The sequence below is a fragment of the Aurantiacibacter marinus genome (genome assembly GCF_001021555.1).
In the GTDB taxonomy this organism is placed as follows: domain Bacteria; phylum Pseudomonadota; class Alphaproteobacteria; order Sphingomonadales; family Sphingomonadaceae; genus Alteraurantiacibacter; species Alteraurantiacibacter marinus.
This window is the reverse complement of the sequence record NZ_LDCP01000003.1, coordinates 1-57,671: the sequence shown is the minus strand read 5'-3', so window position 1 is coordinate 57,671 and position 57,671 is coordinate 1. Positions and strand designations below refer to the sequence as shown.

Annotated in this window: 44 protein-coding genes and 1 other RNA gene (1 of these 45 running past the window's edge); 25 read left to right on the top strand and 20 right to left on the bottom strand. The window is 58.3% G+C overall.

Annotation, left to right across the window (positions count from 1 at the left end; genetic code table 11):
- From AB731_RS10310 to AB731_RS10300, 3 genes are all read left to right on the top strand, one after another.
- A protein-coding gene (locus AB731_RS10310; protein WP_047094206.1) for an arginine N-succinyltransferase crosses the window boundary here: on the top strand, positions 1-170 show its final stretch. The gene continues 844 nt to the left of window position 1, outside the view; the window shows 170 of its 1,014 coding nt (coding positions 845-1,014); its start codon lies beyond the left edge, outside the window; it ends in the stop codon at positions 168-170.
- Positions 167-1,420 carry an N-succinylarginine dihydrolase gene (locus tag AB731_RS10305; protein WP_047094298.1) on the top strand — a complete coding sequence of 418 codons (1,254 nt, stop codon included), beginning with the start codon at positions 167-169 and terminating at the stop codon, positions 1,418-1,420. Before AB731_RS10310 ends, AB731_RS10305 begins: the two co-directional genes overlap by 4 nt.
- Positions 1,421-1,539: 119 nt before the next feature.
- Positions 1,540-1,776, top strand: coding sequence for a hypothetical protein (locus AB731_RS10300; RefSeq protein ID WP_047094207.1), 237 nt, complete (start codon positions 1,540-1,542; stop codon positions 1,774-1,776).
- Positions 1,777-2,055: 279 nt separating this feature from the next.
- Here the strand turns inward: AB731_RS10300 and ssrA are convergent.
- Both ssrA and mscL read right to left on the bottom strand, forming a co-directional pair.
- Positions 2,056-2,400: a transfer-messenger RNA gene (gene ssrA / locus AB731_RS13825) on the bottom strand.
- 27 nt (positions 2,401-2,427) lie between these two features.
- Positions 2,428-2,859 (bottom strand): large conductance mechanosensitive channel protein MscL, encoded by a 432-nt coding sequence (gene mscL, locus AB731_RS10290; RefSeq protein WP_047094209.1) that lies wholly within the window; start codon positions 2,857-2,859, stop codon positions 2,428-2,430.
- 141 nt (positions 2,860-3,000) lie between these two features.
- Here mscL and AB731_RS10285 point away from each other — a divergent pair, with 141 nt between their 5' ends.
- The 4 genes from AB731_RS10285 (at position 3,001) to AB731_RS10270 (ending at position 5,754) form a co-directional block, all read left to right on the top strand.
- Complete coding sequence (locus AB731_RS10285; RefSeq protein WP_052769039.1) at positions 3,001-3,612, top strand: LemA family protein; 612 nt, start codon at positions 3,001-3,003, stop codon at positions 3,610-3,612.
- A gap of 62 nt (positions 3,613-3,674) precedes the next feature.
- Entirely contained in the window at positions 3,675-4,484 is an 810-nt protein-coding gene (locus tag AB731_RS10280; protein WP_047094211.1) for a TPM domain-containing protein, read from the top strand.
- 12 nt (positions 4,485-4,496) lie between these two features.
- Positions 4,497-5,171, top strand: a complete 675-nt coding sequence (locus AB731_RS10275) for a TPM domain-containing protein (RefSeq protein WP_047094212.1) — start codon at positions 4,497-4,499, stop codon at positions 5,169-5,171.
- A 34-nt stretch (positions 5,172-5,205) separates the two neighbouring features.
- Positions 5,206-5,754 (top strand): NUDIX hydrolase, encoded by a 549-nt coding sequence (locus tag AB731_RS10270; RefSeq protein WP_047094213.1) that lies wholly within the window; start codon positions 5,206-5,208, stop codon positions 5,752-5,754.
- A 193-nt stretch (positions 5,755-5,947) separates the two neighbouring features.
- Here the strand turns inward: AB731_RS10270 and AB731_RS10265 are convergent, their stop codons facing one another.
- The 4 genes from AB731_RS10265 to AB731_RS10250 form a co-directional block, all read right to left on the bottom strand.
- Positions 5,948-6,496 (bottom strand): LuxR C-terminal-related transcriptional regulator, encoded by a 549-nt coding sequence (locus tag AB731_RS10265; protein WP_331386699.1) that lies wholly within the window; start codon positions 6,494-6,496, stop codon positions 5,948-5,950.
- Positions 6,497-6,684: 188 nt separating this feature from the next.
- Complete coding sequence (locus tag AB731_RS10260) at positions 6,685-8,460, bottom strand: ATP-binding cassette domain-containing protein (RefSeq protein ID WP_082126456.1); 1,776 nt, start codon at positions 8,458-8,460, stop codon at positions 6,685-6,687.
- The gene (locus AB731_RS13820) at positions 8,450-8,917 is read right to left on the bottom strand and encodes a lasso peptide biosynthesis B2 protein (RefSeq protein ID WP_162199484.1); all 468 of its coding nucleotides are present in this window, start codon (positions 8,915-8,917) and stop codon (positions 8,450-8,452) included. The genes AB731_RS10260 and AB731_RS13820 overlap by 11 nt, the downstream gene beginning before the upstream one ends.
- Positions 8,918-8,933: 16 nt before the next feature.
- Positions 8,934-9,995, bottom strand: a complete 1,062-nt coding sequence (locus tag AB731_RS10250) for a nucleotidyltransferase family protein (protein ID WP_082126454.1) — start codon at positions 9,993-9,995, stop codon at positions 8,934-8,936.
- Positions 9,996-10,086: 91 nt separating this feature from the next.
- Between AB731_RS10250 and AB731_RS10245 the strand changes: the two genes are divergently transcribed.
- From AB731_RS10245 to AB731_RS10225, 5 genes are all read left to right on the top strand, one after another.
- Positions 10,087-12,057 carry an asparagine synthetase B family protein gene (locus AB731_RS10245; RefSeq protein ID WP_047094216.1) on the top strand — a complete coding sequence of 657 codons (1,971 nt, stop codon included), beginning with the start codon at positions 10,087-10,089 and terminating at the stop codon, positions 12,055-12,057.
- Positions 12,054-12,980 (top strand): hypothetical protein, encoded by a 927-nt coding sequence (locus tag AB731_RS10240; RefSeq protein WP_047094217.1) that lies wholly within the window; start codon positions 12,054-12,056, stop codon positions 12,978-12,980. Before AB731_RS10245 ends, AB731_RS10240 begins: the two co-directional genes overlap by 4 nt.
- Positions 12,973-13,848, top strand: coding sequence for a sulfotransferase domain-containing protein (locus tag AB731_RS10235; RefSeq protein ID WP_047094218.1), 876 nt, complete (start codon positions 12,973-12,975; stop codon positions 13,846-13,848). The genes AB731_RS10240 and AB731_RS10235 overlap by 8 nt, the downstream gene beginning before the upstream one ends.
- A gap of 21 nt (positions 13,849-13,869) precedes the next feature.
- Positions 13,870-14,148 carry a PqqD family protein gene (locus AB731_RS10230; RefSeq protein WP_162199485.1) on the top strand — a complete coding sequence of 93 codons (279 nt, stop codon included), beginning with the start codon at positions 13,870-13,872 and terminating at the stop codon, positions 14,146-14,148.
- A gap of 300 nt (positions 14,149-14,448) precedes the next feature.
- Positions 14,449-15,438 carry an NAD-dependent epimerase/dehydratase family protein gene (locus tag AB731_RS10225; protein WP_162199486.1) on the top strand — a complete coding sequence of 330 codons (990 nt, stop codon included), beginning with the start codon at positions 14,449-14,451 and terminating at the stop codon, positions 15,436-15,438.
- Positions 15,439-15,895: 457 nt separating this feature from the next.
- Here AB731_RS10225 and AB731_RS10220 read toward each other — a convergent pair whose 3' ends face one another.
- Positions 15,896-17,692 carry a DEAD/DEAH box helicase gene (locus AB731_RS10220; RefSeq protein WP_047094220.1) on the bottom strand — a complete coding sequence of 599 codons (1,797 nt, stop codon included), beginning with the start codon at positions 17,690-17,692 and terminating at the stop codon, positions 15,896-15,898.
- A gap of 394 nt (positions 17,693-18,086) precedes the next feature.
- Here AB731_RS10220 and AB731_RS10215 point away from each other — a divergent pair, with 394 nt between their 5' ends.
- From AB731_RS10215 to AB731_RS10190, 6 genes are all read left to right on the top strand, one after another.
- Entirely contained in the window at positions 18,087-20,630 is a 2,544-nt protein-coding gene (locus tag AB731_RS10215; protein WP_052769042.1) for a glycoside hydrolase family 3 protein, read from the top strand.
- A gap of 31 nt (positions 20,631-20,661) precedes the next feature.
- The gene (locus tag AB731_RS10210; protein WP_052769043.1) at positions 20,662-21,672 is read left to right on the top strand and encodes a cupin-like domain-containing protein; all 1,011 of its coding nucleotides are present in this window, start codon (positions 20,662-20,664) and stop codon (positions 21,670-21,672) included.
- A gap of 26 nt (positions 21,673-21,698) precedes the next feature.
- Positions 21,699-22,751 carry a glycoside hydrolase family 5 protein gene (locus tag AB731_RS10205; protein WP_231638918.1) on the top strand — a complete coding sequence of 351 codons (1,053 nt, stop codon included), beginning with the start codon at positions 21,699-21,701 and terminating at the stop codon, positions 22,749-22,751.
- A gap of 94 nt (positions 22,752-22,845) precedes the next feature.
- The gene (locus AB731_RS10200) at positions 22,846-23,970 is read left to right on the top strand and encodes a fumarylacetoacetate hydrolase family protein (protein ID WP_047094221.1); all 1,125 of its coding nucleotides are present in this window, start codon (positions 22,846-22,848) and stop codon (positions 23,968-23,970) included.
- Positions 23,971-24,102: 132 nt separating this feature from the next.
- Positions 24,103-24,888, top strand: coding sequence for an SDR family NAD(P)-dependent oxidoreductase (locus AB731_RS10195; protein ID WP_047094222.1), 786 nt, complete (start codon positions 24,103-24,105; stop codon positions 24,886-24,888).
- Between the two features lie 38 nt (positions 24,889-24,926).
- Positions 24,927-25,763, top strand: coding sequence for an SMP-30/gluconolactonase/LRE family protein (locus AB731_RS10190; protein WP_231638917.1), 837 nt, complete (start codon positions 24,927-24,929; stop codon positions 25,761-25,763).
- Between the two features lie 34 nt (positions 25,764-25,797).
- On the opposite strand, the gene AB731_RS10185 is transcribed toward AB731_RS10190, so the two are convergent.
- The gene (locus tag AB731_RS10185) at positions 25,798-27,579 is read right to left on the bottom strand and encodes an IlvD/Edd family dehydratase (protein WP_047094224.1); all 1,782 of its coding nucleotides are present in this window, start codon (positions 27,577-27,579) and stop codon (positions 25,798-25,800) included.
- Positions 27,576-28,712, bottom strand: coding sequence for a LacI family DNA-binding transcriptional regulator (locus tag AB731_RS10180; RefSeq protein WP_082126453.1), 1,137 nt, complete (start codon positions 28,710-28,712; stop codon positions 27,576-27,578). Before AB731_RS10180 ends, AB731_RS10185 begins: the two co-directional genes overlap by 4 nt.
- Positions 28,713-28,916: 204 nt before the next feature.
- Between AB731_RS10180 and AB731_RS10175 the strand changes: the two genes are divergently transcribed.
- The gene (locus AB731_RS10175; RefSeq protein ID WP_047094225.1) at positions 28,917-31,322 is read left to right on the top strand and encodes a glycoside hydrolase family 3 N-terminal domain-containing protein; all 2,406 of its coding nucleotides are present in this window, start codon (positions 28,917-28,919) and stop codon (positions 31,320-31,322) included.
- 29 nt (positions 31,323-31,351) lie between these two features.
- Positions 31,352-32,524, top strand: a complete 1,173-nt coding sequence (locus AB731_RS10170; protein ID WP_047094226.1) for an endo-1,4-beta-xylanase — start codon at positions 31,352-31,354, stop codon at positions 32,522-32,524.
- Between the two features lie 116 nt (positions 32,525-32,640).
- Here AB731_RS10170 and AB731_RS10165 read toward each other — a convergent pair whose 3' ends face one another.
- Positions 32,641-36,033 carry a TonB-dependent receptor gene (locus AB731_RS10165; RefSeq protein WP_231638915.1) on the bottom strand — a complete coding sequence of 1,131 codons (3,393 nt, stop codon included), beginning with the start codon at positions 36,031-36,033 and terminating at the stop codon, positions 32,641-32,643.
- A gap of 163 nt (positions 36,034-36,196) precedes the next feature.
- Between AB731_RS10165 and AB731_RS10160 the strand changes: the two genes are divergently transcribed.
- Genes AB731_RS10160 through AB731_RS10150 form a run of 3 tightly spaced genes read left to right on the top strand, consistent with a single transcriptional unit; the run spans position 36,197 to position 40,304 of the window.
- A complete protein-coding gene (locus tag AB731_RS10160; protein ID WP_064971831.1) occupies positions 36,197-37,759 on the top strand; it encodes a tryptophan halogenase family protein in 1,563 nt (520 codons plus the stop codon).
- The gene (locus tag AB731_RS10155; RefSeq protein WP_047094228.1) at positions 37,756-39,291 is read left to right on the top strand and encodes a tryptophan halogenase family protein; all 1,536 of its coding nucleotides are present in this window, start codon (positions 37,756-37,758) and stop codon (positions 39,289-39,291) included. The genes AB731_RS10160 and AB731_RS10155 overlap by 4 nt, the downstream gene beginning before the upstream one ends.
- Positions 39,288-40,304, top strand: a complete 1,017-nt coding sequence (locus AB731_RS10150) for a cupin-like domain-containing protein (protein WP_047094229.1) — start codon at positions 39,288-39,290, stop codon at positions 40,302-40,304. Before AB731_RS10155 ends, AB731_RS10150 begins: the two co-directional genes overlap by 4 nt.
- On the opposite strand, the gene AB731_RS10145 is transcribed toward AB731_RS10150, so the two are convergent.
- Genes AB731_RS10145 through AB731_RS10135 form a run of 3 tightly spaced genes read right to left on the bottom strand, consistent with a single transcriptional unit; the run spans position 40,301 to position 44,768 of the window.
- Positions 40,301-41,755 carry a tryptophan 7-halogenase gene (locus tag AB731_RS10145; protein ID WP_269429536.1) on the bottom strand — a complete coding sequence of 485 codons (1,455 nt, stop codon included), beginning with the start codon at positions 41,753-41,755 and terminating at the stop codon, positions 40,301-40,303. The two genes, AB731_RS10150 and AB731_RS10145, sit on opposite strands and share 4 nt — an antisense overlap.
- A 32-nt stretch (positions 41,756-41,787) precedes the next feature.
- A complete protein-coding gene (locus tag AB731_RS10140) occupies positions 41,788-43,311 on the bottom strand; it encodes a tryptophan halogenase family protein (RefSeq protein WP_047094231.1) in 1,524 nt (507 codons plus the stop codon).
- Positions 43,312-43,361: 50 nt separating this feature from the next.
- The gene (locus AB731_RS10135; protein ID WP_047094307.1) at positions 43,362-44,768 is read right to left on the bottom strand and encodes a sugar porter family MFS transporter; all 1,407 of its coding nucleotides are present in this window, start codon (positions 44,766-44,768) and stop codon (positions 43,362-43,364) included.
- A 132-nt stretch (positions 44,769-44,900) separates the two neighbouring features.
- Here AB731_RS10135 and AB731_RS10130 point away from each other — a divergent pair, with 132 nt between their 5' ends.
- The gene (locus tag AB731_RS10130; protein WP_047094308.1) at positions 44,901-46,457 is read left to right on the top strand and encodes an aldehyde dehydrogenase (NADP(+)); all 1,557 of its coding nucleotides are present in this window, start codon (positions 44,901-44,903) and stop codon (positions 46,455-46,457) included.
- A gap of 31 nt (positions 46,458-46,488) precedes the next feature.
- Here AB731_RS10130 and AB731_RS10125 read toward each other — a convergent pair whose 3' ends face one another.
- Positions 46,489-47,025, bottom strand: coding sequence for a hypothetical protein (locus AB731_RS10125; RefSeq protein ID WP_197076224.1), 537 nt, complete (start codon positions 47,023-47,025; stop codon positions 46,489-46,491).
- A 282-nt stretch (positions 47,026-47,307) separates the two neighbouring features.
- Between AB731_RS10125 and AB731_RS10120 the strand changes: the two genes are divergently transcribed.
- Positions 47,308-48,372: a transglutaminase-like cysteine peptidase gene (locus AB731_RS10120; RefSeq protein ID WP_052769044.1), complete on the top strand. Its 1,065-nt coding sequence runs from the start codon at positions 47,308-47,310 to the stop codon at positions 48,370-48,372.
- Here the strand turns inward: AB731_RS10120 and AB731_RS10115 are convergent.
- The 6 genes from AB731_RS10115 to AB731_RS10090 form a co-directional block, all read right to left on the bottom strand.
- The gene (locus AB731_RS10115) at positions 48,318-49,583 is read right to left on the bottom strand and encodes an HlyD family type I secretion periplasmic adaptor subunit (protein ID WP_047094233.1); all 1,266 of its coding nucleotides are present in this window, start codon (positions 49,581-49,583) and stop codon (positions 48,318-48,320) included. The genes AB731_RS10120 and AB731_RS10115 overlap by 55 nt on opposite strands.
- On the bottom strand, positions 49,580-50,608 hold the full coding sequence (locus AB731_RS10110) for a cell wall hydrolase (protein ID WP_047094234.1): 1,029 nt from the start codon (positions 50,606-50,608) through the stop codon (positions 49,580-49,582). The genes AB731_RS10115 and AB731_RS10110 overlap by 4 nt, the downstream gene beginning before the upstream one ends.
- A 4-nt stretch (positions 50,609-50,612) precedes the next feature.
- Complete coding sequence (locus AB731_RS10105; protein ID WP_047094235.1) at positions 50,613-52,751, bottom strand: type I secretion system permease/ATPase; 2,139 nt, start codon at positions 52,749-52,751, stop codon at positions 50,613-50,615.
- Between the two features lie 24 nt (positions 52,752-52,775).
- Entirely contained in the window at positions 52,776-54,176 is a 1,401-nt protein-coding gene (locus tag AB731_RS10100) for a TolC family protein (RefSeq protein WP_052769045.1), read from the bottom strand.
- A 12-nt stretch (positions 54,177-54,188) separates the two neighbouring features.
- Positions 54,189-54,818 carry an OmpA family protein gene (locus tag AB731_RS13680; RefSeq protein WP_052769046.1) on the bottom strand — a complete coding sequence of 210 codons (630 nt, stop codon included), beginning with the start codon at positions 54,816-54,818 and terminating at the stop codon, positions 54,189-54,191.
- Positions 54,819-54,938: 120 nt separating this feature from the next.
- A partial coding sequence (locus tag AB731_RS10090; RefSeq protein WP_047310216.1) for a beta strand repeat-containing protein occupies positions 54,939-57,671 on the bottom strand: 2,733 nt, incomplete at its 5' end.

The window sequence follows — 57,671 nt, the reverse complement described above, 5'->3', positions numbered from 1 at the left end:
TAACCCTTGATAAGGGTGAAAAGGCCCTGATCGGAGCGGGTCGAATGCAGAATTTCCGTTGCTGTTACGGCGCGCGCAAATTGCTGCGCGATGGGGTCGCAATTGACGCGCAAGCTGCAGACTTGTTGCAGGTCAGCGAAGGTGATCAGGTTTGGAGCGTGCTGCGATGAGCCTTCAGGAAATCAATTTCGATGGCATTGTCGGCCCCAGCCACAATTATGCCGGCCTCAGCCTAGGCAACCTTGCCGCCACCAGGAATGCCGGTGCCACCGCCTACCCTCGTGCTGCGGCCCTGCAGGGCGTGGCCAAGATGCGCGGCAATATGGCGATGGGGCTGGCGCAAGGGTTTTTTGTGCCTTTGCCCCGTCCAAACCATGGCTGGCTGAATGCATTGGCGGCTGACGAAACCACCGACCCGGCGTTGACCGCCGGGGCGTGGTCTGCAAGTTCCATGTGGACTGCAAATGCAGCCACGGTCTCACCCGCGACCGATACAGCGGACGGCAAATGCCACCTGACAGTCGCGAACCTTGTAACCATGGCGCATCGCAGTCAGGAATGGCCCGATACGCTGGCGCAATTGCGCCTCGCCTTCTCGGACACGGCGCATTTCACAGTGCATGAGCCGGTACCGCCCTGCTTCGGTGATGAAGGCGCAGCCAATCACATGCGCTTTACGGGATCCCATGCAGAAGCCGGGCTGGAGGTGTTTGTTTACGGGCGCAGCGGCGGGCCTTTCCCCGCACGTCAGCACGAACAGGCCAGTCGCATCGTCGCGCGCAAACATGGCCTGGACCCGCACCGTGTCTTGTTCGTGGAGCAGGCACCAGAAGCGATTGCGACCGGCGCGTTTCACAATGATGTGGTGGCAGTCGCCAATGAAGGCATATTGTTCACGCACGAACAGGCATTTGCCGATCCGGCAGGCACATATGCTGCGATTGCCGCAAAATGCGCAGACGCTCAGGTGGTGGAAGTGCCTTCCGCAGCCGTAAGCCTGAAGGAAGCTGTTGCCTCCTACCTGTTCAACGCCCAGCTCATTACTCCGCCTGACGGATCTGGAATGACGTTGGTCGTGCCAGAGGAATGCCGTGACAGCGCGCCAGTGTGGGCGTGGCTGCAGGACATGCTCGCGGGCAATGGTCCGATCCGCAATGTCATGGTCGTCGATGTGCGCCAAAGCATGGCCAATGGTGGCGGCCCGGCCTGCCTGCGCTTGCGCGTGGTGGCTGATCCCGCCACTGTCGATCCACGTTTCATGCTGGACGATGGCAAGGCCGCCCTTCTGGAACAGGTAATCGCGGCGCACTGGCCCGAGAGCATCGATCCTGCGCAGATTGGCAGCGCGGCGCTGGCAGAAGAAGTGACAACTGCACGCGCGAAACTGCTGGAAGCATTGGAACTTTCCGAACTGATCTGAGTGCAGTGCGATCCGTGTCGGATTGCTTTACATTCTGCTCTCCTTTAACCATCGTAATGCGCAGAAACCCGTGTCTGGCACGGTGCTTGCTGTGTAAAACGTTAACAAAGAGGGCCCGGATGTTTCGCAAGTTAGGCAGATTGTTCGTCATCAAGACAAGCTGGGAAGCGTATCTGATCATCTACGCGCTCGCCCTTGGTGCGACTGCGCGCGGCGCTGCCTATATCCAGGAATATCCCGGCTGGGGCGGCTACGCCCTGTTCCTCGCCTGCACTGGCGCGGTGTTTCTGGCTGGCGCAAAGATCCTCGACTGTCTGAAGTATGAGAAGGCGGAGCGAGAGGCAAAGGCAAAATAGCACGAACGTGAGTATGCCTCGGAGCAAACTTTTCGAAAAAGTATTTGGTGGCTACATGCCGGCAAGCTTGGCGGGTTTAGGCTGCATGTTTGCCGCGATCATAGCCATAATCGCCCAGATAATATCGGGACAATGGATTGCCGACAGTCATGGCTCCAAAGTGCCACTCATCCTATCGCTGGGCGTGGCAGCAACCGTTGCTATCGCATTCATGCGTTTCGCAAAAAACCATAGCTGAATCGAAGTGGGGGTTTCTGTTGCTAGCTACCCCCGGAGCCCCGGAATCCGTTCTGTTGCCCGGTCGGTCCAACCGCGCTTAAGCTTTGTAAATTCAGTCCGTTAGGACGTCAAATTACGCAGCAATCGCGAGTGCTTCATTATCATTGGCACTTGTGTGTTGTGAGCGTTTAACGGGGGATCTCAGCCCGGGCGAAAACAGTGCCTTTCAACACACGTCGATCCTAGTTCGGCCCCGTCAGAAACCACTGGTTTCCCAGTGTTTGTGGTGGAGCCGCCGGGTACTGCCCCCGGGTCCGCTGTGCCTAGTGCACACCGCATTTTATCGCCATAGCCCGAAAAAACGGGCAGGACCTATATAGGGCCTGCCCGCTTAATGTGAAGTGTATGTTGGTGCGCAGAAGCGCAGCGCGATTACTTTTTCAGCGCGTCACGGATTTCCGTCAGCAGCTCGATTTCGGTCGGGCCGGCAGGCGCATCTTCTTCCTTTGGATCTTCCATGCGGGCTTTCACCTTGTTGGCGTAACGAACCAGCATGAAAATGATGAAAGCCAGGATCAGGAAGTTGATGATCGCCGTGATGAAGGCCCCGTAACCGATCATCGCAGCGCCAGCTTCCTTCAGCGCAGCATAATCAGTCATCGACCCTGTATAGCCTTCCGGAGCGCTCAAGAGAATGAAATAGCTGGAGAAATCTGCGCCGCCAAAGATAGCGCCGACAATCGGCATGATCAAATCATCCGTCATCGAACCCACTATGGTGGCAAACGCGCCAGCGATGATGACCGCGACGGCCAGTTCCATCACATTGCCTTTGGCAATAAACTCTTTGAATTCTGCAAGCATTGCTACGTAGCTCCCGTTAATAATTTGGAGACGGTGTTACAGAGGCAAATTGGACCCGCAAGTAAAACTGTGTTGCTTGTATCCTGTCCTAGCCGTGCTATATGAACAACACACCTTTCTGGAATTTGGAGGATTTTGCGCATGTTCAGTCGTATGGCCAAGCTGGCCACCCTTGTTGTGGGCAGCCTTGCGCTTGCCGCTTGCGGTATCAACTCGGTGCCAACGGCAGAAGAAGCTGCGAAAGCGCAATGGGGCAATGTCGAATCTGCCATGCAACGCCGCCATGACCTTATCCCGAACCTTGTGGCCGTTGCAGAAGCTGCCGCAGTTTCGGAACGTGACATCCTGACCGGCGTGATCGAGGCGCGTTCGCAGGCAATGGGCGTCAACATCACCACCGATGACCTTTCGAACCCTGAGGAATTTGAACGAATTCGCGCTGCCGAGAACCAGCTGACGCAGGCAATTGGCCAGTTTCGCACCGTGGTTGAGCAATATCCGGCTTTGCAGAGCAATCAGAATTTTCGTGACCTGATGGTGTCGCTCGACGAGTCTGAAAACCTCATCAACACAGAGCGTGTTCGCTACAATGAGGCCGCGCAGAATTACAACACGATCATCCGCACCTTCCCGGACACGATTGGCGCGAACATCATCCACGGCGCGGAGCCGCTGGAATATTTCGACGCCGAGGAAGGCGCGGCAGACGCACCGGATGTTGAATTCAACCAGATCACCGGAGAAGATAGCTGAACGATAGCTCCGCTGTGAGACTCGGTATAATCAGTCCTCTGCGGGCCTTTCTGCTATTCCTGATGGCAATAGGCGCTGCGCTGGCACTTCCCGCTACCGCCCAAACTTACGATTTCCCGCAGCGCCCGGATGGGCCGGTTCTTGACAATGCAGACATGCTGTCCCCAGCCACCGAGGCTGATCTCGATGCGCGCTTGCGAGAGCATAATGCCCGCACCGGGCAGGCGATTATCGTTGCAACGGTGCCCGATCTGGGCGGTGCGATTATCGAGCAATATGCAACCGCGCTGTTTACAGAATGGGGCATAGGCGGGGCAAAGCGCGATACCGGCCTCCTGTTGCTGATTGCACGGGACGACCGCGAAATGCGGATTGAAATCGGTTACGGGCTTCACCCCTATTTCGGCGGCATCATGGCCGGGCGAGTCATCAACGACGTTATTACTCCGCGGTTCAAGTCCGGCGATTTCGATGGCGGTGTGACGCAGGGCGTGGACGCAATCCTGAACCATCTGGCCAACAGCCCGGAAGACGCGATTGCCATCGAGGAGGCCGCGCAGGCGGCCGCAGAAAACGAACGCAGTGAAGGCGGATTCCCGATTGGCACGCTGATCTGGCTGGGCTTCCTGTTCTTCTTCTTCGTGCTTCCCATGCTGAACGGCCGCGGAAGCCGGCGGCGCTATCGCAGCGGCGTTGGCAGCGCAGTGGGTGACATCATCCTTTGGGAAGCTGGCAAGGCAATTGCGCGCGGCGCATCCGGCGGCAGCGGCTGGGGCGGAGGTGGCGGCTTCGGCGGCGGCGGTGGTGGTGGAGGCTTCGGCGGTTTCGGCGGCGGCATGTCCGGCGGCGGCGGCGCCTCCGGTGGCTGGTAGGACAGGCGAACAATGGCATATCTAAATGAAGAACAGCACAAGCTTGTCTCCGATGCTGTGGGCCAGGCAGAGCTGACCACCAGCGGCGAAATCGTGCCTGTCATTGCAGACAGATCGGATGGCTATACCGATGTTATCCTCGTCTGGGCAGCAGCCGCAGCTTTCACCGCGATGAGTGTGTTTGCCGCATTTCCCGAATTCTTCCTGGGCAAGCTGGACTGGATCCTGGGTGGATGGCGCGATGAATGGACCTTTGGCGAAGTCATCGCCTGGGCGGTCGGTCTCGGCCTGATGAAGTTTATCATCGTATGGGCGATCCTCAGCTGGGACCCTTTACGCTTTTTCTTCGTCCCCTCCCCCCTCAAACGCCAACGCGTACACGAACGCGCTGTTCGCCATTTCAAAGTGGGTGCGGAAGGCCGGACACATGGCAAGACCGGCGTGATGCTATACCTCTCAATGCGCGAGCACCGGGCAGAAATCGTAGCCGATGATTCAATAACAGACCTCGTCCCAGCAGAAGTCTGGGGCGAAGCGATGGCCGATATGCTTGCTGAAATCCGCAAGGGGGACGTGGCCGCCGGCATCGCTGCAGGTGTTCGCGATGTGGGCATAGTCCTGTCTGAACATTTCCCGCGCGGCAGCGAAGACGATAACGAATTGCCTGATCGCTTGATTGAAGTCTGACGCTTCGATAGCGCGCCCGGATGAGCAAAACGGCATGAGCAATTCTGACGATCCCTTCGATCTCGCCTCGCCCGAGGAAATCACCTGGCAAGGCAAATGGCTGACCGGCAAGAAGCGTGGCCGCTGGGAATATGTCAGCCGCAAGGGCGGTATCGGCGCCGCCGTTATTCTTGCGATAGAAAATGGTCACATCCTGCTTGTCGAACAATACCGCGTCCCGCTCGGCTGCCGCTGCCTGGAATTGCCCGCCGGCCTGATCGGAGACGATGACGGCGGAGAAAATGACGATCCGTTAAGCGCCGCCAAGCGGGAGCTGGAGGAAGAGACCGGATATCAAGCGGAACATTGGGAAGTGGTCGGCGACTTTTTCTCATCCCCCGGTATGACAGACGAATGCTTCACTCTGCTGAAGGCTACCGGCCTGACCAAGACCGGTCCAGGTGGCGGCGTTGCTGGCGAAGATATCACCGTTCACCGCGTCAGGCTGGCAGATATCGCCGCCACTATTGCCGATTTCCGCAGCGGTGACGTGGCAATCGACACGCGGATGCTGCTGGTGCTGGGCCCGCAGCTGCTGGGCTGATCGCAAAGGCAGTTTTTTCAGGGTGTGGGGCACCGCAACCGGATAGGGTGGGTTGGATCAAGCAAGGCGGGAGGGAATAAGGAAAACAGCCCCGCTTAGCCGGCTACGATGCAATATCTTTATGCGCTGACACATCGCAAGACGAAAGCTGGACCTAAGGATGTACCGTCCGTTTGCCCAAAACTTATGCCGGTCAGATGCCCGCCTCGACTGCCAGGCGGATCATATCCGCACTGCTTTTCGCGCCAAGTTTTTCCATCGCCAGTCCACGATGCATCTTGATGGTTTTTTCCGACAGGCCAAGCTCATAGGCAATCTGCTTGTTGCGCAGACCAGCGGCAACCATCGTCATGACTTCAAGCTGGCGTTTGGACAGTGCCTTGATCTTTTCAGCCGCACGCGCACGGCGGGTGAGCATCGGGCTTTCGGCACCATCTTCCAGTTCGACCTGTGAGCCATGAAAATATTCCAGCTCTCCATCTTCGTCAAAGACAGGTGCGACCACCACTGCGTTGCGGAATGGTGTGCCATTCTTCTTGTAGTTCAGGATTTCGACGAGCACGGCTTTACGCTCTCGCACGCCGTCCCGAATTGCGTCGGTCAGCCAAGGCTCTGTGCCGGGACCGGAAAGAAAACGGCAATTGCGCCCCAGTATTTCCTGCTCGGAATAACCGGTCAGATCGATGAAGGCCTGATTGCAAGCAATAAGCGGATTATCGGGTAAGCGGGGATTGCTTACCACAGATGCGACTGGGCTTGTCGCAATCAGATCCCGGGCTTCCGGGTCCGATGTATAAATACCATCTTCCACAATCTGCTGTTTAGCCGCCAACGAAGGCGAAGGTAAAGCTGTGTTCGTGAGAAGTTGAGGTAATCCGCCGTTTTATCGGCGATTATTCCGGATATCGCCCGAAAAAATCATCTGGCAGGTCAATTCCCGTTCAAAATCCGTGCCTGCCCCTGCGCTACCTCAATGCGCAGATCGGCAAAACCAACAGCATTGAGTGAATGGGAAACCATTAGAATGATGCGCGCACCTATGTCCTGCCGCAGGCGGCCAATGATGCGCCGCTCCAGTTCCGGATCCATGGCGGAAGTTGCTTCGTCCAGCACCAGCAGGCTGGCGGGCCGCACAAGTGCGCGTGCAAGGCACAGCCGCTGGCGCTCCCCACCGGACAGACGCGCGCCGCCATCGAGCAATTCTTCGTCGAGGCCGCCAGGAAGTCTGCGGACGATCTCTGCAGCCTCCGCCTGGTCCAGCGCGTGCCAAAGGGAGGCATCTTCCACTGCCAGATTGGGCCAGAGAAGGTTTTCGCGCACAGTGCCATCAAAGATGAAAGGTTCTTGCGGCGCGAAGGATACCTGCGTCTGCCATGCCCGGCGCTGCCCCGGCTCCAGCATGAAATCGCCGCGCTGCACCGACCCTCTGGCTGGCAAGTGCAGACCGGCAATCAGTTCCACCAGCGATGATTTCCCCGCGCCAGATGGCCCGCCAACATGAACCAGCATGCCAGGAGCGACACGTACATGGTCCATAGCGACCAGCGTCAGGCCCTCCCCCGCCTCGTTCACGACGTCCACCTGCGCATTTTCCAGCACCAGTTCGCCATCTTCTGGTGGCAGGGGATCGCCGGGCAACAATGGCTTATCGTTCCGCCCTTCCTGCGCTGCCTTGAGCTGCGCCTCGGTTTCCCTGATTGATTCAAATGCGGGCAGCGCATGCGCAACCGACTGCAGGCCTCCAAACGTAGAGATGAGACTGGGTGACAGCCGCAGCACGATTGCCGCCATCACCAGCAATTCGCCACCGGTCAAACCGACAAATCCGTATCCGACAAGAAGGACCACCAGCGCGGCCACCGCGCCGATCAATTGCACCGCGTTGCGAAGGGTCGCCTGCTGGGCCACGAATTGCACATTGAGAGCGCGGGTTTCCGCGATGCGTTCGGCAAAGCGTCTGCTCAGTTCGCCTTCGGCGCGTGCGGCCTTGGCGGCTTTCATCCCGTCAAGAAACAGGGTCGTTTCATGCATGATACCGCGATTGGCGAAGTTGAGTTTCGTGCCGAGCCGATGGCTGCGCCGCGTCCACGCGACTGCGAATACCGTGCCGATGCCAACCAGAACCAGCAGCGCAAAGCCCAGAACAAAACTTACTGCAAACGCTGCAACCAGATAGGCAAGCCCCATCGCTATCGTAATCGCACCCTTGGACAACGCCTGCATCGTCATCGCAAGTCGGCCGATGTTCGTGGTCATCGTGTTGAGCAGTTGAGACTTCCGGAACCGTTTGATCACCGGCCAATCGGTATGGGCAAGCAGCGTGAAAAATTGCTGGCGGGTATCGTCCACGAAGCCTTGTGACAGAGCTGCCATCATCACATCGCGTTTCATCAGCACATAGGCGCGTAGGGCAACCAACAGGACAAAGCCCATTCCCATCACAGACAACTGGCCCAGGACAGTCGTGATGCCGACAGAATCGAACCAACCCAGCAATCGTCCCGTCACTCCTGAACGCGCCTCGCTGCCTTCAGCGAAAAGGGTTTCAGCAACTGGCAACAGCAGAACTAGCCCCACTCCCTCCAGAGCCGCGGCGAGTGCTATCACGAACAGTGTGCGGCCCATGCGTGGACCGGCATAGGTCATAATCGCACGCAGCAATTCGCGCATGGCCGATTGTGTTGCCGGTACGGGATCAGGCCGCATTGCCGGTGCTTTCCTGATTGGATCGATCCTGGCCAAACGCCATGAAACCTTCGCGTTCTTCCGCGCCGGTCACGATGTGGTCTCCGACCATCAACCATGCATGGAAAAGCAACCCTTCTTCAGGTTCCCCCCGGCGCGATCCGATCACGATGCGCGACGGCAACCCGCGCCGGCCCATTACCCAGCGGCCAGCCATAGCGCGCGGCAAACAGACAGCCTTGAACAATACGGGGCGATCAGCGATCCGATTGATTATGCGCGCGATATCGGCCGCCTGCTTCGCCTGTGCTGAGGATACCCGGGGGCGCTGCTCCGGCGGCAATTCGCCGCCAATAGGCCCAAGCAAACCGCGCCAGCGACGAAACGCCACAAATCTGATCAGGAAACGCGCCCATGCCAACGAAAGCCATATTTCCAGCCGCAACAGGGCTTTTTTACAAGATCGCGTGAGTGTCATGGTCACAAGCCGCCTATCAGAGCCTTGCCAGAAACCATAATACCGCACGGTCGCGCAATCCCCGCAAGGGTGCGGGATGGCGACCAAAGACGGCTGTATCATGCAATATTCCCGCATGACGCATGGCCCGTTCGGCAAAGCTTGCCTGTTTATCGAGGCCGAGGCGGCGCGATATGGCTGCGAGATGGCCTTGCACCCGTACATCGCCCGGAGAAGTCCGGGTCTCGGCAAGCCACGGCGAGATAATCTCATCACCCCACAGTTCGGAAACCGCCAGCAGGCTGGCAACCAGCGCGGGCTCACAATGAAGTTCACGAGACCGGGCGATGGTCGCACCGCGCACAGCAGGGGAAACCTTCTGCATCAGCATCACCATGTCGCACAGCCATTTGAGGCGTTTCCAGCCGGTCAGCATCCCGTGAACCACAAGATACAGCACATAGTCTGGATCATCGATTGAAACCGTGCCGCCACCAGCCGCGTGAGTGACGACAGGATCGCTCCAACCTTCCGGAGGATAACCGAGCAGGCGCGAGTGCACTTCGATCTCTATTCGCAATTTCGGGTCGACGATGCCGATTTCGCGGTGATGGCGCAGCACCCAGCGCGCCTTGCGCAGGGCGAAATTCCCACTTCTGCCACCAATCCGATACCCGCTTTTCGCAGCAAGGTTCAGCGCATCAAGAACGCGATCTGATGGCAACAGCAGATCGACATCCTTGGACTGGCGCAGCGCAGATTCGCCGTACAATTGCTCCCCTAGCCGCCAGCCCTTGAACTCGGTCCAGCCAATCCCGTTTGCATCCAGCAAATTCCCGAATTTCCGCGCACCGGCCTTTTGGCGCAATTCGCAGCGCGCATTATGTGCAGCCGCCTGTGCCAGATAGGCAATGGTTTCACCGTCCGCATCAGCCCTTCCGCTCCACGCCCGGTGAAGCAATGGTCCGATCCGGTGACGTTCGGAGGCGAAGCGCGCCAGACTTATTTCCGGCGTCACGGCATTCCCGGACTGCGGCAAGCCCAACGCAGGACGAATGGCGTCTGCAAGCTGGCGCAATTGAGGAGGTATAACGAGCATCGGTGCACCTAATCCGGCTTGGCACCTGCCTGCAAGATTTGCCTTCAGCAATCGCTTGTAACATGCATGTCAGACTGCTTTAGGGACCCTCATGTCTGCAATCGGTGCAATTTTCCGTCGGGACGGGTCCATGGTGCCCGCCGACGACATCGACCGTATGACCTCTTCCCTTCGCATTCACGGTCCGCTCAAGCAGGAAAAGCGCCGCTACGATACGATGGCTGCATGCTGGACTCAGGGCGAATATTTCACACCCGAGGATCGATTGGAGCGCCAGCCGATCATTTCCGGGACAGGCGGGTTTCTGTTTTCCGGCCGGCTCGATTACCGCGGCGATCTCGCCCGCGCGCTCAATATTGAACCTGCGCAGGCGAAAACCATGGCCGACAGTGCACTTGCCCATGCCGCATGGCGGGAATGGGGCCGAGATGCATTGCTGCGGATTGAAGGTGCGTGGGCCTTCATCGCCCTGGATCCTGGCAACCAAAGCCTGTTCGCCGCCCGTGCGCCTCTTGCTGCGCCGCCGCTGGTTTATCATGATGCCCCCGGCATGTTCGCCATCGCATCGATGCCAAAGGGATTGTTTGCCCTTCCCGCAATCCCGCGTGAAATGGACGAACAGCACATAGCCGATGCGTTGATCCTGAACTTCGAAGAGGCCGAGAAGACTTATTTTCGCGGCGTAAATGCACTGCGTATCGGCCATTGGATGGAAATCCGGCGCGGCTCTATCCAGTGCCAGCGTTATTATGATCCGACCGATGTGGAGCCAGTGCGTTTCATAAATGACGACGATTATGTGGACGCTCTTGATGCCTTGATGCGCGACGCAATCGAAACTTCCATGCGGGCAGATAAAACGCCAGCGACAACCGTCAGCGCCGGTCTCGATAGCTCGACAGTATCGGTTTATGCACTGGAAGCGCTGGAGCGCGGTGTACATGGCTTTACCGATCCGTTGCTGGGCTTCACCCATGTGCCAGGCAAGGACTGGGATGGTCGCAGTTATGGCAAAACGCGGTTGGGAGACGAATCCGGACCAGTAAAGGCGCTGGCCGCCATGTATCCGCAATTTGATGTGACTTTCGTGCCGTCCGAAGGATTGCCGCTTGATCACAAGCTGGATGAATTTATCCGCATGTGCGAATCGCCGCCTTACGGATGGAACAACATTCATTGGGGCATGGAAATCGCCCGGCTGGTCCGTGAAGCCGGGCGCAGCGTTCTGTTAAGCGGTTCAAGCGGCAATCGCACCATATCGCTCAGCAACCGCTACATCTATCCGGAGCTTCTGCGGCAAGGCCGTTGGCTCGAAATGCACCGGCTGCTGCGCGGACTGCACATCCAGCAAGGTATATTGAAGCGGTATTACCGCTATGTTGCACAGCCCCTGCTTCCGGCCTTCGCCAACAAGGCGATTGCCCGGTTCCGCAACGTGCAGGATCAATCGGGTTGGCAGGGTTTTTCGCCCATTAACGGCGAATATGCTGCAGAAATGCGCGTATCCGAAAGAGCCGAGGAAATGGGTTGGGATGATAGCTATACCGGTTTGAAGAGCACAAGAGATGTGCAGTTGCGGATGACTTCAAATGGCAACATCGAAAAAGGGGCGCTCGCTGCGCAAGGCATGCAAGGCCTCACCGGGGTGCAGGGGCGCGATCCATTAGGCGATCGCCGCCTGACCGAATACTGCTTTGCCATTCCTGCAGACCAATTCATGACACCCGGCACTGATCGCTGGCTCGTTCGCCGCCTGATGAAAGACCGTCTACCTTCCGAAATCGTGGATATGCGGCAACGCGGACGGCAATCGGCGGACTGGCACGCGCGTTTCACCAAGGACATTGACCGTTACCGCGAAGAATTCGAAGCAGCGGCCAGCGATCCCGATATGGCGCGCCGTTTCGACATACCGCGTATCCGCAAGATATTCGAAACATGGCCCGACAAAACGCCTCTCGACGCTGATGACCATCCTGATTACGCGGTGGCTATGGTTGGTATCGGTAGAATGTTCGGTATGTCCCGCTTTATTGACTGGGTTGATGGCAAGAACAAATGATGGATACCCCTTTTACTGTCTCCGCCGACCTCGATCTCGGAACACGCGTTGGATCATACCTGCGCAGTGACAACGCGGATGTGACGATAAGCGAAGGTGAGGTGCCGCAGACGTTGGAAGATGTGACGGATCGCGGCGTATCATTTGAAGTCAACGCGACAGATTTTCTCCTCCATTTGCCCGCCGGGGCAAGCTTTCATGTGTCAGGTGGCAAACATATAAGTTACGCACGCAACGGCGCGTCCGACCGCGATGTCGCGCTGTTCCTGCTTGGCTCTGCCTGGGGCGCATTATGCTATCAACGGGGCCTGCTGCCGCTCCATGCCAGTGCCGTGATGCATGAAGGCAAGGTGCATGCCTTCACCGGTCAATCGGGCGCGGGCAAATCCACTCTGGCGGCCGGTCTTTCCGTTGCCGGGCTGGACTTCTTTACTGACGATGTCCTGATCATCGACCCTGCTGATATCAGGGGTTCAACGGCGCGTTGCTTCGCCGGGCAGAAAGATATGAAATTATGGGAAGATGCGCTGCAACTGACAGGAGTTGAAAGCAGCGGCCGGGTCCGTGATCAGCCTGATTTCAACAAACACTTCGCCCTGCCCGCGACGACGGAAGAAAAGGGCAGCGGTGATCTGGTCAGCCTGACGATCCTGAAGAACGAAAACGTCCGGCGGGACCGCGATCCGATCGAGATTGAAAAGGTTCGCGGAGCGCAGGCCCTGAAACATTTGCGCGAAAGCATTTACCGCATGCGTTTTGGCAGCGCCATCATGGGCCGACAGAAGTTGTTCACCGCCCTTGGCCAGTTGATTGCGGCAGTCCACGTGCAGACCTTTGATCGGTCCATGCTGAAACCGCAGTTCGAAAATTCTTCAGCGGCCATGCGTGACTGGATCAAGGGCTACGGCAAGACTGATGGCTGACCTGGCATCACCGCCTGCGGACGCTGCGCCCGATGGAATTACCTGGCTCGCCTCCTTCCCAAAATCGGGCAACACATGGACCCGTATCCTGCTGTCCAACCTGATTGCCCCGGACGGCGTCGACGATGAACATTTCGCATCCCTGTCAGGATCTATCTCTTCCAACCGGGCCGGCTTTGATACGATTACGGGGTTACCCTCTTCCGACCTGACCGATGACGAGATCGATCTGTTGCGGCCCGCCTGCTATCGTGAGAATGCCAAGCTTGCCCAGCAGCGCTTGTTCGTAAAAGTGCATGATGGTTATCATGATAATGGCAATGGCGATGCCATCTTTCCCGGCGATTGCTCCTTCGGTGCAATCTACCTTGTCCGTCACCCTTTCGACGTCGCGGTTTCATACGCGAACCACCAGGGTCATGATAATTTCGACAAGATCGTCAAACAGATGAACAACCTGGATCACATCATGGCAGGCGGCAGCAAAAATCAGCTGCGCCAGCGGACCCTGGGATGGAGCGGACACTATCTCAGCTGGCACCGGCAGGATGCCATACCCATGCTGACGGTCCGGTACGAAGATATGCTGGCCGATACAGCGGCCTGCCTGAAGCGCATGGCCACCTTCCTGCGCTTGCCCGAGAAAGACGATGATGCGGCCATTGCCCACGCGGTGGCGGAAAGCCAGTTTGAGAAACTGCGTGCGAAGGAAGACCGGTCGGGCTTCCGCGAACGACCCGAAAAAACGGAACGTTTCTTTCGCGCAGGCCGCGCTGGTGACGGTTGGGAAATGCTGAACAACGAACAGCGAGAAGCACTCTGCAATGCCAATCGCGATGTAATGGAAGAATTGGGCTATACGCCGTAAACGGCCGAGGGGATGACTAGCGTGAATATCGAAACCAAAAGCAAGATCACCAAGACAGACGATTGCGTGGAAACTGTTGTCGATGAAGAGCTTGTGCTGATGAATATAGTCAGCGGCGTATTTTACAGTCTGAAAGATACCGGCCGGCGCGCATGGGAGCTGTTAGAAGGCGAGCAAACATTCGGCGCGCTGGTTGATGCGATGTGCAGCGAATATGACGTCGCCGAACAAACTTGCCGGACAGAACTCGCCAAGCTGATTGGCGACCTCGAGGAACGGAGCCTGGTTCAGGTGGGCTGACCACTGGGGCCAGCCCGGCCCGTTTCAGTCACGTTTCAGTCGCGTTTGAGTGGTCCCACCAAGCACAACGGTTTTGACCGTTTCGGTGCTGCCAATACTCTCCAGCGGGCTGCCGCATAGGATCACCAGATCCGTCAGTTTGCCCCGTTTTCTAACACCGGTCAGCACTTCACGCGCGACTTCATCGTCGCGGGATATCTCTATGGTGCGATCGAAGCTAAGATGGACGTGTTCGGGATCTTCAAGCCGGCTGCCAAGGCCTTGCCCGGTGTTATTGACAGTCCGATGGAGGATACAGGAATGACCCTTGGCCCGATTCTGATCACTGGCGCGACCGGAGGCCTTGGCACAGCCCTGCGTGCGGAGGCCAGTGCGCGCGGTGCCCATATCCGCGCAACCAGCCGCTCTGTGCATTCGGCACCGGACGCGCAATTTGTTTCGATCGACCTCGCAAGCGAGCAGTCCGATCTCGGTGCACTGATGGAAGGCCGCGAAACCGTAATTCATTCCGCGGCCCTGTCGGACAGTTGGGGCGATTCCGCCGCTTTTGAATCCATCAATGTCGAGGCGACACGCCGCCTGCTTTGCGCTGCTCGGGAAGAAGGAGTCAGGCGGTTTGTGTTCATTTCTTCGCCATCAATTTTTGCCCGTCTGGAAGATCAGGTGGGCATTGATGAGGCATCTCAGCCCGCGTTTCCTCCATTAAATCATTATGCCCGGACCAAACTGGCGGCAGAGCGGTTGGTGCTGGCTGCTGGCGATGCGCAGATGGCAACCTGCGCGATCAGGCCGCGTGCGCTTGTTGGCGAAGGCGACCGGGTAATCCTGCCCCGTCTCATAGAAATCGCCCGGCGCCGCCGCGTCCCGCTGCCTCGAGGTGGCCGTGCGCTTATCGAATTGACCGATCTGCGGGATGCAGCATGGGCGATTTGCGAAGCGGCGGAGCGGTGCGTGGTGATCAATGGCAAAGCGATCAATATCTCCGGCGGACGGCCGATTGCTGTTCGCGATCTGACGCAATCCGTCGCCGACATCCTGGGTACGTCGCCCAAGCTGGTGGATCTGCCCGCCGCGCCTGCCCATCTGCTTGCGACGGTGCTGGAAAAGGGCGCGCGCCTGCTTGGCACAAAGGAGCCGCCGCTCACTCTCTATACCCTCTCGACGATGGGTTATTCGCAGACCTTCGATCTCGGGCCCGCATACCGTTTGCTTGGCTACACGCCGCAATACGATGCAACTCAGACCATCCTGGACGAGGTGCGCAAATCGATTGGAAAGGCACCGCGGTGAAGCGCGTGGGCTTCGGCTGGATGGCGGGCAGGCCCATAATCCGGACCGCATGCCTTGCGCAGTGCGAACCAGCGCAAGTTTGCCCAGCGGCGTATCATCGGGGAAGAGGCGTGCTTCAATGCCGCTGGGGCTCGCGGAGAGTTGATCGCGTGCTCCACCTATCGCTCGGATTGGCACCTGTCCGGAGGGGCGGCCTGTCGCTGACACGGTGGAATGCGGGTATCATATTTGGCGTTTTGACCAGCCGGGCCAAAGCACCTCAGCCTCAGGTTGCACACGGGAGGTCGCCAGCACGGCGTGATGGCGCAATTCCGCCAACCCCGATTCGTCTGCCGACCCCGAGACATATTGGGCAATTGCCTGCGCCAACTCTTGAAGCGGCAGCAGCTTGCAACCGGCAAGTATACACCGGTATGCGCTGTGCTTCAGCTTGATGCCCTGGCTTGGGGCTTTACATTCAAGCGCCCTTGTTTGGTTTGGGCTTGAACTTGCGCGGCTTGCCCTTGAAGGCCGGTCGATCACCGCGCGGCGCTGCGTTTGCCGCATTAGCTGCATTGCCCTTGCGGTGCGGCTTTGCCTGCGGCGGGAAGCGCTTGCCACCTGAACGTGGGCCGTTCCCGCGGGGCGGGCGCGCCGCATCACGCGGAGCTTCAGGGGACAGTTCGATCGTCACATCACCGCCGCTCTCATCGTCTCCGGCAGTGCGGACCAAGGCATCCGCGAACTTGTCCGCGATAGCGCGGGGGATCTGGAAATGCGTTTCCACCTGCCCGATGCGGATCGCGCCAACTTCGTTGCGGGTGATGTGACCACGGCGGCACAGCAGCGGCAGAACCCAGCGCGGATCGGCGTTCTGACGGCGGCCGATGTCCATGCGGAACCATACCGTGTCTTCAAACCCGGGGCGGTGGCGTTCTTTTTGTGCGTCACGGTGTGCTTCGGGCGAATTGACCAGCAATTCTTCCGGCTCGGGCATCTTGGAACGGTGGGCCTGGACCAAAAGCGCAGCGATTTCCTGCGGTGTGCGCTGGGCGAGCAACTTGTCCGCCAGTTCGCGGTCGGCTTCTGTTACTTCAACAGGTTGAAGCAGGGCCTCAAGCAAGCGTTCCCGGTCCTTTTCAAGGATGGCATCACGGTCTGGCGCGTTGATCCAATCGGCATTGATCTTCGCACTGCGCAGCATGGATTCGACCCGTCGGCGGCGCGGGAATGGCACGACGATTACGGCGGTGCCCTTCTTGCCTGCGCGGCCTGTGCGGCCGGACCTGTGCTGCAGGATTTCCGCGTCGCGAGGGATTTCGACATGGATCACAAGGCTGAGGTTCGGCAAATCGAGCCCGCGTGAGGCCACGTCGGTTGCAACACACACCTTTGCGCGCCTGTCACGCAGCGCCTGCAAGGCCTGATTACGTTCGGACTGCGAATGTTCGCCAGACAGGGCAACCGAAGCAAAGCCGCGTTCCTGCAACATCGCATGCATATGGCGCACTTTGTCGCGCGTCGCGCAGAACAGGATCGCAGTTGCTGCGTCGTGAAAGCGCAGAAGGTTGACGACGGCATTTTCGATCTCCGATGGAGAAACCGTCACCGCCTGATAGGTGATATCGCCGTGCCCGCGCTCTGTACCGGTGGTGGCGATGCGCAGGGAATTTTTCTGGTAACGTTTTGCAAGCGCCTCGATAGGACGCGGCATGGTCGCGGAAAACAGCAGGGTGCGCCGGCCATCGGGTGTCGCGTCGAGGATTTCTTCCAGCTCTTCACGGAAACCCATGTCGAGCATTTCGTCCGCTTCATCCAGCACGGCGACCTTCAATTGCGACAGGTCCAGCGCGCCGCGTTCCAGATGATCGCGCAGGCGGCCCGGCGTGCCCACGACAATGGTGGCACCGGATTTGAGAGTTCGTCGTTCCTGCGAAGGGTTCATGCCGCCAACGCATGTGGCTATTCGTGCGCCAGCCTTCTGATAAAGCCACGCAAGTTCGCGGCTAACCTGCAAGGCCAGTTCCCGGGTGGGCGCGATGACCAATGCGCTGGGGGCATTGCCATGCGGAACTCTGCCGCTGTCATCCAGCAACTGCTCCGCAAAGGCGAGCCCGAACGCTACAGTCTTGCCGGAACCAGTCTGCGCCGAAACCACCAGGTCGCGGCCAGCGGCCTCCTGCTCCAAGACCGCCATCTGCACAGGGGTCGGGCTATCATAGTCACGTTCGGCAAGCGCTTGGGCAAGGCTGGCGGGCAATTCGGGAAAAGTCATGAAACACGGGCTTTCGGGCAGCGGGAAAACAGCACCGGAAAAGCGGCGCGGTAAAGGTTGGGTATGTCGGTACGGAACTGCCGGGACTGGCCCGCAGTATCTATCGCGGTGCGTCCTACACTAAAATTACGCGCTTGGCTTTGAATATTTTGCAGTGCAGCATTTTTGGTTGCGAGGGGGCCCGCTTTGCCCAGCCACTTTCACGTAGGTGTTAGCGATACCTTTATCGTAAAGCGGTGCTGTGAATGTGAATGATTAAGCTCGATTGCGTTGCTCATCCAGCCTCTATATTTGCAGGACCTTTGTCCGAAACTGGCTCTGGACATAATAGCAATCCTGCGTAATGATAGCGCTCACATTTTGCCGTCTTGAACCGTTGAAGGAATGCTCTGGAATGAAGAATCTGTCGGGTGGGCGGCTTGGATTGAACGCTCGTACATCGGGCCTGGGCATGATGTCGGCGCTGTTGCTTTCAGGATGCGCGACTGTTCCGCCTCCCCTGGCTGAAAGAACCGAGGCTCCGTCACAGGTAGAAAGCGGCGCAGGCATTGCCAATCCTGAAATCTGGCCGGCCTACGAATATCCGGTGCCCAACCAGCCGGAAGATGAGGCACATATTGCCAGGTTGCTTTCCAGCATGACCCTGCCCGAAAAAATCGGCCAACTTATTCAGGCGGACCTGTGCTGCGTCTCGCCAGAGGATGTGCGCGAATTCAATCTCGGTTCCATTCTGGTTGGCGGCAACAGCGGGCCTTATGGTGATGACTTCGCCCCCGCCCCTGCATGGTTGAGCGCGGCGGACGATTTCTACCATGCGTCTGTCGATACATCGGATGGCGGCGCGGGTGTGCCGATCATCTGGGGCACTGATGCTGTCCATGGTCATTCCAACATCATCGGTGCGACAATTTTCCCGCATAACATCGGCCTTGGCGCCATGCGCGATCCGGAACTGATCGAGCGCATCGGCGCAGCAACGGCTGCAGAAATCCGCGTGACCGGGCAGGAATGGACTTTCGCGCCGACAGTCGCTGTGCCGCAGGATTTCCGCTGGGGCAGATCCTACGAGGGATATTCCTCCGATCCTGAACTGGTTGCATCCTATGTCGGCGCAATGGTGCGCGGATTGCAGGGCCCGGCTGACGGCGACAATCTGCTCGCCGGACCTTATGTTCTCGCTTCCACCAAGCATTTCCTTGCCGATGGCGGGACCGACAACGGCGTGGATCAGGGCGATTCCTCGATCAGTGAGGAAGAACTGCGCGATATTCACGGCCTGCCATATCGGCCTGCGATTGCAGAGGGAGTTTCAACTGTCATGGTCAGCTTCTCCGGCTGGCAAGGCCGCAAGATGACCGGCAACCAATCGCTGATTACCGGCGTGCTGAAAGAGCGGATGGATTTCGGTGGCTTCGTGGTGTCCGATTGGAATGCGCACGGACAGGTTGCCGGCTGCACCAATGAAAGCTGCCCGCAGGCGCTTATGGCTGGGATCGACATGTACATGGCACCCGACACGTGGCGCGATGTTTACGCAGACCTACTCGCCCGCGCCGAAACCGGTGAAATTCCCATGAGCCGCATCGATGATGCCGTAGCCCGCATCCTGCGCGTAAAGATGCGGTTGGGCCTGTTTGAAGCAGGTGCGCCATCGACCCGTCCGCTGTCTGGACAATATGATCTTCTCGGCTCTGCCGAGCACCGCGAGATTGCCCGGGAAGCTGTGCGCAGCTCGCTCGTCTTGCTGAAAAATCAGGATATTCTTCCCCTGGCCTCAGGCTCAAGAGTTCTGGTTGCAGGTGAAGGCACAGACGACATCGCCCGCCAATCCGGCGGGTGGACGATTACGTGGCAGGGCACCGGCCTCGAGAACAGTCAATTTCCCGGCGCGACATCAATCTGGGATGGCATCAGCAGCGCTGTTGAAGCGGGCGGCGGTAGCGCGCAGCTTTCTCCTGATGGCAGCTTCACCGCACGTCCGGATGTTGCCGTCGTGGTCTTCGGCGAGGAGCCCTACGCAGAATTTCAGGGCGACCGTGAAACGCTGGCGCTGGATAATGCTCTCACCGGGCCATACGCCACCATGCAACGCTTGCGCGAACAGGGCATTCCTGTGGTGGCCTTGATGATTACAGGGCGCCCGCTTTATGTGAACCCTGCACTTAATCTGGCCGATGCCTTTGTCGTCGCATGGCTGCCTGGCAGCGAGGGCGGCGGTATTGCCGATGTGCTGGTGGGAGACAGCTCCGGCGCTGCTCGCCACGATTTCACCGGAACGCTGCCAACGGCATGGCCGCTGACTCCCGACATGGACGACGGCGCGCTGTACGATTTCGGCTTTGGCCTCAATTACGGCTCAACTGCGAACGCATGGGCCGATTTGCCTGAGATCGAAGTTGAAAGCGCTGGCGATACCCGGGTGTGGTTCGCCAATGGAACTGTCCCTTCAAGCTGGTCTTTGCTGGTCAACGGCACCGGAGATGAAGCGCAAACCCGTATTACCGGCGTACCAGCTCAGGCGCTTTCGGGCCGCGTTAGAGTGACGGCGGAGAATTTTGTAGTGCAGGAAGGGGCGCGCCGGTTCGCTGTCGCAGAAGGCACATCTTCGATCCACCTGCGCAATTTCAACCCGCTCAATCTCGACCGGGAAACCAATGCGGACATCATGCTGCTGACAACCTTGCGCGTCTTCGATGCGCCGGACAGCGCCATGCTGGGGTCTGCAGGTGATACAAGTTCCGGCATGATCAACTTCCCCATGCCGCAAACCAATGGTTTTGTCCGCTACGGCATTCCGCTCAAATGTCTGCGCACACGCGGCGCGGACATGACACAGGTCAATCTGCCTTTCGTTCTGACAACCGAAGGCGAAACAGATTTCGCGATTGGCGAAGTGCGGCTTGGTATGGATGCGGAGGTGATCCTGGCCTGCGAATAAAAGCGGCGATTTTGGAGAAAGGGTTGGCGCAATGAAGGCAATCGAGGAAATATCCGTCGCCGATTTCGCCACCTTCCGGCGGGACATCCGGCCTGCGTATCGTCCGGTTGTGTTCCGCAACCTGCTGGAAGATTGGCCGATTGTTCAAGAAGGACGCGCCGATCCGCACCGCGCGCTCGCTTTGATAGAGCGGATGGACAGCGGTGCTCCGGCAGAAGTGATGGTGGCGCAGCCTTCAGAGAAAGGGCGCTTCTTTTACGCCCCCGATATGCGCGGGTTCAATTTCACGAAAGATCAGGCCACGCTGTCGCAATTGGCGCAACACTTGCGCCAAATCGAAAGCCAGACCGATCCTGTCGGTATTTACGCTGGTGCAGCATCTGTATCATCGCATTTGCCCCGTTTCGAGGCAGCTCACCCCTTCCCCATGCTTGGCCCTGATGACACGGCAATTCCACGCATATGGCTGGGCAATGCAACGCAAGTCGCCACCCATTTCGATCTGTCAGATAATTTCGCGGCAGTAGTGGCCGGCCGCAGGGTTTTTACCCTGTTTCCGCCTGATGCCACGAAAGACCTCTACGTTGGTCCGCTGAATGTCACGCTTGCCGGGCAACCGGTCAGCATGGTGGATCCGCTGGCTCCCGATCTGGACCGCTATCCTGACTATCCTAAAGCGCAGGATAAGGCACTGCGGGCTGAATTGGGTCCGGGCGATGTGATCTATATCCCCGCGCTATGGTGGCACCATGTGTGCTCGCTTGATCCTGTCGGAGTGTTGATCAACTACTGGCACAACGATACCGCTCACGGAGGCGGCTTTCTGGCACTGGTTCATGCCATGCTTGCGATCCGTGATCAGGAACCGGCGCAACGGGAGGCGTGGCGGGCATGGTTCGACCACATGGTGTTTGGCGAAAATGCGCCAGACGCAGCGGCGCATCTGCCTGATTATGCAAAGGGTGTGAACGGTCCGCCATCGCAGCAACGCGATGAACAAATCCGCAGGTTCCTTGTGCAGGTCCTGTCCGCCGCAAGTTGATCACATTTGAAATGGAGAATGCGCATATGATGACGTCCAAGCTCATTTTATCGGCTGCCGCAGCATCGTTGGCGCTGGCCGCCTGCGCCGCCGTCCCGGTGGCAATCCATGCGCAATCTGCAGCAACCTCCACGCGGGCGACCCCGCCTCCGCTGCCTGTGGGTACATGCATCAATATGGGCAATTCACTTGAACCCGAACAGGAAGGTTCATGGGGCGGCGCGCCGGTAGATGCTGCCGACTTCGCACGGATCAGCGCCGCCGGCTTTGACACGGTGCGCATCCCTGTTCGCTGGCACAACAAGAGCATGGAAACCGCGCCCTACACGGTCGATCCCGAATGGATGGCCCGCGTTGTCGAAGTGGTCGATATGGCCTTGGCAGAAGACCTGAACGTCATCCTCAACAGTCACCATTTCGATCCGATCTATTCCGATCCACAGGGCACAGCGCAATGGCACGGCGGCGTGTGGGACCAGATCGCCCGCCAATTCGCCGACTATCCCGAAGAGCACCTGTGGTTCGAGCTGGAAAACGAACCGCACGATCAGCTGACCCACGCCAACCTGCTTGATACGCTGGAGCCAGCCCTTGTCGCAGTTCGCGCCAGCAATCCCACGCGCGCCGTGATTATCGGTGGTGAAAACTGGAGCGGGGTGGATTCACTAGCCACCCTGCCCTTGCCCGATGATGCGAATATCCATTCGACTTTCCACTATTACGATCCATTCCCGTTCACCCATCAGGGAGCAAGCTGGACTGCCCCGAATATTCCGGAGCCTGGCAGGCAATTCGGAAGTCCGGCGGATCTGGCGCAATTGCAGCGCGATGTCGCCAAGGTTGAAACCTATATCGAACGGACCGGTAGAGTGCCCTTCATGGGAGAGACCGGCGCCTATGACCGCCACGTATCAACGCCTGAACGCGCCGCATACCACCAGGCGGTAAGAGAGGCCTTTACCCCTTCTGGAATCGGCATCTGCACATGGGCTTATGCCAATACCTTCCCCTTCTGGGACCGGCAGAGCGGCGACTGGTTGCCGGGAATGCGCGCCGCAATGGGCCTGCCGGAAGACTAACGCTTTTCTTCCCGGAGAACACACCCTTTTGGCCTTGCGCCGATAGCGCCTGAAACCTATGGTAGCGCTATCACGGGATAGGACGGGCAGGCTAATGGGCCGCGACATTGCAGAATTCTTGCCGGGCGATCATGCATCCGGAACATTTATCGGACGCGCGCAATCACCTGCGGGACCATGCGTTCTGCTGCTGAAGCACGGGCGCATTCTTGATCTTACCGCAACGGTGGCCAGCGTCTCCGGCGCAGTGGCGCGCTCCCAATTCGAAGGTGGCACAGATATCGGGGCGGTTGCAGATGGCCTGCCCGAAGGATGGCACCTGCTGTCTCCGATAGACTTGCAATGCATCAAGGCCAGCGGCGTGACGTTTGCCCTATCCGCCATAGAACGCGTGATCGAAGAACGCGCCCGAGGCGACGCATCGAAAGCATCCGAAATTCGCGGCCAGCTGGAAAGCAAGGTAGGCGCCGGCATCCGCTCCGTTGTTCCGGGCAGCGCAGATGCCGAGCAGCTCAAGCAGGTCCTCATTTCCGAGGGGATGTGGTCGCAATATCTTGAAGTGGCGATCGGGCCGGATGCAGAGATCTTCTCCAAATCGCCGGTGTTGTCTTCAGTTGGCTGCGGCGCCCAGATCGGGATCCGCTCTGACTCGGTGTGGAACAATCCCGAACCCGAAATCGTCCTGATCTGTGATCCCGACGGAAAAATCGTCGGCGCGACGCTTGGCAATGATGTGAACCTGCGCGATTTCGAAGGCCGCTCTGCCCTGCTGCTTTCTACTGCAAAGGACAACACTGCCAGTTGCGCCATCGGGCCGTTCATCCGGTTATTCGATGACGGCTTCACCATTGACGATGTGCGCCAGGCCGATGTCGAATTGGTTGTGCAGGGAACCGATGGTTACCGGCTGTCAGGGGTAAATCTGATGAGCGAAATCAGTCGTGACCCGCTGGAGCTGGTGCGGCAATGCATCGCGCAGCATCACTATCCCGATGGTTTCGTGCTGTTCTGCGGCACGCTGTTTGCGCCGACGCAAGACCGCGATACGCCCGGTGCGGGCTTCACCCACAAACTGGGCGACGTAGTGACGATCAAGTCGGAACGGCTCGGCCAGCTGACCAACACTGTCACCACGTCGAATGACGCCCCGGCCTGGAGCATGGGCATTGGTGAATTTGTGCGCAACTTGTCCAATCGTGCCGTGATTGACCGGATCTGACAGGCTGATGTGCTATCGGATTTTGGTTTGTTGGAGCTGCGAGGATTGGGAACTACGGATGACACCAGCGCGAGCGACACTTCTGGCGCCAGGATATGGGGGGCACAATGACCAAGCTTCGGGATCACCTGAATGACTGAAGAGACTTCATCTTCTGTGACAGCAGCAGCAGTCTATCCCAGCCTGCTGGACAAGCGCGTGATTATCAGCGGCGGCGGATCGGGAATTGGCGCGGGCATCGTTGAAGGCTTCGTTCGCCAAGGCGCAAGGGTTGCCTTTGTGGATGTGCAGGACGCGGCAAGCGAAGCGCTTTGTGCGCGCCTTGCAGATGCTGCGCATCAACCGGTTTACCGCCATTGCGACATCACCGACACGGATGGTTACTCCCGTTGCATTTCCAGCCTCGTTGATCGGCTTGGCGGCTGCGACGTAATAATCAACAACGCCGGTAATGATGATCGCCATGCAATTGCGGACGTGACCAGCGAGTATTGGGACCAGCGCATGGCCGTGAACCTCAAGCATCACTTTTTCGCAGCCAAAACCGTTGCCCCGGCCATGCGGAACGCCGGAGGCGGTGCTATCATCAATCTGGGTTCGATCAGTTGGCACCTCGGGCTGGAAAATCTGACAGTTTATCAGACCGCCAAGGCCGCCATTGAAGGTCTTACGCGAAGTCTGGCCCGCGAACTTGGCCCCGACAATATCCGTGTGAATGCTATTTTGCCGGGCAATGTCCAGACGCCCCGGCAGCAGGAATGGTACACCCCGGAACAGGAAGACGAAATTGTCGAGGCGCAGTGCCTGCCTGGCCGCATCCAGCCTGCCGATATCGCGGCCATGGCCATGTTCCTTGCATCAGATGATGCGCGGTTTTGCAGCGGCCACAATTATTGGGTTGATGCCGGATGGAGATAGATTTGCCAGTTCGCCAATTGTTAAACGCAGACAGCAAGTTGGGCGAAGGGGTCCTGTGGGACGCGGCGCGCGGAGTAGTGTGGTTTGTCGATATCAAGCAGCACCGACTGTGGCATTATGATCCTGATACCGGCAGCAATTCCTTTACAGAAGCGCCGGGCCAGATCGGCTGGGCGTTGCCTGCTGATAACGGCATGTTGCTGTGCGGACTGCAGGACGGGCTGTATGTCTTCCATCCTGAATTGAGCACCTTCGAAAAGCTGGCGGCGGTTCCGGGTGAGCCTGCGGCCAACCGGCTCAACGATGCCTGCACCGACCCGTGGGGGCGCGTTTGGTTCGGATCTATGGATGATACAGAAAGCGCGGCATCCGGCAGGTTTTATTGTTTCGACAGAGGCGAAATCACGCCCGCAGGCCCTTCCGGCATCACGATCACCAATGGTCCGGCGGTCAACGCGCAAGGCGACCGCATCTATTTTACAGATACAACCGCACAGAAGATCATGGTCGCCAATTTGACACCAGACGGCGTTGGCGAAGCGCGACCCTTTGCCGATACCGGTGCGCTATTTCCTGATGCCTACCCCGATGGACCGGTGGTAGATGCAGAAGACCACGTCTGGACCGGGCTGTATCTTGGCGGACGAGTTGCGCGGTTTTCGCCTGATGGAGAATTGACCGCAACCATAGATATGCCTGCCCGTGATATCACCAAGTTGGCCTTTGGCGGCGCGGATTTCCGCACAGGTTATGTAACAAGCGCGACGAAGAACATGACCGAAGATGATATGGCGCTATATCCGCAGGCTGGCAGCCTGTTCGCCTTCGATGCGCCGGTCGCAGGCTTTGCCCAAACACGGGTACGGATCGGCTGAAAACCCATTGTGCGTTGAGGATTGATCTCGACTGTCAGTGATTGTGACGCGGCAATTTTCTGGATGTGCCACGATATTTCAGTGCAAAATCCATGGTCCCGCCGCGATCGAGCTGGCCCGTCTTCTCGCGGAACAGTTCTTCCCAAGGGGTTTGCGATTCTGGCACTCGCGGTGCTGGCTCTTCTGCTTGCCTTCGTGCGATTTCGGCGTCTTCCACCAACGCATTGCATGATCCAGCATTGAGATCGACGCGGATGGTGTCACCCGTGCGCAGCCAGGCCAACCCGCCGCCAACAGCGCTCTCCGGCGAAATGTTGAGGATGGAAGGGCTGTCGCTTGTACCTGACTGGCGTCCATCACCCAGTGTCGGGAGCGATTGGATCCCGCGTTTCAATAGACTGTCTGGCGGCTGCATGTTGACGACTTCCGCGCTGCCCGGCCACCCGATCACCCCCGATCCGCGGATTACCAATATGCAATCCTCGTCGATTTCCAGCGAAGGATCGTTGATCCGGTGGTGATAATCGTCCGATCCGTCAAAAACGATCGCGCGGGCTTCGAAAACGTTTTCATTCCCTGGGCGCGACAGATAACGCGCGCGGAAATCGTCGGAGATGACGGAGGCTTTCAGGATACCAAAGTCGAACAGGTTTCCTTTCAGGACAAGGAAGCCTGCCCGTTCCATCAAGGGATCGGCAAAAGGCCGGATCATCTCACGGTCATGGCTTTCACGGCCAGACAGGTTTGCAGCCATCGCCGTGCCGGTACAGGTTATGCAGTCACCGCGAAGTTTGCCTGCATTAAGCAATTCCCACATGGCGGCAGGCACACCGCCTGCGCGGTGGAAGCGCTCGCCCAGATACTCGCCAGCGGGCTGCATATTCACCAACAACGGCAAGTCATATCCGTGTTGCTGCCACGCGTGAGGATCGAGATCGACACCGGCATGTGCCGCCATCGCCTGGATATGCGGCTGGGCGTTGCTGGAACCGCCTATGACCGAGACAGTAGCAATCGCATTGACGAAAGCATCAGGGGTGAGGATGTCAGAAGGCTTCAGGTCTTCCTGCACCATTTCAACAATACGCCTGCCCGTGCGATAGGCGTATTGCCCCCGCTCCCGGTATGGCGCCGGCACCGCAGCGCAGCCGGTCAGGCTCATGCCAAGTGCTTCTGCCACTGCATTCATGGTGCTGGCTGTGCCCATGGAGTTGCAATGTCCGGCAGACGGAGCGCTGCTGGTCGCCCGGTCCAGAAATTCTTCCTCGTCGATTTCACCAGCTGCAAGTTTGCGCCTGCTGCGCCAGATGACGGTGCCGGAACCGACCAGTTCCCCGTCATGCCAGCCATCCAGCATCGGCCCGCCAGAAAGTACGATGGCGGGAATATCAACGGTGCTGGCGGCCATGATCTGGCTTGGCGTGGTCTTGTCGCACCCTGTTGTCAGGACGACCCCGTCAATCGGATACCCGTTCAGCAGTTCTACCAACCCGAGGTATAACAGATTGCGATCAAGCGCTGCTGTAGGTCGGCGGCAGTTTTCGAATATGGGGTGAACCGGGAATTCGATGGGAATTCCGCCCGCGTCGCGAATGCCATCGCGGGTGCGCTTCGCCAGTTCGATATGTATGCGGTTGCACGGTGAGAGATCGCTACCGCTTTGGGCGATGCCGATGATCGGTTTGCCGCTGCGCAGTTCTTCCGGGGTCACCCCGTAATTCATGAACCGCTCCAGATAGAGCGCGGTCATGTCCATCCGTTCCGGATTGTCGAACCAATCGCGCGATCTCAGGCGGCGTTCGGGCGACTTGGTCATTTTACTGATCGGCCTTCGACAATATCTTCGCGGCGATTTCCTGCAAGGCTTGGGGCAGCATCAGACTCACGGCGGATGAGTTTGTAGGGCATGATGGTCTGTTCCGGCTCCCGCCGTTCACCCGAATTGCGTTCTCTGGTGATGCGCGCGATGGCTGCCACAGCCCATGCGGTCATTTCGCGGATTGGCTGGCGAATGGTTGTCAATTCCGGCCAGATGGTGCTGGCCATCGCGGTATCATCGAATCCACACACCGTAATATCGTTCGGCACATCAAGGTGTAGCCGGTGCGCTACCGCGACAGTTGCCGCTGCCATGTCATCATTGCTGGCAAAAATTGCGGTTGGCCTTGGCGAAACACCGAGCAGCTTTTCTGCCCCGGCCATGCCGGACCGGTACGTAAAGCGGCCCTGAACGACAAGATCGTCGATTAATTCCAGACCCGCATCTTCCAATGCCGCGCGATATCCTTCCAGCCTGCGTCCGCTGGCGACCTGTTCGGGATTGCCGATAATAAAGCCAATCCGCTTGTGACCCAGATCAATGATATGCTTGGTCATATCGTAACCAGCCTGAAAATCATCAATCATCACAGCGCCATGTGATCCGCTGGCTTTCCCCTGCCCGACAGCAATCGCAATGCCATCAACTTCTGTCACAGCGTCCAGAACGCGTTGATCGTCACAGAGCGGGGGCGGCAATACAAATCCGCTTATGCCGGTTTCGCTCAGGCGTTTGATGAGCGGGATGGCGTCAGCTGTTTTTTCACAGCTTTCGACAACAATGTGGATGTCCTTGCGACTGGCTTCTTCAAGCGCGCCCATAAGGAATTCGCTGAGATATGACGCAGAAGGGTTGTCGAAGACCAGAGCGATGCGAAGCTGCTTTCCCCCTGCAAGGCTGCGTGCGGCGCGGTTGGGAGAGTAATTCAGTTTCGCGATTGCATTGAGCACATTCTGGCGCGTCTCGTCGCGAACATTGCCTTCCCCGTTGACGACACGGCTGACCGTCATCGGCGAACACCGGGCCTCGCCCGCTACGTCGCCAATGGTCGGTGCAGAACTTTTTCTGCGGGAGCCACGCTTCCGCGCGTGCTTGGTATCGCTATCCTTGTCCGTCATCACGTCTGCCATAGCCATGTGTTATCCCGCGCAGCAAGTAGGCTTGCGCTCTTTCGTGCGTGCAGATTTTAGCAGATACCAACGAATGGCGAAAATCTCGTAATCTCGAAAATGCCGTTTTCTTCCGGTTGACAAGAATCGCTGCGATCATCATGGTAGCGCTACCATTTAGAGGCGTGGCGTCAAGAGTCGCATTGCCGGGAAGAGGATTTTTGCATGAAGAATTTGCTGCGCGCTGCGTTGTTTGCCGGTGCTGCCACTATAATGACCACAGGCCCGTCGGCCTTGCCGGCCAGCGCACAGGGATCGATTTCGTCAGAGCGGCCGATAGCTGATGCGGCATACTGGAACGCAGAATTGCCTGTGGAACAGCGCGTGGCAGATTTGCTCGCCCGCATGACACTGGAAGAAAAAGTCGCGCAGATGATTACCATCTGGAACGACAAGCCCGAAATCCAGAACGAAGCCAACTTTTTCGATCCGGCACTTGCCAGCGCGCGCTACCCTGACGGGCTCGGCTTTTTTGCGCGGCCCAGCGATCTGATCGGCCCGGGCAGCCCGCGCGTGAATGCGCCCCGATCGATTGAAGAAAGCATTGCCTATGTCAACGCCATCCAGCGCTGGGCGCGCGAAGATACACGGCTTGGCATCCCTGTTTTGCTGCATGAGGAATCGCTGCATGGCCTGGCCGCGCGCGATGCCACCAGCTTCCCGCAGTCCATCGGCCTTGCTTCCACCTGGGACACCGGCCTGGTGCGCGATGTAAACGATTACATCGCCAGCGAAGTGCGCGCACGCGGTGTGCATCAGGTGCTTTCCCCCGTAGTGGACGTAGCCCGTGACCCACGCTGGGGCCGGATCGAGGAAACCTTCGGTGAAGATCCCTATCTGGTAGGCGAGATGGGCGTTGCGGCAGTCGAGGGCCTGCAGGGCGTAGGCACAGATCGTCAGCTTGGTGAAGGTCAGGTGATGGCGACGCTGAAACATATGACCGGCCACGGACAGCCGGAAAGCGGCACCAATATCGGCCCGGCACAGATTTCGGAGCGGACTTTACGTGAAATGTTCTTCCCGCCTTTCCAGCAAGTCGTGGAGCGCACCGCAATCGATGCCGTCATGGCAAGCTATAATGAAATTGACGGCATCCCGAGCCATTCCAACCAGTGGCTGCTGGACGATATTCTGCGGGGTGAATGGGGATACCAAGGGGCTGTCGTATCCGATTATTACGCCATCGAAGAAATGGTCAATCGCCATCGCATAGCCGGGGATATTCCTGCCGCAGCCGTGCTTGCCATGAATGCCGGTGTGGACGTCGATCTGCCAAGCGGAATCGCCTATTCCAACCTTTCTGCACTGGTGGCCGACGGGCAAATATCAATGGGCCAGATCGATCTGGCTGTTACTCGCGTACTTACGATGAAGTTCAACGCTGGCCTGTTCGAACAGCCGTTCGTAACAGACACCGCAACAGCACTGCGGTCCAACACGGAAGAAGGGATCGCCCTCGCCCGGACTGCGGCGGAACGTTCGCTCGTGCTCCTGAAAAATGACGGTGTGCTGCCACTGGCCATGCCCGAGCCTGGAAGCCGCCCGACCATCGCCGTGATCGGGCCGAACAGCGACGTTGCCCGCCTTGGCGGATATTACGGCATCCCGCGCGATACCGTCACTCCGCTGGAAGGCATCCGCGCGTTGCTGGGCGACAGTGCAGATATCGTGCACGCGCCCGGCGTTGTGATCACGTTGGACGACGACTGGTGGGAAGACGAGGTGGAACTTGCCGACCCGGCCGAGAACCGCCGCATGATTGCAGAAGCCGTCGAGGCCGCCCGCGGGGCTGATGTCATCCTGCTTTTTATCGGCGATACCGAGCAAACCAGCCGCGAAGGTTGGGCAGAATCGCATCTAGGTGATCGCACCAGCCTTGATCTTGTAGGCGAGCAGAACGAACTTTTCATGGCTCTAGAAGCGCTCGATGCGCCGATCGTCTCGGTTCTCGTGAATGGCCGCCCGCCAAGCTATCCGGCCATCGCCGAACGTTCCGATGCTATTCTGGAAACGTGGTATGCTGGCGAACAACAGGGCAGCGCGATTGCCGATGCCCTGTTCGGGCGGGTGAACCCGGGTGGGAAGTTGCCGGTCACGGTGGTCCGTAATGTCGGTCAGGTGCCGTCATTCTACAATCACAAGCCAAGCGCACGGCGCGGTTACCTATTCGATGATGCGTCCCCGCTTTATCCGTTCGGGTTAGGGCTTTCCTATTCGGAATTCACTTTCGGCACACCGTCGCTTTCCTCCGGTATGATCGGAATCGGCGAAGGGGTTACAGTCCGCGTGCCCGTGACCAATATTTCGCAGATCGAAGGCGATGAAGTCATACAGGTCTATCTGCGGGACGAGGTCAGTTCCGTTACGCGGCCTGTCAAGCAACTGGCCGGCTTTCAGCGCGTGACCATTCAGCCGGGGCAAACTGCGCAGGTCGATATCACAATCGATGCCGATGCCTTTTCATTCTGGAACCGCGATATGGAATTCGTGACCGAGCCAGGAGAATTCACGTTGATGGTGGGCCCCAATTCGGTGGATCTGACTGAAGTTACGCTGACAGTAACCGAATGAAATCGCAGGCAGCAGGGGATATTCAGACCATGCAAAATCACTTCGAGATAGACCGCCGCGCTGCCTTGGCAGGACTTGCAGCCGTGCCGCTGTCGGCCTGTGCTGCGCGAATGCCTGGGCCTGGCGCCAGCGAAGCCACCCCGGCAGAAAGCCTTGATGCGATTGCCATGCGTGGCGGACGCCGTTTTGGCTCCGCTATCGCATCTACTCCGGGCAATGCCGATGCGGGATCAGTGCAAAACCCGCGTTATACCGCCGTGATTGAGGCCGAATGCGGCCTGGTCGTGCCTGAAAATGAAATGAAGTGGCAGGCCATCCGGCCCGATGCGCAGTCTTATGATTTTTCGCGGATGGATTCCATCGTCGCATGGGCACAGGCGAGTGGGCAGGAGGTGCGCGGGCATACGCTGCTCTGGCATCGCCCGCAGTGGTTTCCTGACTGGCTGAACAATTATGATTTCGGGGCCAGTCCGGCGTCTGAAGCAGCGCGTTTGCTGACCGATCATATTCGCACCGTCACAAACCGCTATCGCGGCACGATCAGCAGCTATGACGTGGTGAATGAAGCGATAGATCATGACCGCAATGCGCCTATCGAAACCAGCCTGAGCCGGGCAATGGGTTCCCCCGAGGCGGTGATTGATCTGGCCTTCCATACGGCGCGCGAGCAGCTTCCCGAAGGCCAGCTTGTTTATAATGATTATATGAGCTGGGAGCCTGCACATCTGAAGCACTGCGCCGATGTATTGCGGCTGCTGGAAGGTATGGTGTCGCGCGGCGTTCCGGTCGATGCTCTCGGCATACAGTCGCATATCGAGATGTTCGAGATTGATCCGGCGACCGGCGTTGGCCCCTATGCGGAACGCCAGTGGCGCGCATTCCTGGATGAAGTTACCGGCATGGGACTGCGGCTCCTGATTACCGAATTCGACGTGAAAGACGCAGCTCTGCCCGGCGATATCGCCACTCGCGATAGGAAGGTGGCTGACTACACTCGCCGCTATTTTGATCTGATGCTGGAATATGACGCACATCTGGACGACATTCTCGCTTGGGGAATGGTCGATCAGTACAATTGGCTGCAATATTTCGGGAATGCGGCCCGGCCTGACGGGCTGGAAATTCGCGGTGCACCTTATTCCAGCGACTATCAGGCAAAACCAATCCGCGATGCCATAGCGCAATCACTCGCCAGCGCCTGACGCGCGCCTGCGGGCAGGTGTAGCCGTCTTAATCAATCTCTCCATCACTGCACAAAAAGAGGGCCGCCCGGCAAGTTTGCCGGGCGGCCCTTTAAGGGAGATTTCTTGACGTACGGCTAGAAATTGGCGCGCAACACCAAGGCATACCGGCGATCGTTGATGAAATAGGACCGCGGTGCCAGGTCATCCGGATTGCCAGTGTAAGCCTGGGTTGTCCTTGTGACCTCGTTCAGCAGGTTAACCCCCTGCACGCCGACGCGGACACTTTCGCTCAAATTGACGAATAGCGATGCATCCAGTTGGCCCGTTGGCTCGTTGAAGATCGAGTAATACGGGAAGATTACATCTGTCGCCGTCAACAGGAAGCGCGATCGCCAATTATACGCGGCACGGGCCGAAATCGGACCGCGTTCGTAGAAGACAGTCGCATTCACATTGTGCCGCGACAGCTGCTCCAGCGGCAGATTGCCCGTGGGCACCGTGGACTCGCTCGGCAAATTGCCGCCATTCAGGAACGAGTTGGGAAGCCCCGAACTGTCGATGAAGGTATAGTTGGCGGCAACGCCCAAGCCGCCCAAAGGACCCGGAAGGAAATCATAGGTCTGCTGGTAGGCGATTTCGACACCCTGGATCTTGCCGTTCCCGTCGAAGTTGGCGGGGCCTCGTACAAGCACGTCTCTAGTGACGCCGTTATTGGTGATTTGCCGCGATGACAGATCCTGGAAGAAGAAGTCGGATATGTCCTTATAGAAACCGTTCACTGTCAGCGATCCGACTGGCGCAAAATACCATTCTGCCGTCAAATCGAACTGCCATGCAGTGGCAGGTCTGATGAAGGGGTTGCCAGCCTGCGCCGTCAGATTTCCGGACCCGTCGAGATTGAGATTCAGGAAGTTACGAATGAAACCGTTGTCCGGCCGCGTAAGCACCCGCGAGGCGGCAAACCGCAGGATCAGATCATTGGCAGGTTCCAGCCGCAGATTGAGACTTGGGAGCCAATAATCATAACTCGTCTCGGCAAGATTCTCGAACGTAGAGCCGTCGGCGAATTGTTGCAGCGCCTCGTAGTTGGCCTGCCCCAAATCGCAGACACCGCCAGGAGATGAAGGCGGAGTGCCGGTAGGCGCACCGGGAGGCACGGTCAGCGCGCAGCGGGTGCTGAACGGGTCAACGATGTTGAACTGCTGCCGCGAACCCACACCGATCTGGCCGGAGGAAGTCACATCTGTGGTTACATAACGCAGGCCCGCATTACCGGCGAAACGCATGCCGCCAAAGTCGTCTGACCCGAAGCGGACCATTGCATACGCAGCAATATCTTCCTGAGCGACCGGCTGAATGTCCGATGGCAGATAAGGTCCGCCATCAAGTGCGCCGCCACGTGCAGCAAGCGGCACCCAGCCAGCGTTTCCGCCATTCGCAACCCACTGATCATTAACCGAGCGTGCGAAATCGACCGAGCCCTGATAATTGCCCGTCAGATCGCCGCCATAATAGAACGCCCCCTGCGGCCCGGGTGCATCACCGCGGAAGAAGTTGGGGAAGTCATAATACTGTGACTGGTACGGGTTGGTATCGGCAAAGCTGACCGGGCTGTTACCAGCCCAGACCTCGCTGAGCACACCCCAGTTGTATGTTGTGTAACGTACTGTCTGGTCACGATCCTGATAACGCGCACCGACTTTCAGTTCACGCAGGAAGGAATCGTCTCCGAACTCATAGCCGAGGTCGGCCCGCAAGGCATATTGCTCGCCTTCTGAGTCTTCGATGTGATCCATCGCCGCACGCCAGAACTGGAAGCGCGGGTCGGAGAAATATTCCGCCTCGCTCACGTTGTTCAGCTCAGGCCGGCTCGCATTGGCCTGCTCCACGGTTGGACCGGCCCATGAATAAGCAAGAATGTTCGGCTTCCGCGGCGCTGCTATTGGCAGATCGCCAGTGAGATCAAGCTCCTGATCGGCAAAGTTGGCGCCGAAAATCGTGAAGTCCAGATTCTGCTTGCGAGATTCTGCGTACTGGAAGTCCAGCTCCAGATTCAGGCGTTCGGTCAGCTGGCTGCGAACATTCAGCCCCCAATCCTGATTGGTTGTCTCCTCGTCCACCTGACGGCGGGAAAGCTGCTGCTGGATCCCACCTATCGGTACGAAAGGTGATGAACCGGGATTGCCGCGCCAACCATCATTGGGATTGGTGATATAACCGGACTGGAACAAGCCATTTGCGTCATATTGGTAATCTGTAAATCCGCCCACAGGGCATTGCGCACGCGTGGTGCCGTCACCGAGCGAGCCATCTGGATTGACCAGGTTCGGACCATTCGCATTCTGCTGGCAACCAATTGGATAGGTGCCGTATTCGGCCAGATCCGGTGCCGTTTCGTAGGTGTACTCACCCCATTCCTGCGTTGCGTGCGAACGAATGAATTCCGCAGTAACAACAGTGCCGCCGCCCGGAGTTTCATACTGCGCAGCCAGGGCAAGCCCTGTCCGTCGCCGATCGAAGTCCTGCGTGCGGAATTGCGCACCAAGCGGTGCATAGCGAAGGTCTGCATAATCGGCGAAGCCGTCTGCACCTGCCGTGCCGGAATTGCCGCACGCGCTGTTGTTGGGCGGCAAGGTCAAGCTATCGGCTCCGCTGGGGAGCGGGTTGCGGCAAACCTGTGTCCCGCCAGCATTGGCCGCGTCCACCAGTGTCCCGTCACGCGTTTGGAAATTGGTGATCTGCAGGCCATCGGCGCGGGCGCGAACCTGCGAGTATGAAGCGCTTGCCAAAAGGCCGAACGTTCCGATTTCCGTTTCCCAGGTATTGCTGATGAGGCCTGAGAGAGTAGGCGTATATTCTTCGCTGAAATCGCCGTAATTGAGCTCGGCACTAAAGCCCATTTGCAGGCCGTAACGATCAAACGGCTTGCGGGTTACAAGGTTGACTGTGCCCGCCAGGCCGCCTTCGATAAGGTCTGCTGTCGCGTTCTTGCTGATGATGACGGAGCCGAGCAATTCGGCTGGCACATCTGCGAAGTTGAGTGCCTGCCCGCCAACACCTGCCACGAAGGCTGTGCGGCCGTTGAATTCCGACCGTACGTAGTTGAGGCCGCGCACAACAACACCGGAACCCTCGACAGAGAAGTGGTCAGGATCGTTGGAACCGGCAAAACGGTTGATTGCGACACCCGGTACGCGCTGCAAAGCTTCGGTCACGGACCGATCGGGAAGTGCACCAATATCTTCGGCGGTGATTGCATCCACCACCGTATCGGCGTCGCGCTTCAGGTTTTGGGCGCTTTCGAGCGACCGGCGGATCCCGCTGACGTAAATCGTATTGTCAGAATCAGGGTCCTGCTGGCCGGCTGCCTCGGTTTCGTCTGCCGACGAAGCATCCTGTGCCATTGCCGTCTGACTGGCAAGAACACCGCCCAGCACAGCCATGGATGCCCCAACCTTGAGCATATTCTTGATTGTGAATTCGCTGCCGGCATGACCGCCGAGTCTGTGAATTGTAGTCTTGGTCACCAGACCTTCCCTCCCATGTTAGCGCTACCATTATTGGGCATGACGCTTTTGAACTAATCCACATAAGCTTATTCCCGCGATTCTCCCTTGGCAAGTCCGCTGTTGAAAGATTGGTGAAGGTGCGGCATTTCTGCCGCGAGAGGAGTTTTTCGGCAACATGACGATGGACAAAGGTATCGTTAACATAAACGCGGTTGATCGCGTGGTCGTTGTTGGTGGGGGGACAGCAGGCTGGATGACAGCGGCGGCCATGTCCCGTTATTTCAACAACGGGCGACGCAAGGTCACGGTGGTCGAATCGGATGCCATTGGCACCGTGGGTGTGGGAGAAGCCACGATCCCGCCGATCAAAAACTTCAACGCGATGCTGGATATTCCGGAAAATGAATTTCTGAAGGCAACGCGCGGCACGTTCAAGCTGGGGATAGAATTCGTCAATTGGGGTCAGCAGGGCGACCGGTATTTCCATCCCTTCGGCACCTATGGGCAGGATCTTCATGGCATCCAGTTCCACCAATTGTTCTTGCGCGAGGCAGCGCGGGGGACTGCCGGCAGCATCTCCGACTATTCAATGAGCACGGTTGCTGCGGCTCTGGGCCGATTCGGTCGTCCTGCCCCCGGAGCGAAATCGCTTGTGTCGCAAATGGCCTACGCGTTTCATTTCGATGCGGGCCTTTACGCTGCCTATCTTCGCAAGATGGCAGAACAGCAGGGCGCGGGACGCGTGGAAGGCCGCATAGTGCAGGTCCACCGAAATGGCGAAAGCGGCGATGTTACATCAGTGGAACTTGAAAGCGGTGTGATTGTCGAAGGCGATCTGTTTGTCGATTGCTCCGGCTTTCGCGGGCTGCTGATTGAGGAGGCGCTGGAAACCGGTTATGAGGACTGGAGCCACTGGTTGCCAATGGATTCAGCGTTGGCCATGCCGACAGCAAATGTGGGTTCCCCCCCGCCCTTCACCCGCGCCACGGCCCATACGGCAGGCTGGCAATGGCGCATCCCGCTGCAACACCGCACCGGTAACGGACACGTGTTCTCCAGTGCATACATGCAGGCAGAGGAAGCGGAGCGGATCTTGCGCGATCATGTGGAGGGCGAACCTCTAGCCGACCCTCGCCTGCTGCGGTTCACTACCGGAATGCGCAAGAAAGCGTGGAATCACAATGTCATCTCGCTTGGCTTGTCAGCCGGCTTTATCGAGCCGCTTGAATCGACCAGCATTCATCTGATCCAGAACGGAATCGCCCGGCTGTTTGCGCTTTTCCCGGAAAAGGCGATCAGTCCGGTAGAGCGGGACGAATACAATCGGGGCATGCGCGAGCTGTACGAGGATGTGCGCGATTTTATCATTCTGCATTACAAGGCGACACAGCGCGGGGACTCTGAATTCTGGCGCTATGTCCGTGATATGGACGTGCCCGAAAGCCTGGCCCGCAAAATCGAACTGTGGCGGCTGCATGGCCGTATTTTTCGCGAGAACGCAGAGCTGTTTACGATGCCAAGCTGGACCGCCGTTATGCTGGGTCAGAACATCTGGCCCGAGCGATATGACCCCATCGCCGATACTCTGGACGAACAGCGCGTTGCCTCGGCCATGGCGCAAATGCGCGAAGGATATCGCGCAACAGCGCAGGCCTTGCCCAGCCAGGAGGAATTTCTCCGGCAATCCGGCGCGTGGTATGATGAGAAAAGCACAGTCGCCGCCATGCCCGGAGGCTTCCGATGAACGGTGATCCCATTCGCAAAATCGTGATCGTTGGCGGTGGCACTGCGGGTTGGATGGCCGCCGCTGCGATTTCAAAGATCATGGGCAACTTTCCAAGGCTGACGATCACGCTGGTCGAAAGCGAAGCCATCGGCACCGTCGGCGTTGGTGAAGCGACAATCCCGCAGATTGCCGCTTTCAACAAGCTGCTGGAACTGGATGAGCGCGAATTCGTGCGGGAGACTTGTGCAACGTACAAGCTGGGCATTGAATTCGTCGATTGGTTGCGCCCGAACCATTCCTATGTGCACCCTTTCGGTTCCTATGGGCTCGATATGCTGGGCATTGAATTCCACCATTTCTGGCTCCGCGCACGCACGCTTGGGCAAGACATTCCGCTGGACGATTTCTCGATTGCGGTCGCCGCCGGAAAGGCGGGCAAGTTCTTCTGGCCGCGCCCCGATCAGCCAAATTCGCCGCTTTCACGCCTGTCCTATGCTTTCCAGTTCGATGCCGGACGCTACGCCCGGTATTTGCGCAAAATCGCCGAGACGTGCGGCGTCCTGCGGGTCGAAGGCAAGGTCACGCAGGTTCTGCAGAATAGCGAAAATGGCCATGTCACTGCCGTCAAACTGGAAGACGGACAAAGCGTAGAAGGCGAGCTGTTTATCGATTGCTCCGGCTTTCGCTCGCTCTTGCTGGGCCAAACTCTGGGCATCGGTTTCACCGACTGGACGAAATGGCTGCCTTGCGACCGCGCGGTTGCCATCCCGTGCGAACTTGGCGGCAAGCGAGAGCCATTAACGCGGTCGACCGCGCGCCCGGCAGGCTGGCAATGGCGCATTCCGCTGCAGCACAGGATCGGCAACGGGCACGTCTATTCATCGGCGCATATGGAACCAGATGAGGCAACCGAGATGCTGCTCGCCAATCTGGATGGCACGCCGCTGGCAGAACCCAATCACCTGCGCTTCACCGCAGGCCACCGCGATAAGGCGTGGGACCGTAATGTGGTCGCGCTTGGATTGGCCGGAGGTTTTCTGGAACCCCTGGAATCGACCGCAATCCACCTCGTGCAGTCCGGCATAGCCCGCTTAATGAGCCTGTTCCCCACAACAGCCTTCGCGCAAAAAGAGATCGACAGATACAACCGTGAAACCGCATCCGATTACGCTGACATCAGGGATTTCCTGCTGCTGCATTATATGGCGAGCGAGCGGAACGATTCTGAATTCTGGCGATATTGCCGCGCACTCGATCCACCCGACGCGTTGAAAGAAAAGCTGGAGATGTTCCGCAGCTCTGGCCGCGTAATCCGTGAGCATAACGAACTGTTTACCGAAACAAGCTGGCTATCGGTTATGGTCGGCCAGGGCATTGATCCACAAGGATATCACCCGGTCGCCGGAATGCTGGACGAGGAGGAAACGCGCCGCCGCGTGTCGCATATCCGGGACGTCATTCAAACCACTGTCGGGCAAATGCCTACTCAGGAGGAGTTCCTTGCACAAAACGGCGCAGCCATTCCTGCATCCGAGCGCCTGAACGCATGACCACCCTTCCACCGCCCGTTGCGATCGAGGATTTCGAAGGCCCAGTCACGCCCAAAGCCTTTGCAGCGCTCCGGGAACAAGGGCGGCCTGCGATCTTGCGCGGACTTGTGGCGGATTGGCCAGCAGTCGGGATGGCCAACCAGGGCGACGCAGAAATTATCGGATACATGACGCGAGAACGCGTTCCCCGGCCCGTTGCTGCCATTGCAACCAAGCCTGGAGCGCACGGACGCTTCTTCTACAACGATGACGTCAGCGGTCTGAACTTCGTCAAGGGTACGGGCCATCTGGAAATGTTCCTCGCCGATCTGCTGAAGGCGCGCGATATGCCTGATGCGCCCGGTCTGGCAGTGCAGTCCGAAAATATCGCCGAAATCATGCCCGCATTCGCGCGGGAGAACCGGCTTGACCTGCTCCCGTCGGTGCCGCCGCGTATCTGGATCGGTAATCGTATCCGTGTCGCCCCACATTATGATGTGAAAGAAAATATCGCGTGCTGCGTTGCCGGGCGCAGGCGCTTCACGCTTTTCCCGCCTAACCAGATCGCCAATCTCTATCCTGGTCCGTTTGAACTTACGCCAGCGGGAACGCCTGTCAGCATGGTTGATCCATTGGCACCGGACCTCGCCAAATATCCAAGATTTGCGGATGCATGGCAAAGCGCGCAGCAGGCTGTGCTCGAACCGGGCGATGCGATCTACATTCCTTATTGCTGGTGGCACGGCGTGGAATCACTGGAGCCGGTCAGCATTCTGGTGAATTACTGGTGGAACGACGAAGAGCCGGAAGGCATCGCGGGCCCCTACGATGCGTTGCTGCACGCGATTGCTGCCTATCGCCATTTGCCGCCAGTCAAACGCGACGTCTGGCGGGGCATGCTGGATTATTATGTGTTTGAAGACAATGGCGATCCAGCCGCGCATCTGCCGCCCCACGCAAAAGGCATCCTCGGCCCGCCCGAACCCGGGCTGTTTGCGAAGATGCTCGGGATGATCCGTGGTGCGCTGGGTTAGCGGGGCGGCCCTGCCTGCTGCAATACAGCGCCCATGAAATCGGCATATGGCGGAGCGAACTGCAAGGCCGCCTGAGCTTTGGCTGAAAAAGCGCGCCCGGCTTCGTCCGCCTCGCGCTGCCCCGTTGAACGAGACTGCGGGGTGATACCGCGCACAAAGCCCAGTGCACCCAGCAAAGCCATATACTCCTGACCCAACAACGGGGCCTCTTCCCAGAACGGCAAGCGCCCTCTCCGTGTAAACTGATCTATGGCCAAGGAAAGCCGGTCTGACCGGCGCATTTTGCCAAATACATTGGTCGCCTGCGGGGCCGCGTAATGCATGCCGAGTGTATCGCGAACGGCATCCATCATCAGCCCGGAGCGGCGGTTGTATTCGCGCCTTTCAAGCGGTTCGATCTGGCGTCCCGGCAACATTTCCAGCAGCAGGCCTAGCTGGCGGTGAGCAAGGTCAAGATTGAGGAAGCCGAGCGGTTCGAAGCGCGCCGCTGCGTCCCCCAAGGCTACGACATTGCCGGCCCACGGTTCGACCACGCGCCCCGGCATAAGCGGGATTGATGCGATTGCGGCTCCTCCCAAAGCCTGCACTGCTGCATTGTCACTGACCTGTCCGGACGAGCCAAGCGTCACCTGCAGCCCGTCGCGTCCGGCAAACTCGCACAGCCAGCCTTCGGGAAGCATCGTGAAACGGTCTTCCAGCGCCAGCATCGCCAGTCCCGGCTGGGCGACAATTATACGGCGAAGGGGCAGATAATTGCCCCAATCCTGCTGCTCCGTCTGCCGCAAGGCCGCCAGAAGGCGTGCGCCAGTGCCGCTGCAATCTATGAACAGATCAGCCTCCAGCCTGCCTGCTCCGGCAATCTGGATGGCGGCGATGCCACCTGCATCGTCGGGCGCTATTGTGGCGATGTCGCCTTGCACATGATCCACGCCAAGCTGCCGGGCCAAGCCAATCAGCAAGTCTCGGTAAGCAGGCGGATTCCAGCGCAAGGCGTAATCCACATCGTCCACCGGGCTGGGCTGATTGCCCGGCGGAACGCAGAACCGCCCGGCCTCCGCCAGCAATTGCGCCAGCGAACCCGCCGACGTATTCTCGCCGCCTGAATTCTTCGACCCGCCACCCCAATCATTGGCAAAGCGCGTCATCAGCGCATGCTCCAAAGTTGCGCCGTATGGCACAGCACCGTGCTGCGCCTGCCCATCCGATTGCGGCGCACCCCAGCCGATCATATGCGCGATAAGGCGGTGGCTTGCGCCAGCTTTCAGCAGGAGGGATTCTTCTGTGATGCCAAGCCGGTCATGCAGGCGATTGGTGAACGGCAACGCAGTAGCGGCGTGGTCGGCAAAAGCTGCGGGGTCCGGAGCCACTGCCACCACAATCACCTGACACGCTGGCAAGGCGCGTTTCACGCCTATCGCAGCCAACACGCCAGTTTGACCGGCGCCAACCACAACAACGCGCCGCAAGGGTTCGCGGGCCGCGCTCACATCTGTTCTGCCAGCCGCGCGCTTTCTGCGCGAAGGTAATCGACGTGACCGGGCATGCTGTCCACATGTGCTGAGATGGCCTGCTGTAACCGGTCCAGTGCGGCTTTGACCCGCGCCGGGTCAGCCATGGCTGCGCGCGCGTCATGCGTTTCCGGAAAAACGCCCTGCCCCAGATATACCGCAATCCAACTCGCGTCGTAGAACAACCCGTCGGAATATTTCTCAATCCGGCCAGCTTTCCGCCAAAGCTCCATCTTTTCGGACAGACTGTCAGGCACGGTCATTGTGCGCACATGGTTCCAGAAGTCGGAATCATCGCGGGTGGTCGCGTGATAATGCAGGATCAGGAAATCACGCACCCGGTCATATTCCATATCAACCAGCCGGTTGAATTCATCGCGGTCGCGCGGGTCAATCTCGCCGCCTTCCGGGAACAGTTCGATCAGATATGTGATCGCCATCTGCGCCAGGTATATGGATGTCGATTCCAGCGGTTCGAGAAAGCCGCTGGCAAGGCCGACGCCTATCACGTTGTGGCTCCACGAACGTGATCTGCGACCGGGCCGGAAGCGCAGGATGCGGGGCTCTGCCAGTGGTTCTCCTTCGGCAGCATTCCGAATGGCATCGCAGGCATCAGCTTCGCTGAGGAAGGCGCTGGAGAATACATAACCATTGCCCATGCGATGTTGCAGCGGGATTTGCCAGCGCCAGCCGGCGGGCATCGCAGTTGCTGTGGTGTAGGGCCTGATGTCAGGCGTGAAATGGGTACAGGGCATGGCCGCTGCACGATCGCACGGCAGCCAATGCGTCCAGTCTTCCCAGTCCTCCTCCAGCTCCTGTCCCAGAAGGATAGAGCGGAAACCGGAGCAGTCGACAAACAGATCCCCTTCGATCCGCCGCCCGTCTTCCAGCAACAGAGCTGTGACATTGCCCGTTTCAGCATCACGTTCAACCCGGGTAACACGCCCTTCATGGCGGGTAACGCCCAAACCGGTTCCAAAATCGCGCATGAACGGGCCAAACAGCGTCGCATCGAACTGGTAAGCGTAGCCATAAGTGGATGCGAGTGAGGTATCCTGTGCTGGCGGAGCAAAGCGATTGGCCTTTGCGGCTGCAACCGCAAGAGAGAATTGCCCTAATTCTGCGGCAAGACCTTGCCGCTGCAATTCCAGCCACCAATGATGAAACCCCACGCCAGCCACTTCTTCACCAAAGCTGCCAAACGGGTGGATATAGCTTGTCCCGATCGCGCCGAAATCGCGGAAGTCGATACCCAGCTTGTAGGTAGCATGGGTGGCCTTCATGAACGCGGCTTCGTCTATGCCCAGCCGTTCCACAAAGCCGCGAATGTGCGGCAAGGTCGCCTCCCCCACGCCAACGATGCCGATATCTTCGCTTTCGACCAGATCAACGCTCGCCAGATCGGGCAGCAGTTTTGCCAGACCTGCGGCAGTCATCCAACCAGCCGTACCGCCTCCAAGGACGACCACACGGCAGCGTTTCTGGTCGGGTTGCGGCATCCTCAGACCCGGTTAAACCAGTGGAACAGAAGCGACAAACAGCGGCTGCATCAGCCTTCCATATCCTCCAGCTCGCGGCCCTTGGTTTCACGAACCATGAGCCATACAAAGATCACGGAAATGGCCGCGCTGAGAGCGTAGAAGCCGTAAGCGCCCGTTAGCCCGATGGTCCCCAGCATGATCGGGAAGGTCATCGTGATCCCGAAATTGGCAGTCCATTGGGCGAACCCGCTGACCGCCAGGCCAGACCCGCGGATCTGGTTGGGGAACATTTCCCCCAGCATGACCCACATGACCGGGCCCCAGCTGAAGTTGAACAGCGCGACATAGGCATTGGCCGCAACCAGAGCGATCACGCCCGCTCCGTCAGACAGCACAAGCTGGCCATCGACCAGCGAACCGCTCATGAAAGCGAAAGCCATCGCGGCCAGCGTCACCGCCATGCCGATGGAACCGATCATCAGCAGCGGCTTGCGGCCGATACGGTCGATCAGCGCGATAGCTGCGAGACATGCTGCAATAGAGATCGTTCCGCTGAGTATATTGATCTTCAAGGCGTCCGCTTCGCTGAAGCCGACCGCCTGCCACAGCACAGCGCCGTAGTAGAAGACCACGTTGATACCGACGAGCTGCTGGAACACCGCCAGTCCAATTCCAACCCAAACGATACGGCGCAGACGGCCACTGCCGTTGTCAATCAAGTCCGACAATCGCGGCGCATGGTCATTGGCGATCGAAGTTTCGATTTCAGTGACCTTGCGGTCTGCAAAAGCTTTGCCGAACAATCTTTCAAGCACCCGGTTTGCATCATTGATGCGGCCTTTGGTGACCAAAAAACGAGGGCTTTCCGGAATAGCCAGCAGCGCCACCAAGAAGATCGTCGCCGGGATCAGTTCCATCCAGAACATCCAGCGCCAGGCTTCGTAGCCCAGCCAAGCTGCATCCACAGATGATCCGGCATATTGTGCCAGCAGATAGTTGGACAGGAAAGCAGCCGTCAGCCCGATGATAATCATCACCTGCTGGATGCTTGAAAGCCGCCCGCGCATATGTGCAGGTGTGACTTCGCTGATGTAAGCTGGCGCCAGCACGCTTGCCGCGCCAACCGCAAGGCCGCCGATAATGCGGTAGATCACAAACTCGGCAGAGCTTCCGGCAATACCGGAACCGAACGCACTGATAATGAAGAACGCAGCGGCGATCAGCAGCGTGTTCTTGCGGCCCAAGACATCGGACAATCGGCCCGCAACGAAGGCGCCGACAGCGCAGCCCAGCAACATGGACGCCACATTGAAGCCTGTGCCCACATCGTCGGAATCAAAGGCGATGCGCAATCCATCGACTGTTCCGTTGATAACACCACTGTCAAACCCGAACAGAAATCCGCCGATCGTGGCTACTGCCACGATGGCGGTGATCAGCGCCATATTGGTGCTGCCGTCCTCGACTGCCTGCATCTTGTCCATCACTCTCTCCCGCCAACCCGCTTGCATCGCGGCTCTTGTATGGTAGCGCTACCTATGATGGAATTCTGCGGTAAAGCAAGCAGGCTTTTTCCGCGCTACACAGATCAAGAAGGACTCTACACTATGCTCGATGGAACCAATTTTGTGGCCGGTGAACGGCGCAGCGGCAAGACAATCTTTCGTGCCAGGGAAGCTGCGACAGGATTGGAAATCGCACCTGACTTTCATGAAGCAGATGCAAATGACATCGCTGATGCCTGCGCTGCTGCCGCTGACGCGCAACGCGCTTTCGCCAGTCTACCGCTTTCTCAACGCGCCACCTTCATGCGCCTTGTCGCCGACAAGATCGATGCGCTGGGGGATGATCTGACCCAGCGTGCCATGCGTGAATCGGGCCTTCCCGAAGCCCGCCTGAATGGCGAGCGCGGGCGTACGGTAGGCCAGCTGCGCTTGTTCGCGGATGAGGTGGAGCATGGTTCATGGCAACGGTTGCGAATCGACCATGCCGATGCAAGCCGCACACCGCCCAAGCCTGATCTGCGCCTGCGCATGGTTCCGCTTGGCCCCGTTGCGGTCTTCGGGGCCAGCAACTTCCCCCTCGCTTTTTCCGTGGCTGGCGGCGACACGGCAGCGGCATTTGCGGCAGGCTGCTGCGTTGTTGTTAAAGGCCATCCAGCCCATCCCGGCACATCCGAGCTCGTCGCCGGAGCGATCTGTGCAGCCGTGGCAGAATGCGGACTGCCTGCAGGCGTATTCTCGCTGCTCAACGGTACGTCGAACGATCTCGGCGCTGCTCTGGTCAGTGATCCGCACATTGCAGCTGTCGGCTTTACAGGATCGCGTAGCGGAGGTCTCGCCTTGATGAAAATCGCGGCCGAGCGGCCTGTTCCAATCCCGGTCTATGCTGAAATGAGCAGCGTCAACCCGGTAGTATTGATGCCGGCGCGGTTGGCGGAGGGGGCAGAAGAACTGGCCAGATCCTACGTCGGTTCGCTATCGATGGGCGCAGGCCAGTTCTGCACCAACCCGGGAATTGTGCTGGCCGTAGAGAGCCCTGCGCTCGGCCAATTTCTTGATGAAGTCGCCAAATCACTTGGCACTGTGCCTGCCCAGACAATGCTGACCTCCGGCATTGCATCGTCCTTCGGTGAAGGGGTTGATCGGCTCAGCACCTTGCCCGGCGCCAGGCTGCTTGGATCTGGCAAGGAAGGTTCCACCGCTTGCGGCCGCGCGCAGGTTTACACGGTCGACGGCGAAAGTTTTGCCGCGAACGAGGCGTATTCGAACGAGATTTTCGGTCCAGTATCCATCATCGTCACGTGCAAATCCATGGAACAGGTCAAGGCGATTCTGGCCGGGATGGAAGGACAGCTTACTGCAACCTTGCACATGAATAGCGATGACCACGCAGAAGCGGCGAAATTGTTGCCCGCGCTTGAACAGATAGCCGGAAGGATCATCGCCAACAGCTGGCCGACCGGAGTCGATGTGACGCATGCTATGGTGCATGGCGGACCCTTCCCTGCCACATCCGATGGCCGGAGCACCTCCGTTGGCACCTTGGCCATCGACCGCTTTCTTCGCCCTGTTTCATATCAGGATATGCCACAGGGTCTTCTGCCTTCCGCACTTCGCGATGCAAGTTCGGGGAGCATACGCCGTATCAACGGGCAATATTGAATGGATCGGCCTACGCCTGAAAATGTGCGACCTACAGATTAATGGCGAGCGTATCCCTGACCGGATCATAACTGATGTCGATCCCGCTGGTGCGCAAAGTGTCAAAGGCCACGTAGTCGCCGTCTACATTCAGCCGTTCATAAAGTGCATTCGGCAGCAATTGGCTGAGATCTGCAGAAGACAGGTGGAGCTGGGAGTTCTGATCGATCGACACGTTCAGGACGCCTGCCGGCCTGCCGTTCAGATTGACCGGTTTGTTGACCTCAAGATCGCCTGATTGCGCGCCTTGCACCCCCAGATCATAATCGACGTTCAGCAAACGGCGGCCGGCAACGAAAACGAAAGCGTCATCATTCGCGACTGATGCACCGGACTGGCCGCCGGAGCCGGCATCTGCGCCGACTTCATTGTCTGCCAATGTTTCATCAACCGCGTCATCAAGGCTGCCTTGCAAAACAGCGTCCGCAGGAGTGGAGATCGCAAAATGTGGTCCCCGCGCAAGCGGGATGTCCACCAGGCGATAGTGCTGCACATAGGCCATTTCGGACGAATTTCGCTGGCCAGCCAAATATCCGCCGAACAACGGTAAGAGGACAAAAGCTGCCAAAAACGCGCAAACGGGCCACCAGTGTGGCAGTTTTTTGAAATAGGGAGATTTTATCGCCAGTAATGCCAATGAACCTACCCCCCTTCTTGACGAAAAGATAAGCACTCCGAAGCGCTTCTGGCAAGACACATGCGTGGCAAAGGATCTCTAAGCACTTGTTAACAGGCAATTTCGTAATGGCTACTTTGCCGTTAACCAATTCCAGCGACGGGACTTTATCGAGTCGCAGGCCATCTGGCCGCCATGAACTCGAGCAGGAAAGCAAAGCTGCGCCACGCCATTTCGCTGCCCAAGCTGCTGCTTGGTGCATGCGCATCGGCCTGTCTGCTGCCTTCGACTGCCCAGGCCCTGGACATACCCAATCCCATGGCTTCCGCCCATGCCAGTCCTTATTCCTGCCCGGTGCGCGCCTTTGTGCCCGCTGCACCGGCAAGCGCGCCCAGTACTGCAGCCACTGCCAAATCTGCCGCAATTCTTGGTGGACAGCCCAGCGCGCTGGACCTGATCCGGCAGCAACAGTCCGGGCTGGACGCTGCCGCTGAGCAGGCACCCGCTGCATTCCCTGCTTTGCACCGGTCTTTGGCAATTGCGGGCGCATGTCAGCTAAATCTTGCGTCAATCGAAGTGCCTACAATCACACCCTCCAGTCCGGTTCGAACCGGTAGCGGAACTGCAGTGGTAAGGCCGATTGTGGCTGCTGGCGCATCGGCCGATAACTTTCTCGGCAGTGCGCGTGTACGGATCAGGCGGACGCCGTTTACAGATGACTGGCAGCGCGTTTCGTCACAGGAACTTTCCGGCGGGCGTGTAAACAGATTGCTCGGGGCCGGTGGTACCGTCAGCACAGAGACTCTGTCGCAAGTGAACCGCTGGGCCAATCAGCGCATCGAATATGCCGATGACAATACAACATATGGCGCACGCGACTATTGGGCGACAGCTGAAGAGACCCTGGCTATCGGGCGCGGTGACTGCGAGGATTATGCGATCCTGAAGTACCAGATACTGCAAGCGCTCGGCTTCGATGAGAGCCAGATGTATCTGACCCTTGCACGCGATCTCGTGCGCAACGCCGATCATGCAGTGCTGATTGTCCGTGTCGGCCAGCAACATTATTTGCTGGATAACGCGACGGATGTCTTGCTGCCCGCGAATATTTCCTACGATTACCGCGCAACGATGAGCTTCAACAGCGAGTCTGCCTGGCTACACGGGTATGCGCAGCGTCCCGGTGCGCAGCCGCGCCAGATTGCCTACCGTTCCGACAGCGCGGTATCCAGCGCCCTGGTCACCGGCCTCAACAGATAGGCAAGGATGCTTTTTGCTCCTGTGATGATCTCCACATCGGTGATCATGCCGGGAACAATGGGAAACTGCTGGCCATCTTTTTCGATAAAGCTGCGGTCCGTTTGGATAAGGACGCGGTAATACGCTTCCCGCTCCACTTCATCATAAATGCTGTCGGCGGAAACTTCGACAACGCTGCCAGCCAAGCCGCCATAGGTCGCGAAATCATAGGCGGTTACCTTGACGTTGGCTGGATCTCCCACCGCGACAAATCCGATATCGCGCGGGCTTATTCGCGCTTCGACAAGAAGCCGATCACCGATTGGCACAACTTGCATGATGGTTTCACCGGCGCTGACGAAGCCGCCTTCTGTCGTGACCTGAAGATTGTTCACGATCCCGGTCGTCGGTGAACGCAGTTCATTGCGGTCCTGCCGAGCTGCTGCGCCGCGTATGCTTTCATCATTCACCGCGATCCGCGTTTCGACTTCGCTTCGCTCGTCGAGTGCCTGCTGCCGGAAATCAAGGCGAGACGCCTGCAAATCCGCCTGCGCTTCGCGGATCGAGGCTGAAGCGCGCGCGGCGGCCTGACGGGATGCAGACAGCCTTCCACGCACATCGACCAGTTCTCTTTGGGCGGTCAGCAGTTCTGTCTGCGGGACAATGCCCTGCGCCGCGAGCGGGGCCAGCATGTCGACCTGCTGCTGAGCCAATTGCACGCTTTCTACCAGCGAACTTGCGGTCGCCTCCGCTTCACGCAAATCACGGCGGCGCTGATCGACGGCCGCGGCAAGCGCGGCCTCACGGCTGCGCGCTGTGGCCAGGCGCGCGCGCTGCAGCCGCTGTTCCTCGGCGCAGACAGATCCAGGCGCGCATCCCATGGCAGAGCCCTGCGCTTCGCCTTCAAGGCGCTGTGCACGAACTGAAAGCCGCGCATTCTCCGCTTCCAACTGGCCCAGCTCCGATGCCGCCATACTGTCATCAAGTCGGACAAGGACCTGTCCCTGCTCAACCCGTTCACCGCTGCGCACAAGAATATCTGCAATAACTGCAGGTTCGGATGGCTGGACCAATTGAGCCTGGCTGGAAGGAATTACCTTGCCCTGTCCGCGAGTAACCTCATCCACCTGGGCGAAGCTGGCCCATGTCAACAACAGCAACAGCGCTGCTGCACATACGGCGATCAGCTTCCGGTTGGCATCCCAACCCGTGACGCGGTCAGACAAACTCATGGTAATGTCGTCCCGTCTTGTGTTGGTGTTGCAGCAAGGCCGCTTTGCTCTTGCAGCGCAGCGCGATAGCCGCTGCTGGCAGTTGCCGGATCCGGTATTGTGAGAGTCCAGCCTTGGGACGGGTCCATTCGGCCGCCAACATCATTGTCTGCGCGGCGGTCGGTCCTGTCAGTTGGGTCGCGCCGAAGATGAGGCTGCGGAACAAACTCCTCTGCGATCTCCACCATCTCCTCGTCCACTGCGGCAAAGCGCGCAGGATTATAGGATGGGCGAAATTCACGGCCAATCCAGCGAGACGCAAAATTGGTTGCCCGGCCAGACCTGCCCGGCATCCGGTAGAAGATGTGGCGCCCCTCGACATGGACCTTCTCAAGCCGGTAGGCCCAATATGGCAGAACGTAATCGGCGTGATAATGCGTTGCGGTACCTACCGCTTCATCGACATATCCTGACAGCGCCGCCTGCGCGACATCTCGCGATTGCCGCCACAGGTTTGCAAGAGGCCTGCGGGCAAGCGAGCCATCGCAGGTGTAACTGAATTGGCAGACCGGATCGGCATATCCCTGGTAAATTACGCCGCAGACCGAAGATGGATAGGCCGGATGTGTCACGCGGTTGAGAATGACCTGTGCCACCCCGCGTTTTCCCGCCACACTTTCATTCGCCGCTTCGTAATAGATTGCCTCTGTCAGACAGTTCAGCGCCGTAGAGTAGCTGGGCGAGCCTGAAGCAATGCTGCGAAATGGTGCCATCTTGTCTGTCAAACGCGCGGCAAAGGGAATGTCCGCATTGCGTGTCTGCGCGCTCTTTGCATCTTCTTCCAGCAGGGCATCGCCCTGAACCGTGAATTGCGCAAGCTCCCGCTCCAGAGAGGCAGGTGTATCCATCGCTGCAGCCTGCTCCGCTTCGGGCAACATCGAAGAGATGCTTGGCACTGCCAGAATGATCAGAGTAGCCCCGGCAGCAATCAACCGGAAGGCGCGGGAAGGCGTTTTGGCAAAATGGGAGAAGAAGGGGACGGTCATGGCTTCAGCCTGCCCCCTTCGGAAGGCTTTGCAGGATCTGCGCCTTGGGACCATCAGCGACGATGCGCCCGTTGTTCATTACGATGATGCGGTCGCAAATATCGAACAGAGCAGGCCTGTGCGTCGCTACGACCAGTGATTGTTTCGGCCCGATCGCTTTGCGCAAGTTATCGACCAGCATACTTTCCGTATTGGAATCCATCGCCCCGGTGGGTTCATCAAGATACAGCAATTCAAACGGCGTTACGAAAGCACGTGACAATGCAAGGAAGGCGCGCTGGCCGCCTGAAAGCATCCGGCCTTGCTCACCTACTTCGCGGTCGAAGCCGGCGGCGTCACGGGCAAGAAATGTGTCAGCGCCGGTTTTGCTCAGGGCCGAGATGACGTTTTCGTCCGAAGCGCCGGGCGCGCCAAGGGCAATATTTTCCCGCACGCTGCCCGTAAAGAGGTTGGCATCCTGCCCCACAAAACGGAATGCCCTGCGCATTTCCGACGGGCGGAATTGGCGGCTGTCGATGCCCTCGATTGTCATCGCGCCATCGGTCGGCGGATAAAGACCGCACAACACACGCCCCAAAGTAGATTTGCCGGAGGCGACGCGGCCAACAATTGCGATCCGCTCACCCGGTTCAATGGTGAGGTTGAGACCCTCAAGCGAATTCACCGGGCTATCGGGATAAGCGAACGACAGGTTTTCAAGAGCGATACGATATCCATCTGTTCGCGCTTGAGGCAGCGACATGCTGCCGTTTTGCCGCTCGTCATCGCCTTCAAAAAGTTGCTCAATTGAATCGAGTGCCTCGCGGGCCTGACGCCCCCGCGTCAGAAGGAAGGCGATCTGCCCGGCCGGGGCAAGGGACCGCGATGCCAGCATAACAATTGCGATAATCGCGCCCATCGTGATTTCGCCTGCCGCGAACAGATAATATCCGCCGACTACCAGTGAAACGCTTGATATCTGCTGGAAGGACGCAGCCAGCGCAACGGCGGTCGAGGAAATGCGGCGGAGACGAAGCTGCGAGTTGCTGCCCACCTGCGACAGTCCGTGCCATTTGCCCAGCAAACGACGTTCGCCCGAAACACTTTTCAGCGTTTCCATACCGGCGATGGATTCGACCAGAACAGTTTGTTGCAGTCCCAGATCTGCCTGCGCATCGCGCGCTGCGTCAGTCACTTTTCGTTGCAATATAAGGCCCGCGATCGCCATCAGGATCATCGCGACCACCGGCACCAGCGCCAGCCATTTCGCGATATATGCGATAACAGCGATGAACAGCACGAGGAATGCCAGGTCGACCATCAGCACAATCGTGGTGGATGCGAAGAAGTCGCGCACCAGAGCATACTCGCCAACTCTCGCCGCTAACGCGCCGGTGCTGCCGCGCCTCCCGCTCATCGGCGTGGAAATCACGCGCGAGAACAGTTTCTGCGACAATCGCAGGTCCAGTTTCCGGCCGATTTGATCAACGACATTCGTGCGCGCCGTACGCAGCATGAATTCCATGGTGAAGGCCAGGATCACACCCGACGCGAGCACCCAGAGCGATGCCTCTGCGCGGTTCGGGATTACCCGGTCATAAACATTCATCGAAAAGATCGGCAGCGATAGCGCCAGTGAATTGATCAGCAGCGACGCCACCAGCACAGGCCGGAATGCCTTGCGCTCCTTGCGCAGTTCCGACCAGAACCAATGATGCCTGCCCTTCGTATGCCAGGGTGCATCCTTTTCCCGCAAGCGATCAGGATTGGCGATGACGGTAATCAGTTCGCCGTCATACTCGCCGTTTATAGTGGCAATCGGCTGCCAGACCGGCTCACTCGCTGTTGCCGGGAACACCAGCACATCCGATCCGGAAATCTCCAGAACCGGCAGTGCGATGCCCCCTTCCATACGGGCGATGGCAGGATAGGATTCAGGCGCACGCGGCAGTTTCCCGCCGGTTGCGCTTTCGTAATTCATCCCCGCCAGATCCAGCGCCGGGCCCGACTGGTGAAAAGGCAGCATCCCCGCTTCATCGCGCGGAAGCGTGTCAAAAAGTGCGCTGGGATCCGACAGACCAAAATGCGCAGAGAGGCGCGTCATTGCCAGTATCAGCGTGTCTTTTTCAGCTGACCCGGAGATTTCTCCTGAATGATACACCATGCGCTCCCGGTGGGACGCTACCGCCTAACGCGGATAGCGTCGCCTCTGCAATTCGGCAGGCACCGATGGGCCGTAGTCGAACCGCTCACGCTCTTCCATGCCGGCACCCGCACCGGGAGCAAGCTGAAGCGCGTCAAGGAATTGATTGGTAGCAGCCAATACTTGATATTGCGCAAAGATTTCCGAGAAACGGGAGGTTTCCCGGCGCACTTGTGTGTTGAAGCGCGTGTTTTGCGCGTCCAGCACATCAAGCAGCGATCGGCGCCCGATGTTAAACTGGCTGCGATATGAAAGCAGCAGATCATCGCTCACTTGCGATTGCCGCTCCAGCGCCGCACCAACAGCTTCTTGCGTGGTCATCGCCGTCCAGGCGTTCGCGACGTCTTCTTCAGCTTCACGAACGCGGTCGTGCAAGCGGTAACGCGCTTCGCTGGACCGGCGGACCATTTCCTGCACCTGTGCGGCACGGCGACCGCCGTCGAACAATTGCCAGCGGATGTAAACACGGGCCTGCAAATCATTGGTTTCGCCTTGGAAGCCATCGATATCGTCACCAATACGCCCGCGCGCATCAACACCGATTTCGGGTGCGAGTTCACCGCGAGCGGACATCACCATGGCATTCGCCGCATCGACATCTGCCTGCGCTTCACGCACCAGTGGATTGGCAATGCGGGCAGCGCCGATGGCAGCTTCCTGGCTCTGCGGCATAAGGGCCGGGAAGGAAGGCGGCAGATTCACACGCGTGATATCCAGGCCGGTCAGACGGCGCAGTGATGTGCGTGCGTTCTGCAGATCTTCCTGAGCCTCTGCCAGAAGCACCAGAGCAGCCTGCAACCGTTCTTCAGCCTGCTGCAGATCGGCCACGCTGATGGAACCGCTGTCTACACCTTCAGACAAGCTTGTTGTCATTTGCTGATGGAAAACCACGTTGTCCGTCGCCGCTGCAACAATGCGTTCCTGCAGCAACCCGTTCAGATATTGGCGTGACACCTGCAATGCGATGAATTCCGACCGTTCGACAACGCGCAAGGATGCGCCGTCCACACGGGCTGCCTGGCGCAGCAATTCGCCGCGACGACGCCCGAAGTCCACAACGGTCCAATCCGCTCTTACCTGCGCTTCAAGCGGGTTGAGCCAGTCATCGGAGATACCGAGCGTACGCCGCGTGGTGTTTTCAAGCCTGCGCACGCCTGCAGAGGCTTCTACGTCAATTGTTGGGAAATACAGCGATTGTGCCTGCTCCCTTTCGAATTGAATGGCCTCGGTATTCATTTGCGCCTGAATGATTTCCGGATTCGAGGTGATTGCGGTTTCAATCGCGTCACGCATCGAAATTGCGCCGCCGTCGGACTGCGCCATGGCCATCGGTGAACATGTCGTCAGGGCGACTGCGATTGTGATCTTGCTCAGAGCGTTCATCATATCATCCCCCTCTTATTCAGCTGAAATTTCGACGCGCCGGTTCTGCGGGCTGCGCGTGCCGTCGGGTAGCGGTACGCGAGGATTGCTTTCCCCTTGGGCACCGACTTCGATCTGAACATTCCCGATATTGCGCCCCCGCAACGCCGCGACAACCGCGTCAGCACGTGCGCGCGAAAGCGGAAGGTTATATGCATCGCTGCCCGCCTGATCGGTATGGCCGACCACCGAGAATGAAGTCCAACCACAAACCGTGACGTTCTGCGCGACGGTGTTTAGCGTCGAGGCCGCATCAGGCCGAATATTGGCGGAGTCGAAATCAAAGAAGACCATCCCGACAATATCATCGTCACACTGGTCCGGTCGGCGCTGTGGCGGTTGTGGTGGCGGGATCATCGTGACAGGCGGAGCCATCGGAGTTTCGTTCATACGATCATAAGCGCGCGCGCAATTGCTGATACTGGTTTGATCGCGGGTTGATGATTCCATGAACCCGAGTGCGATGGCGCATTGAACCTTGGTTTCCAGTGCCCAAAGATAGCGCGGATCATTCGCCGCGATATAACTATCGTCCAACGAAGCGGCGAGACCTGCATCGTATCGCGTGGTCAATTCTCCGGTAAGCGCCGAATCATTGAGCGCCATTAGATCTGCATAATCCTGAGATTGCGCATTTGCAGGAAGACTAACGCCCCCTGCGACTGCAGCAGCTAATACAAACATCGAACATGATAGTTTCATGTTACTTCCCCCCAAGAGTCCCCGTTAACCATGTAATACAGCAAGATCACTGCTGTCGTCCATCGCAATTTCATTTACATTCAGACTCATAGACATCGCCTGTCCATTTATGTTTATGGATAGCAGATCAAACAGTTGAGCAGCATGCCCTTCGGCAAACTCAACCCGCATGTCATCTGGACCGCCGGTAAACTGCTCGATCAACGAGTCGATAGCCTTTCCTGCAAGCGCATCGGAAACCGCATCTTGCGCGATATCGCTTATTGCGAATGCCGGATTACCGGCCGGCGAAGAACCCTCGCCTTCTCCAAGGATGAGCAGGGCCTCCATCATGCCCATTCCATCAGCTATGTCAGCGCCGGTGGCGAAGGCCGCGTCGGAAACTGCTCCGGTGCTACCATCTGCCATTGTAAAGCTGGCGCTGCCAGAGATGGTGACATCCCCGTCAGCATCCACATATCCCAAAGCGTCGGAGATCAGACTGATCGACGTGATGCCCGCGTCAGAAAGAGAAACAAACTCGCCTTCATCGGCAATCGCGTCGAGGTTGCTATCCAGCCAGACACCAAATCCCGAATAGGCGGGATCATTCGCATCGAGGACACCGTCGCTATTCGCATCGAAGCGCGCCGCGACCGCTTGAAGGTCGGTCAAACCATTTCCGCCAAAAGCGAATTCGGATGCATCAGAAACCAAACCATCGCTGTTGTAATCGAAGGCCAGGATGGCGCTGCCTGCCGCAACCCAGGCAGTTTGTGTCTTCACGCCGTCACCATTGTAATCATAGGCGATGCCGGAAGAGAGCGGTATGAACATATTGCCGCCGCCATCGAGATCGAGCACGATGGGCGGAACTTCAACAATACCATCAGCGTCGAATTCGATATTGATGGCGTCGGTAACGATGACAACATCGCCATCGCCGTCCACGATTTGCAAATCGAAATCCGCAAACAGATCCGTACCCTGTTGGGATATTTCGATCGTCAGCTGAGACAGCGAGAATTTGCCATCAGTTCCGCTGGCTGAACCCCTGACATTGTCGATTTCAATGGCCGTATAACCGTTTACTGTGTTCGTCAGGATGGACCAGCTAGCAGGCAAATCATTGATGGTTACGCCGTCCGCCGCTGTCGCACCGAATGTTACATCGACGTTGGAAGTACCGACGTTGGTGGCGCTTGCAGACACTTCGGCGACCAGATTGCCAAGACTGTCATAGATTTCCACCGAGGTGATTTGCTGCGCGACATCGTCACCAGCTGGATCTGCACTGCCGCTGTCTGTCTCGGGAACGGTGGGATTAGGATCGAGCAATGCGACGATCTTGACACCGGCAGTGGTACCGTTCGAGATCTGGTCGATCGTAAATTTGAAGCCATTGATGACCTCAAGGCTTGTGGTCGAGAAGGTATCATCCGAACTGCCGCCACCATTGGGGAAGTAGGTGAAATCACCGAAATCGAACCGAATGCCATCGGGGAAACCGATGAACTGGCTGCCTGCAGCAATATCGTCTGAGTCGCTGTTGACAGTTGTTGCAGTTCCACGCGGTGTCACAGCCAATTCAGTGCTCCCGCTCGTGGCAGAATCGATCAGCTTGAATGGCGGATTACCCGCAGTCCCGCCAGACAGATTGCTAAACGAGAAGCCTGATCCGTTGTCGAGCGGAGCAGTACCCATTTGGACAGTGTAAGTACTCGCTCCCTGTTGCAGGGCTACGGTAAACACCACGTCACCTGTGCTTGTTCCCGCGCGGGCCTCAAGGGTCTGCCCCCCATTGGTCAGAACAAGAACAATCGGATCGCCACTAGATGTCAGGGGCGTTCCGCCACTGCTGGACAGGGTGGTCACACCGCTCGTGATATTGGCGAAACTGACCGAACCCGGACCATCGGCTCCGAAATTGTCGAAAATATTGTCGTCGATATCAAGGTGGAGAGGCCCTGCAGCAACCGCACCTGATTTGTTGAAAATGAATGCCGCGTCGGGAGCAAACGCAAACGGAACATCGTCCACGATCGTTACCGCAATCGTCCCTTCAAACGTATTCCCGTCGGCATCCGTCACCCGGTACCCAAAGCTCTCGCCTGCAGGGCTCTCCGCATTCTCGCCGTTGTTGGTATCCGGGCTCGTCGTGAACGCTGTGTCCAGCGTGTACGTGTAACTGCCGTCCGCATTCAGAACCAACGTACCGTAATCACCATCGCCGTCCGCATTCGCACCGATCAGCTCAAAGGTATACGGACCCGTCCCACCAGATGGCGTGATCGAACCATCGAAAATCTCGCTGTCCGTACCGGCATTGCTGCCAGCAGGAGGACCCGCAAGACCATCCTCGTCAACCAGAACCTCATCGTCCGCTGCCGTCACCGTCACATTCGTAACATCAATCGTCAGCGTCGCAGTCGAACGGTCCCCGTCCTCATCCTCGATCGTGTACTCAAACACATCTTCCAGGACCGCTCCATCAGTGATGTCAGCATTCGCCGCATACGTGTAACTGCCGTCCACATTCAGCGTCAGCGTCCCGTACTCACCCGACAATACATAATTGCTCAAACCATCCGCAGAGGTATCCAGCGTTCCCTGGTTCACACTCGCAATGCCGATCACAGCCCCGACCGATCCGTAACCGTCCGCGCCAGATACATCCGTCCCGAACCCGTCATCATCGCTCAGGACATTGCCGCTCACATCAGCGCCTTCGCCAACCGTGTTCTCATTCGCCGTCGCAAACGGAACATCGTCCACGAT

Coding starts and splice junctions, on each gene's coding strand:
- AB731_RS13820 (WP_162199484.1), bottom strand. CDS start 8,917: ATGACACTCACGCGATCTTGTAAAAAAGCCCTGTTGCGGCTGGAAATA.
- AB731_RS10235 (WP_047094218.1), top strand. CDS start 12,973: ATGGCTGACCTGGCATCACCGCCTGCGGACGCTGCGCCCGATGGAATT.
- AB731_RS10210 (WP_052769043.1), top strand. CDS start 20,662: ATGAAGGCAATCGAGGAAATATCCGTCGCCGATTTCGCCACCTTCCGG.
- AB731_RS10105 (WP_047094235.1), bottom strand. CDS start 52,751: ATGGTGTATCATTCAGGAGAAATCTCCGGGTCAGCTGAAAAAGACACG.
- AB731_RS10175 (WP_047094225.1), top strand. CDS start 28,917: ATGAAGAATTTGCTGCGCGCTGCGTTGTTTGCCGGTGCTGCCACTATA.
- AB731_RS10120 (WP_052769044.1), top strand. CDS start 47,308: ATGAACTCGAGCAGGAAAGCAAAGCTGCGCCACGCCATTTCGCTGCCC.
- AB731_RS10220 (WP_047094220.1), bottom strand. CDS start 17,692: ATGACTTTTCCCGAATTGCCCGCCAGCCTTGCCCAAGCGCTTGCCGAA.
- AB731_RS10250 (WP_082126454.1), bottom strand. CDS start 9,995: ATGCTCGTTATACCTCCTCAATTGCGCCAGCTTGCAGACGCCATTCGT.
- AB731_RS10140 (WP_047094231.1), bottom strand. CDS start 43,311: ATGCCGCAACCCGACCAGAAACGCTGCCGTGTGGTCGTCCTTGGAGGC.
- mscL (WP_047094209.1), bottom strand. CDS start 2,859: ATGCTTGCAGAATTCAAAGAGTTTATTGCCAAAGGCAATGTGATGGAA.
- AB731_RS10160 (WP_064971831.1), top strand. CDS start 36,197: ATGGACAAAGGTATCGTTAACATAAACGCGGTTGATCGCGTGGTCGTT.
- AB731_RS10180 (WP_082126453.1), bottom strand. CDS start 28,712: ATGGCAGACGTGATGACGGACAAGGATAGCGATACCAAGCACGCGCGG.
- AB731_RS10130 (WP_047094308.1), top strand. CDS start 44,901: ATGCTCGATGGAACCAATTTTGTGGCCGGTGAACGGCGCAGCGGCAAG.
- AB731_RS10110 (WP_047094234.1), bottom strand. CDS start 50,608: ATGACCGTCCCCTTCTTCTCCCATTTTGCCAAAACGCCTTCCCGCGCC.
- AB731_RS10245 (WP_047094216.1), top strand. CDS start 10,087: ATGTCTGCAATCGGTGCAATTTTCCGTCGGGACGGGTCCATGGTGCCC.
- AB731_RS10275 (WP_047094212.1), top strand. CDS start 4,497: ATGGCATATCTAAATGAAGAACAGCACAAGCTTGTCTCCGATGCTGTG.
- AB731_RS10240 (WP_047094217.1), top strand. CDS start 12,054: ATGATGGATACCCCTTTTACTGTCTCCGCCGACCTCGATCTCGGAACA.
- AB731_RS10305 (WP_047094298.1), top strand. CDS start 167: ATGAGCCTTCAGGAAATCAATTTCGATGGCATTGTCGGCCCCAGCCAC.
- AB731_RS10260 (WP_082126456.1), bottom strand. CDS start 8,460: ATGCGGCCTGATCCCGTACCGGCAACACAATCGGCCATGCGCGAATTG.
- AB731_RS10170 (WP_047094226.1), top strand. CDS start 31,352: ATGCAAAATCACTTCGAGATAGACCGCCGCGCTGCCTTGGCAGGACTT.
- AB731_RS10155 (WP_047094228.1), top strand. CDS start 37,756: ATGAACGGTGATCCCATTCGCAAAATCGTGATCGTTGGCGGTGGCACT.
- AB731_RS10185 (WP_047094224.1), bottom strand. CDS start 27,579: ATGACCAAGTCGCCCGAACGCCGCCTGAGATCGCGCGATTGGTTCGAC.
- AB731_RS10150 (WP_047094229.1), top strand. CDS start 39,288: ATGACCACCCTTCCACCGCCCGTTGCGATCGAGGATTTCGAAGGCCCA.
- AB731_RS10195 (WP_047094222.1), top strand. CDS start 24,103: ATGACTGAAGAGACTTCATCTTCTGTGACAGCAGCAGCAGTCTATCCC.
- AB731_RS10200 (WP_047094221.1), top strand. CDS start 22,846: ATGGGCCGCGACATTGCAGAATTCTTGCCGGGCGATCATGCATCCGGA.
- AB731_RS10115 (WP_047094233.1), bottom strand. CDS start 49,583: ATGAGTTTGTCTGACCGCGTCACGGGTTGGGATGCCAACCGGAAGCTG.
- AB731_RS10205 (WP_231638918.1), top strand. CDS start 21,699: ATGATGACGTCCAAGCTCATTTTATCGGCTGCCGCAGCATCGTTGGCG.
- AB731_RS10285 (WP_052769039.1), top strand. CDS start 3,001: ATGTTCAGTCGTATGGCCAAGCTGGCCACCCTTGTTGTGGGCAGCCTT.
- AB731_RS13680 (WP_052769046.1), bottom strand. CDS start 54,818: ATGGCGCTCAATGATTCGGCGCTTACCGGAGAATTGACCACGCGATAC.
- AB731_RS10300 (WP_047094207.1), top strand. CDS start 1,540: ATGTTTCGCAAGTTAGGCAGATTGTTCGTCATCAAGACAAGCTGGGAA.
- AB731_RS10270 (WP_047094213.1), top strand. CDS start 5,206: ATGAGCAATTCTGACGATCCCTTCGATCTCGCCTCGCCCGAGGAAATC.
- AB731_RS10135 (WP_047094307.1), bottom strand. CDS start 44,768: ATGCAGGCAGTCGAGGACGGCAGCACCAATATGGCGCTGATCACCGCC.
- AB731_RS10225 (WP_162199486.1), top strand. CDS start 14,449: ATGACCCTTGGCCCGATTCTGATCACTGGCGCGACCGGAGGCCTTGGC.
- AB731_RS10215 (WP_052769042.1), top strand. CDS start 18,087: ATGAAGAATCTGTCGGGTGGGCGGCTTGGATTGAACGCTCGTACATCG.
- AB731_RS10280 (WP_047094211.1), top strand. CDS start 3,675: ATGGCAATAGGCGCTGCGCTGGCACTTCCCGCTACCGCCCAAACTTAC.
- AB731_RS10100 (WP_052769045.1), bottom strand. CDS start 54,176: ATGATGAACGCTCTGAGCAAGATCACAATCGCAGTCGCCCTGACGACA.